Genomic DNA, 51,925 nt, shown 5'->3' on the forward strand with positions numbered 1-51,925 from the left:
ACGCCCGGATTTCTCGCTTGTGAAAAATCCGGGTGTTTTGTTTCATAAAAAAGCGTGTCAAAGGTTAGTCATCTAATTTTTACTAACAACAATTTTAGCAATGTAGTCTTTTAGCGCGATCGCCTTTCCGCTCTTTGGGTACGGGGAAACCTGTATCAATTTCACCGAATATTTATCTAAAAATTGAATTGATAAAGCATCACGACCTGGTATCAGGGTTAGCATTAATGTTGAAACTTGCTGACCATTTTTTATGATGTCTAATCCAATAATAACTTGCCCTTGCCAAATACAAGTTACATTAGAAGGGCACCGAGAATCCTGGATAACTTTTGAAAATTTGATTTCAATATTTTCAGTAGGGAGGTAAGCTGTCTTTCCATATCTAAGGTAAAATGGAGTATTTAAAGTAGTTCCAACTCTAGCCATCAATTGTTGATGATTACCTTGAGCAATTGATTTAACTTCTATGCTTGAAGGCTTGATATTTGATAATATTCCATAGCTAGGAAGACAATTTCCTCCACCAATCAATGTTAATATAACTGCTGCACTCACTACACTTTTCATTTTTTATACTCCATAGTCAGGAATTTTATTATTAGTTGAGCCAGAAAGCAGATTTATAAATTGTTCTGTTTTCTGCTAGAGTGAAACTTTAAAAGACAAAACGCAATTAGTTAACTTTTGTGCGTAGGCGCAGCCCGTCGTAGACATCGCTTCTTGCATAACCATTACGATTGAGAGCCATTTGGTTTCTCACGCTTGAGCTAAAATACCATAAAACCAGCAATCTAAATACACAAGCTTTTTTCTGATTTCAAAAACTTCAACAGTGCTTTTCAAATTTGGGGATTGGGATTTCCCGTAATAATTAATGGTGCCAGTTTTTACCTTTGGTTCTGAGTTCTTCACTCAGTTTGAACCTTTGCTCGAAAGTGAGCGATGCTTTACCATCAACCCCTGCTGTCTTTTTCCCAGCATTTAGTTGAGTTACTTGACGAACTGCCAGTAATCTTGCTGCGGTGGATTTCAGAATCAGCTTTTGAAGGGACTGCGCTTTTGGGTAGTCTCCGCCTCGAACAGCTTTGTACATTCTTCTTTGCAGGCAAAAAAGGTTACGTCGGAATTTCTTCCAGGGTAGCGTTCTCCATGATTCACTAGCGTCATTGCTGTGTCCAATCATGCTCTACTCCAATTCGTGTACTCTGAACACCTCAGACCAATTACGGTCTGTCCTACCCTAACTGAGGGAATTTTGCTACTCGTCTAGCCTACTTGGGAGTTCGACCTTCTCCTAGACCCTTAGTTCGTTTTTATTCGTTCCCTCAACTGATTGATTGCTTCGTTAGGTGTAGCCAATTTAACCGTCAGAAACCCTTGGTTCTTGCTGCTGTCATCCCTCATAACGCAACGGGTTTTAGCTCTGATGAAGTCGGGGGTTTTGTGTTATGCCCCGCTTGAGTGTGGGTTACTTTTCTAGGCTCTGTTTCACCGTGGAAGCTCCCTATTAACGCCAGTGTCAATTCATAACGATTGTCTGGTTGCATCCTTTCCCCAGCTTCACTCTATAAGAATCAAGCTTACTCGGTGTGGGCAGGTAAGGAGTCACGCCTGAACCTGGCGGGTAGGATTTTCACCTACATCTGGTTGAGAGTTCAACTCGTGAGAGTTGGTAAGTTTATTTACGGACTAGATACCGGGATTCATCTACAACGAATCGCACGAAGATTCACTCTAGTTATTACTTTCTAGCATTATTACTCCATATTTTAGCAATTATTACATTATGTAAAAGGAACATTATTTTTTCTCTGTTCTCAACAAGCCCAGTTTTTTGCGATGAGCAATGACCACGATTTCACAAGGCGTAGCCCATCGTAGACATGGCTTTGAGACTTGGAAAATAAATCAAATGAGAAATGCTGATTTTTTCCTTGGTTCTTAACATTGGTTGCGAGCAAGAGTAATTTAGATGCGTTTGCTTTGGCGATCGCAGAACTTGAATCTTTAAAACTCGATCAAATCTCACAAGTAATATTTTCTCACTCAATAGACTACAAAAATCACACTTCACTCTTTTTTGTAGTGTAATTACATTACATTGTATTGTAGAACTCCAAAGAGGTAAATTTGCCCTCTTTGTGCCGAAAAATCACTGTAGAAACTGTCTCTAAGCTTTCACCATAAGGATTATCGGACATTTTTTTGAAATCTACCTCAACAAGATCGAAAGAATAGACAATCCAATCTAAAAAATCGGCAATACAATCGAAATTTTGTTCATTTTAAATGTAAATCTGATTTTGTATAGTTTTACTAAATGTGGTGATTGCTGTTTTTATTAGTATTTTTTATTGAAAATAAAAGTAAAAAAATGCTTTCATTCATGTCGTTGATCTTCCTCTTGATAGAGGGATTTCAGTTTGAGTAATAGGAGTTTAATTCTAATGGCAACTTCTGGCAATAGCAATCAAACCACTGGGTCACAAAGTACTAGCAACAATTCAACTGGTAATGGCAATTTTTCTTTCAGTGATGGCAAATGGCAGTCTAGCGATGGCAGCAGTCTAGATAGTGGCAGTAGCTTTGGTGGCGCTGCTAGTGGTAGTAATACTTTCGCTTCCTTCATCGGTGGTGGTAACTCATCCACAACCAGTGAAGATGGAAAGTACAAATATAATTACGAGCGACCACTTGACGAGCGGGCTTTAACTGATACCAATAATCCGTTCAATCAACTCATCGGAGTCGTTGGCGGTGATATTACTGCGTTAGGTGATGGTAGCAACCCCTTTGCTAGTGGTGGCGCATCTGCTGGCGGTAGCAACCCCTTAACTGGTGGTGGCGCATCTGGTGGCGGTAGCAACCCCTTAGCTGGTGGTGGCGCATCTGGTGGCGGTAGCAACCCCTTAACTGGTAGTGGCGCATCTGGTGGTAACGCATCTGGTGGCGGTAGCAACCTCCCTGGTAACTTACCATTTGGCAGCACTCCGCCTTCCAAGGAAAGTGGAAGCAACCTACCTGAAACTGGCAACGGTCAACCTGTACCTTATAAGAGCGACAACTGGATATCTGATATTCAAAAATTAGATGGTGCAAATGCTATCGGTAACAGTGGCCAAGGTAACGGTAACTGGCTATATGGTAGTAACAACGCAACCGACGGTAATGGTAACTGGAATTTTGGTAGCAGTAACACAACCAACGGTAACGGTAACTGGAACTACGGTGATAGCAGCAAAACCGAAGGTAATGGTAACTGGGGCTTTGGTAACGAGAACACAACCAACGGTAACGGTAACTGGAACTTAGGCAATAACAACGACATCCTTGGTAATGCCAATACATTACCTGGTAGTAAAAACGACATTCTTGGTAGTGGCAACACTGCCAATGTAACTAACAGCAATCTCCTTGGAAACCGGATTGAAGCCAGTGGTGATGACAAAACACTCATTGGTAATGAAGGCTGGAATTTCCCTGTTAGTGGCCAACTGATATCACTAGGTAGTACTAAGCCTAGCCAAGATATAGGAACTGATATCAGCAATTTAGTCACCAGTCCTAACGTTGCAACATCCGCCATATCAAATCCAGGCTATATCAACCCAAATTATGATTTCTCTAGCATAGCCTAAAAGTTTGTAGCAGACAGGAGCCAGTTTTTGCATCGGTAAGCCTGTCTATTGTAGCAATGACCTTTTTGCCAACTTGAGTTGATTACATTTTGAGTACAATACTTCTGGATTAAGCTTTGCAGTTGACATTGCTCTCATTGAGCGGCGCAAGAATCAACCTTCTAGCATTTTAAGAATTTCAATCTGTAATTAACCCAGAAGTATTACTCTTTGAAATGTAGTGGGTAAGGTATAGAAAAAATAATTAACCGCAAATCATTGGAGTGGTTAATTTAAGTCAAATGCATAAAGACTATTTTCAGCAATTCGGCACGGGTAAACGGTTTAGTCAGATAGCCAGATGCCCCGACTAATTTCGCTTTTACTTTGTCTACAATTCCTTTACTGCCAGTGACAAAGATAATAGGAGTATTTTGAAATAGTGAATTATTTCGTATAATTCGGCACAACTCATAACCATCAATTCCTAGCATGTTTAAATCCAACAAAATTAAATCCGGTTTGTGCCTTATAATTGACAAAACGGCTTTCACTGGATCGTTAATAGTCACTACAGAAAAATTTTCATTTTCTAAGAAATAACTAATTTCTTTAAGAATGGTGGGACTATCATCTACAGAAACGATTTTGTGGACTTTTTGTCCCGTTACAGTAGCAGCCGTTACTCTTTGGGAAGCAGAATTTATGTTATTTGATATTGTTGGTTCCTGAAAGTTTTCTTTTGAAGGAGTAGAAATCTGTGGTAATCGCTGAACAGGAACTATTTTCTCTTCAGGAATATTTGGGTAAGAATTGACAGTATTACTTAGTTCTTGTTTGGTGTCAACTAACCCTGAAATCAATTTTGAGAAAAGCGATTGCTCCTCAAAAAGCTTTGGTAATTTATCATAAGGTGGATCTGGTTCATGGAGGATAATCGCACCCTTAAGGATGTAAGGGTATAAATTGCGAGCTAGTTGAATTTCATCTTGATTCAAAATTACAGCCAGATGATACAGGCTAAAACCCTTCATCCAGTTAATTAAATCTGGCTGGAGATTTGGTAAATCTTGGTCATCAAACTTGCTGTTAATCAACAGATATGGACGTTGATATAGAGAAGAAATTTTAGGTACAAAAGCCTGCCAATTCTGTAATCTTACTTGGCAATACTCTAGAATTTTTTCTACACCTAGCCTGCAAATTTTTGGCATTCTATCAAGTGGTTCTGTTAATTCATAAGTACCTTCTTTGATGAGCAAAAATGATTCAATTACCTCTTTAACTAATTCTTGAACCAGCACTCCTGCTTGTGTAGAATGTAGATGTTGTTGACTAACAAGCCAGGATATAGCCTGATACTCAGGAGGGTGGCTTCTCGAATTACTGTCATCTTTGCTTAACTGACTGTGTGAGTCAGGTTCAAACATCAGCCGTACTTGAATGCGAACCTCATTAGTAAGGAGTGGAATTTGCTGGCTGAGGCGTCGCAAATGGCGCTCTAGTCGATCAAATGGTTCCACAGAATGGGTAGCGTAAGTTATTTTGCCCTGTTCTAAGTAAATCGACCAAGAAACTGAGTTACTCAATACTTGTAAACAAGTACTGTCGGAACAATTGGATAATTGTCTTAACAAACTTAGAGGACGTAGTTTGGTGAATGTACCTGAGTTATTCATATTTTTCAAGTTTTTTGCGGAATCAACAACGGAATATTTGTAGATTGAAAATATGAGCTATAAAGTATTCTCTTCTTTGTAATATTTTTCTACCCACAAATTATTTATTTGAAAATATGTACATATATTAACAATTGTAAGTTTTCTAAGTTGTCTGTTACATTTGGCACATTTTACTTCATCTATCTCAAACAACAAGTAGGTATGAATAAAGGTAAGCATCTATCATAGCTAGATTATCAGTAGATGTTGGTTAATTCTGGATTTTAGTAACTACTGACAACTCTTGAGTGAAGACCTTAATAATGACGTTTATTTATGCCCACTCACTTCAAGAGGCAAATTTGATTCCAAGTTCGCGCAGTTACACTGGTATACTTCTAGAGTTAACGAGCTTAATTATGGTTAATTACTTTTCCTTAAAGAAACGATTCTTCTACATAAAATCTTTAAAAAATTATCTAGGAAAGTTTACGTATTTATTGTACTGTAGGTTTAATGGATATAACTTTTTGGTAGATACATTACAACAGGTAATGCTGGGTTTTGATAAACTCTTTTTTGCTAAACTAAGCTGTACTCAAGTTCATCTTAAATATATAGAGAACTTCATGAAAATAATTTGTTTAATAAAGATTAGAGCATCTACCAATAGATACTATATTCTGTAGTCGCCTCGGCGATTGAAACTATCTACTCTGAGCAAAGGGAAATAAAACTTTGGACTTTAACATAACACAAAAAGTTATGCATGATACATTAAGACTTGATGAAGTAGTAGAATTTGCTGAGAATCCAGAACCACGTTGTCCTTGTGTACTTTTATTAGACACATCTGGATCGATGCAAGGAGAGCCGATTGAGGCTTTAAATCAAGGTTTACTAAGCTTAAAGGATGAATTAGTCAAAAATTCCTTAGCCGCCAGACGGGTGGAAGTGGCGATCGTCACTTTTGATAGTAATATCAATGTATTACAAGATTTTGTGACTGCCGATCAATTCAATCCGCCTATTTTGACAGCCCAAGGCTTGACTACAATGGGTGCGGGAATTCATAAAGCTTTGGACATAATTCAAGAGCGTAAATCTCAGTATCGTGCCAACGGGATTGCTTACTATCGTCCTTGGGTATTTATGATTACCGATGGAGAACCGCAAGGTGAGTTAGAGCAAGTGGTTGAGCAAGCATCCCAGCGCCTACAGGGAGACGAGGCGAACAAGCGGGTAGCATTCTTTACAGTTGGCGTAGAAAATGCTAATATGACGCGTTTAAATCAAATAACTGTACGTACTCCCTTAAAGCTTAAAGGATTAAATTTTATCGAGATGTTTGTCTGGCTGTCAACTAGTATGTCGGCCGTATCTCATTCACAAGTAGACGAACAGGTAGCACTACCGCCGATTGGTTGGGGGACTGTTTAATTAACAATTGCAGCTTGATGTTTACACAGCTAGCTGCTTGAAAAAAATTTATGAACATATCAAAACAGATTGCTCAATGGCGGATTGTGGCTGCGTCTGTATGTGGTACAAGTCACTTAAAAAACAATCAATTATGTCAGGATGCTCATCACTGGCAGATATTGTCAGATAATGTTTTGGTGGCGGCCGCAGCAGATGGTGCGGGTTCAGCTAGCCTTGGAAAAGTGGGAGCGATGGTTGCTGTGGAGACAGCAATAGAAAACATTTCTACCAAAGGGCTGACCCAAAAAAGTTTGACTGATGATACATTGGTGCGATCGCTCTTAAATGATGCCATATTAGCTGCTAAAAAAGCTGTAGAGGATGAGGCGGCTACTTGTGACAAACAGCCTCAAGATTTAGCAACTACCTTAATTATGCTGGTTGCCACACCAGAAGTTGTAGCTGTAGTTCAGATAGGTGATGGTTTGGCAGTGGCTAAAGATTCTATGGGCAACCTGTTAGCACTGACGATGCCTGACAGTGGTGAATACATCAACGAAACCACTTTTTTAACTTCGCCTAATGCCTTAGATACAGCACAGATGAGATTATGGCGCACAGACATAGTAAACGTTGGTATTATCACCGACGGATTACAAATGCTGGCTTTGAATATGGTTGTTGGCGAACCTCACAAACCATTCTTTTTTCCGCTGTTTGAATTTGTCGCCAATACCGAGGATAAGACAGAAGCAAAGGAGCAATTAGTAAAATTTTTACGCTCAGAGCGGATTACGCAACGCACTGATGATGATTTAACACTCATTATAGCTGCATTCAACGACTCATGAGCAATTCTACAGGTTTCACATCTTACAATAACTTCCGTTAGCGGTAATTTCATTATGCAGGTACTACGTTGTTCCCTCAGAAAAGAAATCCTCAGTCTCAATGTCAGTTTGGGACGTGGCGGTGAAGCTTGCGTTTATGCAGTGCCATCCGATAACGACTTGGTGGCGAAGATTTACCACAAGCCAACCACTGCCCATGCTGATAAACTCCAAGCGATGCTTGCCAACCCGCCAGAAAACCCTACAGCTAGTTTAGGGCATATCTCTATCGCTTGGCCAGAGGATTTATTACGGGCGGCAGATGGCAAAAATAGCATCCTGGGTTTTTTGATGCCACGGATTCAGGGGATGCGTCCAATCATCGACTTTTACAACCCCAGAACCCGTCGGCAACACTGCCCTCTATTCAACTATCAGTACCTGCTCCGCACGGCTCGTAACTTGGCGGCAGCTTTTGCCGCTTTGCACGCTAGTGGATATTGCATTGGTGATGTGAACGAGTCTAATATCCTCGTCAGTGATACAGCACTGGTGACTTTGATAGACACAGACTCTTTCCAAGTAACCGACCCAAACAGTAATGTTGTTTATCGCTGCCCAGTAGGTAAACCAGAGTTTACTCCCCCAGAACTACAGAATAAAACTTTTGCCCAGCACGATCGCGAAATCTCTCACGATTTATTTGGGTTAGGGGTGCTAGTATTTCAACTCTTAATGGAAGGCACCCACCCATTTTCGGGGATTTTTCAAGGTGCAATTGAGCCACCGCCCTACGAAGCACGCATTGCATCGGGTCATTTCACTTACAGCGAAAAGCGTTACGTACCCTACCTGCCGACACCCATTGCCCCCCCTTGGGAAATTCTCCATCCCAGCTTACAGGAATTATTTGTCCGTTGTTTTGAAGAGGGTCATAACAACCCACAACTACGCCCCAGTGCCCAGACTTGGCTCTCAGCCATCGCTGAAGCCGAAGAGTCCCTAATTACCTGCACGACAAATCCCCAGCATCGCTACAATAACCACATGCGTAGCTGTCCGTGGTGTGAACGAACCGTGCGATTAGGTGGACGTGACCCCTTTCCATCACATCGGGCTATAGAAGCTAGAGAACATCTCCAACCGCGAATCAAAGCGAGAAAACGCTACACTCAGACACCGCATTTTCCCCAGCGAGCTATGTCACCGCAGCTAGCTAATTACTGGCAGCCAATGACTCCCAGCGGTTCATATTATAAACCTTCCAAAAAGTCAAAGTTGTACCCAATTATTTGTTGCTTGCTGGGTTTTGGTTTATTGGGATATGCAGACGTAATGATTAAATTTACTCAGCCGTTGGTTTCCCAAAATGCCTACACCCAACAAACAATCAAGTCTCCTAAGACAAATAATAAACTCAGCTTTGCTGATTCCTATCAGGAAGGTTATATTGCTTACAAAGAGCGAGACTATGACAAAGCAATTGTCAATTTTAGCCAAGCAATTGAACAAGAACCTACACATGCTAGAGCAATTATAAATCGTGGCAATGCCCGCTATAACCTGAAAGACTATGAAGGAGCAGTTACAGATTATAGCCAAGCTCTGAAAATCAATCCCAATCAAATCAAAGCTCTGGTAAATCGGGGTAATGCCCGCTATATGCTCGCTGAATATAGTAACGATCCTGATAAAGAATATAATCTAGCGATCGCTGATTATAATCGAGCCATTGGTCTGGATAATAATGAAATTGAAGCTTATGTCAGACGGGGGATTGTCCGCGCCCAAATGGCTAAATACAGCGGCGAATCTCAACAAGTTTACAAAAAAGCGATCGCAGATTTTACTCAGGCAATAAAACTTAATGTCTCCAAAGCCGAAGCTTACTTCCAGCGGGGTGTTGTCTATTATCAAATTGCTCAATATAGCAGCAATTATCAGCAAGAATATAATCAAGCGATCGCTGACTTTAACCAAGCATTAACTCTAAGCCCTAAACTAGCAAAAGCATATCTCAAACGAGGTATGGTTCGCTATGAACTGGCACAATATGGTGGTAGTGAAGCTAACAAAAACCAGACAAAAGCTGTCGAAGATATACAGGCATCTGCCAAAATATTTCTTGAGCAAGATGACATGGATAATTATCAACAAGCACTCAGTAATATGTGTGTAGTCATCGAAAATAAATGTGACCCTTTATTCCAAGGCTCAAGTAACCTGGAAAAAACTAACTAGAAACAAGTAAGTTTTGTCACTAGCATATTATTGGTTTTGATTGAAAAAATCAATCCTGACTAGGGGTAGCGCCAGCTAACCCTAGTTATTTTGTAGGTAACATTTTTATTTCATTGAGTAATTTATTTATGTATTTATAGATATTCATAGAGCTTTTATATAGAAAAGATTTTAATTTATCTTACCTTTATAATTTCATCGGAAATTACAGTTAGATTATTGACGGAGAAACAGAAATCAGAAATACATTTCGCTCCCTTGAAGTGCATCCTCTTCATCTCGAAAAAGTCAAATAATCATATCCCTACAAATCTCCGAGGTAATTGCATGAAAGCGGTGATTTTGGCTGGAGGTCTTGGTACACGCCTCAGTGAAGAAACCAGTATTAGACCCAAGCCGATGGTTGAGATTGGTGGTAAGCCAATTCTCTGGCACATAATGAAAACATACTCTGCCCACGGCATTAATGATTTCATCATTTGTTGCGGTTATAAAGGTTACATCATTAAAGAGTATTTTGCTAACTACTTCTTACACATGTCAGATGTTACCTTTGACATGCGCTTTAACCAGATGAACGTGCATTCAGGTTATGCAGAACCCTGGCGTGTCACCTTAGTAAATACGGGTGATAATACAATGACAGGCGGACGCTTAAAGCGAATCAGCGAACATCTTGGTAACGAGACTTTTTGCTTTACTTATGGCGATGGTGTCAGTAATATTAATATCACCGAGCTAATTAAGTTTCACAAAGAACAAAATAGCTTAGGAACACTTGCCGCTGTTCAACCAGCCGGACGTTTTGGTGCTATTTCTTTAGGATATGAGCAAACCAAAATCACCAGCTTTCGGGAAAAACCGGAAGGTGATGGAGCTTGGATTAATGGTGGTTATTTTGTGTTAGAACCAGAAGTAATCAACTTAATTGCTGATGACTCTACGGTATGGGAGCAAGAGCCATTAGAAAAGCTAGCTGATATGGAACAGCTATCTGCTTTTAAACATGATGGGTTTTGGCAACCGATGGATACTTTACGTGATAAAAACTATCTCGAAGGGCTGTGGAAAAACAATCAGGCTCCTTGGAAGGTATGGTAGCCGCTAGGCGGAAGTCAAAAGTCAAAAGTCAAAATAACTTTATTTTGGGCTTTTATTTTGATATTTTATAATATGGCATGTTGGCTTCCGTCTTAATGTACTAGATTGTAACTCCAAAAAACACTTATTTACTCTGGCTCTTAGCGACAATAATACTAATGTATGATTTTGCGATTATAGGTGGGGGAATAGTTGGACTCTCAACAGCGTTAGCTTTAGGAAAACGCTATCCCAATGCCCGGATTTTAGTACTAGAAAAAGAGAGCCAATGGGCATTTCATCAAACTGGCAATAATAGCGGGGTAATTCATTCTGGTATTTACTACAAACCAGGAAGTTTCAAAGCTAAATTTTGTCGTGATGGTTCTCGTTCAATGGTAGAATTCTGCCAAGAGCATGGAATTGACCATGAAGTTTGTGGTAAGGTAATTGTTGCAACTGAAGAACAAGAGCTATCACGCTTAGAAAATCTCTACCAACGCGGCTTAAACAATGGCATAGAAGTCCAGAGAATCAGCCCCGAAGAAGTCAAGGAAATTGAACCTCACGTAAGATGTGTAGGTGGAATTCGGGTATCCTCAACTGGTATTGTTAATTACAAGCAAGTTTGTTTTAAATATGCCCAGCTAATTCGACAGCAGGGTGGAAATTTACACCTGAATACAAAAGTCCTGAAAATCTCTCCAAGTGGTAAAAATCAGGTACTGGAAACAAACAAAGGTAGCTTTGAAACCCGCTTTGTAATTAATTGTACTGGATTGCATAGCGATCGCACCGCCAAACTAGGTCAAGTTGAACCCCAAGCAAAAATTGTCCCATTCCGGGGAGAATACTACGAACTCACCCCAGAAAAACGCTATCTGGTCAAAACACTAATTTACCCAGTTCCCAATCCAGATTTTCCCTTTCTGGGTGTCCACTTTACCCGGATGATTGATGGTAGCGTCCATGCAGGGCCAAACGCGGTTCTATCGCTCAAACGCGAAGGTTATAAAAAAACCGACTTTGACTTACGGGATTTTCTGGAAGTCATCACCTATCCCGGTTTCTGGAAGTTAGCAGCTAAACACGCTGATGAAGGCATCCAAGAAATCATTCGTTCTTTTAGCAAAGCAGCCTTCACCAGAAGTTTACAAAAACTAATTCCCGAAGTGCAAGCAGAAGACTTAGTTCCCACCCATGCAGGAGTCCGTGCTCAAGCCTTAATGAACGATGGCAAGCTTGTAGACGACTTTTTGATTGTTTCCGGTCAAAACTCCATTCATGTTTGCAATGCTCCTTCTCCTGCTGCCACATCTTCTCTAGAAATCGGCAAAGCGCTTGTGGCAGAAATTCCTCAACTTTCGCATCTAGATAGTGTAGTAACTGCATAGATATCATAGTTGTTATTTCCGGGACTGCTGAATTAAGGGATGAATCTTGTATAGTGGGCATCTTTGCCTGCCTGGAAATACAAGGGAAAGGTAAGACACCTATCCGAAAAAAGATATCATGCATCAATTAAGAACCGCTATAGAGTGCTGCTACCCAATGGGTAAGCCTGCAAAGGTTTTAGTAACTACATAATGACTGTTAGCCAAGTCATATATAGCGCTTCTGAGTTGAGTCAAATAGAGATTTAACCCCCAACCCCTTCCCTAGAAAGGAAAGGGAGTAAGATTCCAAGCCTCTCTCATAACAAGCTACGGTGTAAATTACCCCCCTTAATCCCCCTGATGTATTGGGGGGAAAAAAGAAATCTAGTTCCCTCCCGCCACATGCTTCTCCCAAGGGGAGACGCTGCGCGAACAAGTCGGGCATTGCCCGCCCAACGCAGTGGCTCCCCAATGCATCGGGGAGGGTTAGGGTAAGGTAAAACCTTGGTTAATCAGCTCTTTCAGACTTGTGTGTACACCATACCTCATAACAGGAGAGAGGTTTGGAGAGAGGTCAAGTTATTGCATACAAACGAAAAATATAGCGGTTCCCTTCTAGATGCAACACACTCTAGGGCGTACATCTATGCGTCCAGCTAAACGAAGAATTTAACTCATCAATACAAAGGAATTAACCACAATGAAAATATTAGTAACTGGAACAGAAGGCTATCTAGGTTCGTTATTACCGCCTCTGTTAATCGAACGAGGACATGAAGTTATTGGTCTAGATACTGGTTTCTATAAAGTTGGTTGGCTGTACAATCCTAGTGGAGTGACACCTAAAACCCTTAACAAAGATATCCGCAACATCACCCCTGATGATTTAGAAGGTATTGAAGCCATAGTTCACATGGCGGAACTCTCCAACGACCCAGCCGGACAATTAGCACCTAATATTACCTACGAAATTAATCATGTAGGTTCAGTTCGTCTAGCTAGTCTGGCTAAGGCTATGGGTGTGCGTCGCTTCGTATATATGTCTTCGTGCAGTGTCTACGGTGTTGCTACCGCAGGTGATGTCACAGAAGAATCCCCAGTTAATCCCCAAACAGCCTACGCAGAATGTAAAACTCTCGTAGAAAGAGATGTCAGACCACTCGCTGACGATGACTTCTCTCCCACCTTTATGCGGAATGCGACAGCCTTTGGTGCTTCTCCCAGAATGCGCTTCGATATTGTTTTAAACAACTTAGCAGGGTTGGCATGGACTAGCAAAGAAATCAAAATGATTAGTGATGGCACACCTTGGCGGCCATTAGTCCACGCATTGGATATTTGCAAAGCAATAGTTTGCACCTTAGAAGCACCACGGGACATTGTACATAACCAAATCTTCAACGTGGGAGATACAGCAAATAACTATCGCGTCAAAGAAATCGCAGAAATTATTGCTGATGTTTTCCCCGATTGTAAATTATCCTTTGGTAACAACGGCGCAGATAACCGCAGCTATCGCGTATCCTTCGAGAAAATCAACACAATCCTACCTGGATTTAAATGTGATTGGAATGCCCGACTTGGTGCCCAGCAGCTATTTGATTTATTCAGTCAAATACACATGGCTGAAGATACTTTCTTGTTTAGAGGATTTACTCGCTTAAAACAGCTAGAGTATCTAATTCGGACAGAGCAGATTGACAAAGATTTCTTCTGGAATAAAAAGTAGCTCAAGTCATCTAGCAGCAATGGAAAAATAATCTAAGCTTCCGAATCAACACTATTTGATTCGGGCTTATTCCATCCATCAAATTATTTGCAATCAGTGAGTTAAATTTTATGGCACTCATTTCAGCATTAGTAAACGAGTTAGCCATCTGAAAGCTAAAGAGATTGCTGCTAGACTGCATCGCAGAGAGACTTACATAAAAAACCAAAGAAACAAAGCATAAGCTCTTAAATTTTCTCTTGAAGGCTAAAGCAGAAGGTAAATCAATCGCTATATGAATAAATTGCTGACTATCGCAATTCCTACATTCAATCGTGCCCAAATTTTAGATAAACAACTTACTTGGTTAGCCAAATCCATTAAAGGGTTTGAGTCTGAGTGTGAAATCTTTATTTCTGATAATTGTTCTACAGATAATACCCAAGAAGTTATTAAAAAGTGGCAGATAATTCTTAGTAATGTCACATTTACCTCAAACAGGAATAATGAAAATATCGGGGTCATGGGTAATATTGCTTGTTGCTTAAAAGCTCCAAATAGTAAATATGTTTGGACAATTGGTGATGACGATCCAATTCAAGAGAGAACCCTAGATTATGTGTTAACAACACTAAAAAAACATTCAGATTTAGCACTAATGTTTTTAAATTTTTCTGGTCGTCAAAAACGAACAGGTAAACTTGTTGTAGAACGCTGGTTAAATAGTGATAACGACAAACTAAGAGTTGATGGTAAAGCTGTATTTCAAAGTTATCTGAGTGAAAATTTTGGTGGTGTACTTTTTATATCGGCAGCAATTTATCGCACAAATCTAGTGCAACGCGCTTTACAAAAATGGCCGTCTGCTACTAATAATTGGGCGTCTCAAGCATACTGGACTGCATTTTGTGCTGCTCATGGAAGTGTCATCGTCACTAAAGACACTTATTTAGAATGTACTATGGGCGCTAGTCTTTTGGATCTTGACCCAACATGGAACTTTAAAATGCGATATGCGTACATACCTGAAGTTTATATAAAACTACTAAAGGTAGGATATCCTCATAAATTTTGTCAGCAAATGATTTGGCAGAATTTCCATCAAAAAACTGACTTGAAAATCCTATTAGGTGCTTTAAAACGTTGGCCTTTCTTGACAATCAAGATATTTATTCCTTACCTACGTTTGTTAAGTATATCAGCTTGGGCAATTCTTTTTCCACCCAAACAGCTAGAGACTAGCCTGTAACCATTAATATATCAATTTCTTAACTACTATTTCTTCCCATGCATAAATTACTGACCATTGCTATACCGACTTATAATCGTGCTGAATTGCTGGATAAACAGTTAGCATGGCTAGCTCAAGCTATCAAAGGTTTTGAAGATGATTGTGAAATTTTAGTTTCTGATAATTGTTCAACAGACAATACTCAGGATGTGATTAAAAAATGGCAAATAATACTTAGCAGTATCCCATTTAAATCAAATAAAAATCCTCAAAATTTAGGCGTTGTCAAAAATATTATGTATTGCCTAAATTCTACTACAACAAAATATGTTTGGACAATTGGTGATGATGACCCAATTCAAGATAAAGCCATTGCTTATGTAATTAGCAAACTGAAGCAATATGAAGATTTATCATTATTGTTTCTCAACTTTTCTGGTCGAAACCAAATTACTGGTGAACCAGTTCATCCACCAACAATTCTTGGTAATCGCTGGTTTGATATAGATAGTGAAGATGGTGATGGTGATGGTAAAGCTATATTTGAGCATTGTTTCTCAAAAAGTGTCGGTGCAGTCATTTTTTTGACTGCTACAATCTACCGCACTGATTTAGTGAAACGCGCTCTACAAAATTGGCAAGATGCTGAGAATAATTGGATATCTTTAGCATATTTAGCCGGGTATTGTGCTTCTAATGGTCGTGTAATTGTCACGAAAGAGACTTATTTGGAATGTGTTGTGGGTGTGAGTTATTGGCAGAAAGAACCCAAATCTGCACTGTTAATGCAATACAAACACATACCCGAAGTAATTTTGAAATTGGAGCAGAGTGGATATTCTAAGCAGTTTTGTCGGCGGATGCTTTTGCAAAACGGTAAAGAAGTCAACTTGAAAGTTTTCTTAGGTGCTTTAAGAAGATGGCCTATGTCTGCCATTAAGACAGTAGTCCCATTTTTAGCTTTAGTCAGTTTATGTGCTTTTGATGTGATGGTTTCTAAAGATTTTAGTTTAGCAGAATCAACTGAAATACCTGCTCAAGAAATGCGGAGCTATAAGCCATAAGCTACTAAATTACCGATCAATTGACATTGAAACTAGAAATAATTTACCATATGTTTAATGTAGTTAAACGCAAAATATATACACTATCTGCTGACTTTCAATATTATGTAGCTCGTTGGAAGTATAGCAGAAATCTGCCAGCATTGGAAGGGCGCGATCGCAACATCCTGAAGGCTCTCAAAAAAGACGGTGTTTGTGTCACAACACTAGCAGATTTAGGCTTCAACTCTAGCTCAGAACTACTCAAAGCTGCTTACCAGCAATTGTCTCAGATGGAAAATCCTAATAACGACCATCTAGATGAAAAGTTGCCACAAATTTACACAGTTACAGGTTTACCAGAATTTTATGCGTGGGGAATGGAGAAAAGACTTCTCAATCTCATCGAAAATTATATTGGTCTTCCTATTGCTTTTCACGGTGTACATTTACGTAAAGATTTCCCTAGCAAACATCAGTTTGGTACACTACTATGGCATGGCGATTCCGAAGACCGTCGTATTATCAAAATCTTTGTTCACTTGAATGATGTCGAAGAAAAAACTGGGCCTTTTGAATACATTCCCCGCTCTTTAACTTCCTTATTTAGTTGGAATTATATGCGGCTTTACTACAAACTTTGGAAGTCAGGCTATAGGGGTATCGATGATGAAGAAGTGAAAACAGTCATCCCCAAATCAGCTTGGAAATCCTGCCCAGGCCCAGCAGGTACTGTCTTGATTATAGATGCGAAAAATACTTTGCATCACGGCACAGTCCGCACAGAAGAACGCTCAACACTATTCTTTTGTTACACCGCCAACCCTCCTGAAAGACCAGAACTCTGCACCCAATACTGGGATGATACTTATCCCAGAGCAGAGTTAAGGCAACAAGTAGAAAATAGCCGATAGCGTATTAAAGGTAGTCATGCGATGCTGATCAAGATTAAACGCAAAATATCTTCACTGGGATCTGAGTTAGTTTACAGATTAGCACTTTTGAAACACGCTGCTAATTTGCCTGCACTGGAAGAAGGCGATCGCAAAATTCTTGCCGATCTTAAATGTGATGGTATTCATATTACCACACTGGCTGAATTGGGATTCGATTCAACATCAGAATTGCTCAAGGCAGCTTATGGTTATTCGTCCCAAATGGAATCTGTCAATAATGACGATTCAAATGAAAAATTTCCCCAAGTTTATACAGTTACATATTTACCTGAATTTGCTACTTGGGGAAGCGAAAAAAGGCTCCTAAACATCATTGAAAACTACATTGGTCTACCGATCATTTTTCATGGTGTACATCTTCGCAAGGATTTTCCTAATAAAAATCAGTTTGGTACACAACTATGGCACAAAGATGCAGAAGACCGCCGCATGATCAAAATTATTATTTACTTAAATGATGTGCAAGAAAAGCACGGTCCCTTTGAATATATTCCAGCCTCTTTAACCTCTTTGTTTAGATTAAACTATTACCGTACTTACTACAAGCTTTGGCAATCTGGTCATTTAGGCATCACAGATGAAGAACTAAATGAGATTATCCCGAAAGAGGCTTGGAAATCTTGTACAGGATCAGCAGGAACAGTCATTATTGTAGATCCCAAAAAAGCCATACATCACGGTACATTACGCACAGAAGATAGGTTAACTCTATTCTCGTGCTACACTTCTACTTCTCCCGATCGTCCAGAAGTTTGTACTCAATATCGAGACAATACTTTTCCTCAACCAAAGTTAATTGAACCAGTCATTAATAGCGCAATATAGTTCAGTCAAAGCAAGCTACTTGTTAATATAAAAATTCGCTCAAGACTATTCTTGATGAGATTTATAACAAGTTAAGTTTTCAAATTTGCTAAGTTTTGTTGTCGTCAATCTTCCTATCGAGGTTATTCATTCATGATCTTCACTCAAACTGCACTCAAAGACGCATTCATCATTGATTTAGAAGAAAAGCCAGATCACCGTGGTTTTTTCGCTCGGTCTTTCTGCGCTCAAGAATTTGAAGCACACGGATTAAAGCCAACAGTTGCCCAATGTAACCTGTCTTTTAATTGCAAAAAAGGCACTATTCGGGGAATGCACTATCAAATTCTACCAGCAGCAGAAACAAAATTAATTCGCTGTACTAAAGGCGCAATCTACGACGTAATTATTGATATGCGTCCTGAATCTCCTAGCTTTTTATCACACATTGGTGTAGAGCTAACCCCAGAAAATCGCCGCGCTTTATATGTTCCAGAAATGTTTGCTCATGGCTATCAAGCACTCACCGATGAGACTGAAGTTGTATATCAAGTGGGTGAATTTTACACCCCAGGATATGAAAGAGGTTTACGCTATGACGACCCATTCTTTAACATTGATTGGCCTCTAGATGTGACTGAAATCTCCGAGAAAGATTTAAATTGGCCTTTGTTGAGAATGATGACTGTTGGCGGTACAGCTTCCAGATAACTATAGACTATTTCTCTGTGCCAGGTGTTTTCCGTACAACACACTGGCTCCTCTGCATGAGGTAATACAATAATGCGAAAGTCAGAAGTATTGCCAATTTGTCTGCTAAAGACCTAAAGCTGATGTCTCGTCAGTCATGGGAATATGCAAGAGCAAATCATACCAAAGAAAAGTTTTCCCAAACCTACAGAAATGCTGTGGAGCAAATTATCAAAAATCACACCCAGAAAAAACAGACTACTACTATAACATCTAGCAAACAACTAGTTAGTAGCTATCATTAATGATAATTTGTATGAAAATGTACTTAATATTTAGCCGTAACAAATTATTAAGTGCAAAATTATCGAGAATTTGTAACACAACAAACAGTTCTAAAAAGGAGTTTAGTTCATGATTATTATCGATCGCGCCTTACAAGCCCGTGCAGCAGCAGGAAATCCTATTAAGGTGGGAATGATTGGTGCTGGTTTTATGGGTCGAGGAATTGCCAACCAAATTGTCAATTCAGTGCCAGGAATGGAGTTAGTTGCTATCTCTAATCGTCAGATTGGTGCAGCTAAACAAGCTTATTCGGAAGCAGGAATTGAAGATATTCAAGTTGTTGCAACTATCAGCGAATTAGAAGATGCGATCGCTAACGGTAAATATGCAGTCACAGAAGACGCTAAGTTACTGTGTCGGGCTGAAGGCATCGATGCATTAATCGAAGTCACGGGTGCAGTGGAATTTGGCGCTGGGATCGTTATGGAAGCGATCGCCCACCGCAAACATGTGATCATGATGAATGCCGAACTCGATGGCACCATTGGCCCCATCCTGAAAGTGTATGCTGACAAAGCAGGTGTGATTCTCAGCGCTTGTGATGGCGATCAGCCAGGAGTACAAATGAACCTTTACCGCTTTGTAAAAAGCATTGGTTTAACTCCCTTATTGTGCGGTAACATTAAAGGACTCCAAGACCCCTATCGCAATCCCACCACCCAAGAAGGATTTGCTAAACGTTGGGGTCAAAAGCCCCACATGGTGGCTAGCTTCGCCGACGGAAGCAAAATTTCCTTCGAGCAAGCGATCGTTGCCAATGCCACAGGCATGAAAGTCGCCAAACGGGGAATGTTGGGATATGACTTCAGCGGTCATGTCGATGAAATGACCCAGTTATATGATGTTGAACAACTCAAAGAACTAGGCGGTATTGTCGATTATGTAGTTGGAGCCAAACCAGGCCCAGGCGTATATGTATTTGCCACTCACGACGACCCCAAGCAACGTCACTATCTCAACTTATATAAATTAGGCGAAGGCCCACTTTACAGCTTCTATACTCCTTATCACCTCTGTCATTTTGAAGTTCCCTTGTCCGTAGCGCGTGCTGTTTTATTTGGTGATGCCGTTATGTCTCCACTAGCAGGCCCGCTAGTAGATGTTGTCACCACCGCCAAAATCGACCTGAAAGCAGGAGAAACCTTAGATGGCATCGGCTACTACATGACCTACGGACAATGTGAAAATTCCGATATCGTCCAACAGCAAAATCTTCTACCAATGGGTTTAGCTGAAGGGTGCCGCCTCAAACGAGATATTTCTAAAGATCAAGTCCTCACTTATGAGGATGTAGAATTACCTGAAGGCAGACTCTGCGACCAACTACGAGATGAGCAAAACGTCTATTTCGCTCCAGAAAAAATCTTAGTAGCAGTTGGATAATATCGGTTCTAAAAATATTTGCCACAAATGAATTAGCTGTAGGGGCGTACAGCTGTACGCCCCTATATATTTGTCGCCAGAATTTCATCAAGAGGATAGAAAGCTATACTGTGGGACACTAAAGTTGTTGATAGTAACTTGCTGGAGAGCGTTTCAACAAACCCGATCGAAACTTTAGGTCAAATTTCATGAAAATTGCTCTCGTCCATGATTATTTAACCCAGCGAGGTGGGGCAGAGCGTGTGTTTGAACTGCTTTGTAAGCGCTATCCCGAAGCAGACATTTTCACATCTTTGTATGATCCCCAAAAAACGATTGATCTAGGCGATCGCATAGTTAATACAACCTTCTTACAAAAGATTCCTGGTGCAGCAAAATATTTCAGGTCGATGGCTCCTCTGTATTTCCCTGCCTTTCGTGCCTTGGATCTGCAAGACTACGATTTAATTGTTAGTAGTAGCACCAGCTTCGCCAAAGCAGTGCGAAAAAATCCCAATGCCCACCATATTTGTTTTTGCCATAACGTCACCCGTTTCTTATGGGATACAGCAACTTATTTAAGAGAATACGGAGACTATAGATATTTTGCTCCTTTAATCGAACAAGTATTTCAAGTCATGAGAAAGGTAGACCTGAAATATGCACAGGAGCCTGACCTTTACATTGCTAATTCCAGTGTTGTTGCCCGCCGGATTGAAAAGATTTATGGCAAAAAGGCAATGATGGTGAACTATCCAATTGATACTAGTAAATTTGTTTTTTCCGATATAAAAGAAGAATATTATCTGGCCTCCGCTCGGATGATCAGTTATAAGCGACTTGATATAATAGTCGAAGCTTTTAATTGGTTAGGGTGGCGGTTATTAATATCTGGTGACGGGCCAGAACTAGCACGGTTAAAATCCAAAGCATTACAAAATATTGTGTTCTTGGGACACGTAAGTGATAGAACCCGCAAAGACTTGTTTTCCAAAGCCAAGTCTATTATTGTCGCAGCCTTAGAAGATTACGGATTAGTTCCAGTCGAGGCTAATGCTAGCGGTACACCAGTCATCGCTTATGGAGCGGGTGGAGTATTAGATACTCAAATTCCAGGTGAAACAGGAGTCTTTTTCAAAAGACAAACACCCGAATCTCTTCAAGTTGCATTACTAGAAGCCAACGGCATTTCTTGGGATTACGATCGCATCCGCAATCATGCAGTAGCAAACTTTTCAGAAAATGCATTCTTTAGCAAGGTTGAGCAAATTATTTATCAAGCTTGTGGCGTGCATCAATTATTCATTTAATTTCTGAATCTATTTTCACTATCAGATTACCTATTTATTCGATCTCTCCTCATTGGCAGTTCGTAAAAAAATAGGTATTCTTCGGAGAATCTCTTAGCGTAAGTCTTGAAGACAAGGATAATAAAAGTGGTTCAAACTAGTCTAAATCCTCATCTAGCTCCAGCTTCTGAAAGTGAACCAAGTTACGGGCAAATGTTTGCCGTATTTGTGCGGAGATTTCCTTGGTTCTTAGCAGTATTAATTAGTTCTCTTGTTATTGCCAGCATAGTAACTGTAAAGACAAAACCTACTTATAAAAGTTCTATGCAACTGCTAGTAGAACCTAACTATCAAGGTAAGACAGAAGGTGGTGCGGGGGTAGACAATCAGTTTACTGACTCTAATGTGGTCATAGATACTGCCACCCAGCTTAACTTGATGCAAAGTTCGGGACTAATCCAAAAAGCAGTTGATAAACTTCAGTCTAATTATCCAGATATAACTTCAGCTGAAATAAAAGCTTCTTTGGTCTTAACTCAAATCAGGAGCAAAGAAGATAATGTCGCTACTAAAATATTTCAAGTTGAATACACCGCTGGAGATCCTGAAAAAACCCAAAAAGTTCTAGATGCAATTCGACAAGTTTATCTGGAATATAACAAACAACAACAGAGTTCGCGTTTACAAAAAGGTCTGCAAATCATCAGGGAACAGTTAAGTAAAGCCAGTGAAGAAGTAAACGCGGCTGAGACAAATTTACAAAGATTTCGCAGAAATCAGAACTTAATCGATCCAGAGTCACAGGCCAAAGCGATTGAAACAGCTTTGAACAATCTTTCTCAAGAAAGACAGACAACTCGTGCTCAGTATGGGGAAGCTTTAGCACGCCAAAAATCTTTAGAAGAACAACTTAACCGTTCTCCCCAAAATGCTTTAGTTGCTTCTCGTTTGAGTCAGTCTACTCGCTATCAAGGCTTACTAAACGAAATCCAAAAAAGCGAATTGGCACTAGCACAAGAACGCTTACGCTTTACAGATCAAACTCCAAGTGTGCAAAAGCTCAAAGAACAGCTTCAGGGGCAGAAGGAATTATTGCAACAAGAGGTAGGAAGAACTTTAGGCGGAAAGTCTTCTGGTGCATTGACTTCTGGGGACTCTCTTCTCGAAAAAGGACAGCTCGGCCAAATCGATCTCAGCCTTGCTGGTCAGTTAGTAGAAACGCAGACAACTATAGTTGCTTTAACTGCTCGCGATCAAAGTTTGGCCCAGAAAGAAAACGAGTTGCGTTTTGAAATCAAACGCTTCCCGCCTCTGTTGGCTTATTACAATCGAATGCTACCGCAGTTGCAATTTAGCCGTGAAAGGTTAGAGCAGCTTTTAAGAGCAGAACAACAATTACGCCAAGAACTTTCCAAGGGTGGATTTAATTGGGAAGTGGTGGAAGATCCCCAAAAAGGCGCACAATTAGGCCCCAATCTCCAACAGAACTTGCTCTTAGGTGCTGTGGTTGGGTTAATGTTAGGAGGTATTGCTGCCTTTATTCGGGAATCGGCTGATGATGCAGTTCACACCACTGCTGAGTTAGAGAAGCAAATGGCTATGCCGTTGTTGGGAACAACTCCCAAGTTACCGCCAGCTAAACCCAGAGAATCAATGATCAAGTTGCCTTTTGGCAAGCCAGAAGTTCTCGCCCCTTGGACAATTCAGGTATTGCAATCTCCACCGCGTTGGGAATCGCTGGATCTGATTTACAAAAACATCGAACTTTTAAATACTGTTACTAATTTAAAATCTTTGATGATTACCTCGGCTTTAGCCGATGAGGGTAAATCAGCTTTGGCGTTGGGTTTGGCAATGAGTGCTGCTCGTTTACACAAAAGGGTACTGCTGATTGATGCCAACTTACGCGATCCCAGTTTGCACCATCAACTGAATCTTCCTAATGAGCAGGGGCTTTCAACTTTATTGGCGAGTGATACAACTCTACCCAACCAAATTAGTCTTCAATACTCAGGTTCTGCCTACATCGATATTTTGACTGCTGGCCCCAAACCTGCCGACCCAGCTAATCTGTTGAGTTCCCCTCGGATGATGCAATTAATGGCAGCATTTGAGGAAAATTATGATTTGGTACTGATAGATGCACCCCCAGTTCTCGGCTTAGTGGATGCCATGCTTACCGCATCATCTTGTCGTAGCGTGGTTATGGTGGCAAGCATTGGTATTGTGACACGAAGTCAGCTTAATCAAGCGACAGCTATGTTGAGTAAGTTAAATTTGATTGGGGTTGTAGCTAATGGGGTATCAAACTCTAGTAGTAATTACGTACCTAATATCAAACAACAGCAATTAGCTCTACGTCAAGCTGTAGAAAAGTAATTCGTAATTCGTAATGACGCTCGTTCGCCCTTGGCGTCTCCCCTTGGGAGAAGACTCGCTACCGCTGCGCTAACGTAATTCGTAATTACTGTTCTGTAAGGGTTTTAAGCATTTAAAATGTTTGGCTTATTTAAGCTGCGCTGTACTAGTACCGCTAGATGATAAATCCCCGACTTCTCTAAGGAAGTCGGGGATTTTGGGTTTCACATTTATAACCAAAATTTAATTTTGTTGCTATCAGGAAAATTTCAGTATATTTATGCTATCTTTATGGTTTTTCAGAGAAATTACGGACTATTTAAAGAGCAGATAAAGAATTTATTTGAGCGATCGCTATTTCTACATAGTCTTATATTCTAGAGATTAAAGCACCTTCATAAAGGCTAGAAGACAAGAGCAGACTGGTTTTGTTAAATCTATCGACAGAATCAACACCTCAGCGTAATTAAACGTAGATATAGATTCATGGGTAATTTCCCTCTACACTTCTCTACTGTCAGTAGTTTCCGGAAAATCAAGATTTGCCCATGAATGTTAATAGTAGCGGTGATTGCTACCTATGTAATTAGTATCTGTCTAATTTGTACATCTCTACACCAGCAGAATTCTACGCAATACGTGCTTGGCTGAGTGGCAAATACTATAGCATATTTTTGCCCTCAATTCTCTCCAACTTTTTGGACTTACAACAAGATTCGGATTTGGGTCTTTGGCATTAATAGCCTTTGATAACGCCTCAGTAATTCACTCCTGTATAAACCCAAAGACATTATGACAACTTCAATAATTCCAACTCTAGAGAATTTATATGATGTAACCCAGTCACACCAAGATAATCGTGGGTACTGCACGCTCCAGTGGCGGCGGGGTAAGCTTTTGGTGAAAGTGCCAGGACGAGTTAAACAACCATATCTGGCTTCATTAGATAATAAGCGATCGCTAATAGAATGCTTACAACATTCTCCAGTAAGTTTGGTCAGCATAGATCCAAAATTGGGTCAGACCTTGCTCAAATTTTGGGCAGATGCATGTGAAGCAGCTCAAAAACCAATATTCCTAAGCATACCCGCTGGCAAAAAATTTCCTAACCAACCCTTCAGACAATTGCAGCGAGTAATTGATTGGATTGCTGCTTTCGTATTGCTGCTATTAGTAAGTCCAGTCATGTTGGGATTGATTGTATTAATGCAGGTTTACTCGCCAGGGTCACTTTTTTGTCATGAATGGCGTGTTGGGGAACGGGGTAAACTCTTTCAAGCGATGAGCTTTTGCACCCACAATAACACACCACTAGAGCGTTGGATGGGTAAATACAATCTCGACAATCTACCACAGTTATTTAACGTGCTACGGGGTGACATGAGTTTAACCGGATCTCGTTGTTGGACTTTGGAAGATGCAGTACAGCTAAATAAATTACCAGAAATTACAGCTGACTGGGAAGTAGAGGCACAGTCTCATCTATTACATCTGGATAGCCAAACCCTGTAATTTATCTGTGCGGTAATTGATGATTTCATCTACCGCACTGAGGCTCAAACAAAAATTGTTTATGTAGCATCTATAGAGTAATCCGGTTCTAGATAATTGGTTTTTCAAGACGCGATAAATCACATCTCTACATCAAGGTTTTGTTACTTATTTTGAACCAGTATCGTTCTATAGATGTCTATCTACCTTGCCAAAATATTATGATAAAATCCATGAATTTTCAACTGACTCAGCCACTCAGTAATCTGCTTAAAGCTAGCAGCTTTTGGCAGGACAACTATTTGATATTGCGAGAATTTAAACACTTTCGCAAAATTGCAATTTTAGCGCTGATTTTCTCAATTTTGGCAGCAACTTTTGAAGGTGTAAGTATTGGTTTCTTACTTTCCTTTTTGCAAAGCTTAACTAGCCCTAATGCTCAACCTGTCCAAACAGGAATAGAATGGTTTGATCTTTGGATTTTGGGAGCCAAGACATCAGCAATTAATCGTTTATATCGCGTATCTTTGCTGATTCTATTGAGTACTTGGTTACGTGCCACCTTCAATTATTTTTCTCAAGTCTATACTGAATTATCTCAACTACATCTTGCCGATCGCTTACGCAAGCAAATTTTTGAACAGTTACAATCCTTATCACTAAGTTACTTTAGTAAGACTCGTTCTGGCGAACTAATTAACACAATTACTACAGAGATTGAAAGAATTAGACAAGGTTTTAGTGGCGGAGCTTTTTTAGTAACTAGAGGACTGACAACCTTTGTCTACTTAATATCAATGTTTTTGATCTCATGGCAATTGACGATAATATCAGCATTACTATTTACACTTTTAGGTGTAGGGTTGTCAAATCTGAATGCCAGAGTCAGAGAATCGAGTTTTGGCATGACAACTGCTAATGCTAATTTTACATCAACAGCCATAGAATTTATTAATGGTATCCGCACTGTTCATTCTTGTGGTACTCAAGAATTTGAGCGTCAGCGTTACTATAAAGCTAGCGATAAGGTAATAAGTAGCACAACAAAAGTTGTATTTACCTGGACACTTGTAAAGCCAATTGCTGAAGCGGTAGCGACTACGGTATTGATCGGAATGATTATTTTGGCATTCACTAGTCTTGTCACTAATGGAACGCTACAAGTTGCTTCTTTGCTAACCTTTTTCTTTGTACTATTTCGCTTTATCCCATTTGTTCAAGATATTAATGGCACGAGAGCATATCTTAGCACTTTACATGGTTCAGCAGACAATATTAAAAATCTGTTGAGAAGTGATGAAAAATATTACTTTCAAAATGGCAGAGTTCAGTTTAAGGGATTAAACAGGTCAATAGATTTAGTATCTGTGGATTTTGGCTATGATGATGAAAATCTAGTACTGCATAATATTACCCTGACGATCGAAAAGGGAAAGATGACAGCGTTAGTTGGATCGTCTGGCGCTGGTAAAACAACCCTTGCTGATTTGATTCCCCGATTTTATAATGCTACAGATGGATATCTTTACATTGATGAAATCGATATCCGGCAGTTTGAAATTAACTCTCTCCGTCGCAAAATAGCTGTCGTCAGTCAGGATACTTTTATCTTCAATACTAATGTTTGGCAGAATATTTCTTACGGAACTCCAGAAGCGACAAATGAGGAAATTCAAGAAGCAGCTAAACTAGCGAATGCACTAGAATTTATTTTGGAAATGCCCGAAGGTTTTGATACCCAATTAGGAGATCGGGGTGTTAGGTTATCTGGAGGACAAAGACAGCGAATTGCTATTGCACGAGCTTTACTGCGGAACCCAGAAATTTTGATTTTGGATGAAGCAACTAGCGCCTTAGATTCGCTATCTGAGCGCTTAATTCAAGATTCATTAGAAAAGCTATCTGTTGGTAAAACAGTAATTGCGATCGCTCACCGTCTTTCTACTATTTCTAAAGCAGATAAAGTTGTAGTTTTAGAACAGGGACGGATAGTAGAGCAAGGTAAGTATCAAGAACTGTTGGAACTAAAAGGCAAGCTTTGGAAATATCATCAAATGCAGTATGAACTAAGGCAGCCAGATTAGAAACAATATCCAATTACCAAAGTACTTACAACATATTCATCGGCTGTAAATCTCTACAGCCGTAAACCACTAAATATGTATCAGTAATTTAGCAAAATAGGAAAAAAATCAGATTTTAAATACTTATTATCCCGATAAATAAGTTATTAAAATTAGTTCTATATACTTGAAAGTCATAGAAAATATGTCCCAGGAAATCTTTGACAAAGACCTAATCTATCAATGCTCGAATTTTGGTGTCGGTGGGAGCGGAGGTGTTGAAACTTACTTAGCTTCTCTGTTTGAACATCGACCACCTGATGTTAGCGATCGCGTTATCAAATCGCTGAAAAATATCGATCAAAGCCAGTTCAAACTGCTGCACATCCACAGTCCAGATTTGCTATTACAGCTTACAGGCGAATGTCCTGCTATCTTCAGCGTTCATAATCACTCATTCTACTGCCCTAGTGGCACAAAGTATTTAGCAGAGCAACGGACAATCTGCGATCGCAACTTCTCTTACTTAGGATGTACCTGGGGTAAATTAGTAGATAAATGCGGTAGCCGTAGACCTTTAAGAACTCTTAGAGAACTTCAAACCACTCATCAGTTTTTAGATGTCTTGAAAAGGCTCAAAATTACTTTCATTGCTAATAGCGAATATGTGCGGCAAGAGTTAATTCAAAACGGTGTATCCCCTGAACAAACTATAATGTTACACTGTGGAATATCTATACCAGAAACAGCAACTTTTCCCCTAAGCTTGGAAGTACATCAAAATCATAGAATTTTGTTTGCTGGACGAATTGTTTCTGATAAAGGTCTGGAATGGTTACTCAAAACCTTAATACATACAGATCCAAAAATTCAACTTGATATTGCAGGTGAAGGTTGGGAACGACCACGGTTAGAAAAGTTAGCAACTACACTCGGATTGAATAAGCGAATCACTTGGCATGGTTGGTGCAATTCGGATAAATTAGATAAACTTTATCAACAGTGTTTTGCAGTCATCTTTCCCAGTGTTTGGCCTGAACCTGCCGGTCTTGTAACTTTGGAAGCATACTCTCGTTATCGACCTGTAATTGGTAGTGCAGTCGGAGGGATTCCAGAACATTTACGAGATGGAGAAACGGGTATTCTTGTTCCAAGCAATAATATCCAAAAGATGGCTGATAGTATTAATGAATTGTATAGAGATTATCAAAAAAGCCGATACATGGGTGAGCAAGGTCATACTTTATTGATGAAGGAATTTACAATGGCTGCTCATGTAAATAATCTCCGAACAATTTATGCAAAAACAATAGCTGAATTTCCTTCCCAAGCCAACAAATTATATAGTATTTCTCAAGCTAGATAAGCTGGATTTGGTAAAAATATCAAATAGTGCATCTTTTACTTAGAAAATATAAAGGAAGAAAAATATGTCATTACATCAAGAATGTCAACAACCTTTAGTCAGCGTTGTTATCCCCACCTATAATCGACCAGACTATCTCAAGCAAGCGATCGCAAGTGCTATAAAACAAACTTATCAAAATATTGAAATTATTATTTCTGATAATTGTAGTTCAGAAAATCCCCAGGCACTTGTCGCATCTTTTGGTGATTCACGCATCAGATTTTGGCGACATCAGCAAAATGTGGGTATGTTAGCTAATCAGCAGCATGGCTTTAAGATGGCGCAAGGTAAATATGTTGCTAGTCTCCATGACGATGATATTTGGAATGAAGACTTTTTAGCAAAGCTTGTACCACCACTAGAAGCAAATTCTGATTTAATTCTCGCTTTTTGTGACCAATATATTATAGATGCTAATGGCATAATTAATCATGCTGGTACCGAAGAAAACACACGCGCTTACAAGCGAGACAAACTAGCAAAAGGAATTCATCAACCTTTTTCCAAAATTGGGTTAGTAGATAAAAGTATACCTACTGCTGTATCTTGTGTGATTCGCAATAATTTGGTGGATTGGGATAGTATTCCCTCAGAAGTTGGTGGGATGTGGGATTTATATTTAACCTATCTATTTTGTATATCTGGTTATGGCGCTTACTATTGTCCAGAAAGATTGACGCGATATCGTGCCCATGAGCAAACTGATACTATGCTCAGTGGTAGTCGAGATGTACAAGCAAAAATTCGCAAAGCTAAAAGCGAAATGTTTTGCTATCAAGTATTTATGGAAGACCCTGGGTTACAGGAATTTAGAACTCATTTTCAACAGAAATGGTTAGAAGCTAATACTACTTTGGGAATTGGTTTGCTACGAAGCGAACAGATAGCCGCAGCACGTCCTTATTTTTTGCAGGCGCTGAATCAACAAAAATTTAATGTGCGAACTATGGCAGCACTTAGTCTTAGTTTTACTCCGCAATTTTTAGCAAGTAAGTTAATAAAAGTAGCGAAATAATCAGGCAATCATATCTGAGTTGTGGTTCTAGTTTTTTTTACAAACCGCAAAGTATACAAAGAGCGCAAAGAGAATAGAAAAAGATTATTTAAAGTTTTTATTAGCGTCTCTGTGTGAAGCTCTTATCGTTAAGGAAGATAGTGGATGAAACTTTGTATTGTTACTCATAAAATCAAAAAAGGTGATGGTCAGGGACGGGTAAACTATGAGGTTGCTAAGGAAGCAATTTGTCGTGGTCATCACTTGACATTATTAGCTAGTGAAGTCGCACCAGAACTAGAAGATAATAGCCAAGTTAATTGGATTAAAATTCCAGTCAAAGGCTATCCTACAGAATTTGTACGTAATTTCATCTTTGCCCAAAAAAGTGCAGATTGGTTACGTAAACATCGCTCTGATATTGATTTAGTTAAAGTCAATGGAGCAATTAATCTGGCTGCGGCTGATGTGAATGCTGTACATTTTGTCCACAGTTCATGGTTGCGATCGCCTGTTCATATTTCCCGCAACCGCCGCGATTTATATGGTTTTTACCAATGGCTATTTACAGCGTTTAATGCCGGTTGGGAAAAACAAGCTTTCCAAAAAGCACAGGTTGTTGTGGCTGTATCTGAAAAGGTAGCCCAAGAATTAGTCAACATTGGTATACCGCGTTCTCGGATTCGGGTAATTGTCAATGGCGTTGATCTAGAAGAGTTTACCCCTGGTGAAAGCGTAGGCGATAGGCATCGCCAAAAATTAGGTTTACCGGAGAATGTCACCCTAGCCCTGTTTGCTGGAGACATCCGCACACCCAGAAAGAATTTAGATACAGTACTACACGCCTTGGTGAAAGTACCCGATTTACATTTGGCGGTGGTAGGTCATATCGAAGGTAGTCCCTTCCCACAACTAGCGGCATCCTTGGGGTTAAGTGAACGCGTGCATTTTGTCGGATTTCGCCGTGATATCCCCGAAATTATGCGGTCAGTAGATTTATTTATTTTTCCTTCCCGATATGAAGCTTGTAGCCTCGTATTGTTAGAAGCACTTTCTTCAGGACTACCAGTAATTACTGCCACAGCTACCGGGGGTGCAGAGTTGGTGACACCAGAATGTGGCATTGTCTTACCCGACTCAAATGATATCGATGCTTTGGCTGTGGCGATGATGTCCTTGGTAAGTGTAGATATGCTGATGCAGCAAATGAGTCAAGCTGCTCGTTCTGTGGCAGAACAACATAGCTGGACTGCTATGGCACAAACTTATGTGGATTTATTTGAGGAGTTAAGCAAGAATGCGGAACACCGTTCTGATACCGACTTATCGCCGTCCACAAGACCTCTCACGCTGCCTTTGGGCGCTACAGGAGCAAACTAAACCAGTGGATCAGGTGATAGTGGTTGTCCGCGATACGGATGCAGAAACTTGGCAATTTCTTGCCCAATACACAGCGCACAACTTGCCACTGCATCCCGTGAAAGTGACACAACCGGGGGTAGTAGCAGCTCTCAATGCCGGATTAGCAGCAGTGGAGGGCGATATTGTTTCCATTACTGATGATGATGCCGCACCGCACCCCGATTGGTTAGAGCGGATTGCAGCTTCCTTTACCTGTGATAGTCGCCTCGGCGGACTGGGAGGGCGTGATTGGATATACCACGGCAGCAAATTAGAAGACGAATCCCGCCCAGTAGTGGGACAGTTGCAATGGTTTGGGCGAGTCATTGGCAACCATCACCTGGGAGTGGGAGAACCCCGCGAAGTCGATATTCTCAAGGGCGTGAACATGAGTTTTCGTACCCAAGCTATCGGACAACTGCGCTTTGACGAACGGATGCGCGGTACTGGAGCGCAAGTACACTTTGAAATGGCATTCACCCTGGCATTAAAGCGGGCTGGTTGGAAGATAATTTACGATCCTAGTGTTGCTGTAGATCATTATCCAGCACAACGTTTTGACGAAGATCAGCGAAATAACTTTAATGAAATTGCCTTTATTAATTTAGTCCATAATGAAACCTTAGTTTTACTAGAGCATTTACCATTTATCCGCCGGATTGCATTTTTGTTCTGGGCAGTATTCGTGGGTACATGCGATAGTTTGGGCTTAGTACAATGGCTGAGATTTTTACCTAGCCAAGGGCAGTTGGCAGGGAAAAAGTTATTAGCATCTTGGCGTGGACGTTGGCAGGGATATAAACAATTCAAAATTCAGAATTCGCAATTCAGAATGAGGCAGAGCCTTGAATGACTTCATTCCCAGGCTAGAGCCTGGGAACGAGTTGAACTTATTTATATGTACATCTAAAATTGAATGAATTCTAAGCAGATACTTTTCAATAGTTTTTTACAAGAAAACTATTCTCCAGAAGAGCGATCGCTACAGGGTTGGATGGCGATCGCAGGCTTTATATTACTAACTGTAGTTTGCTATTTTGGTGGTGTTACTGCTGCATTGCGCCTAATTTACCCGGCGACAGCTTTAGTAGTAGCCTTATTTTTATACTTGCGGCATCCCATTCTCTACATTGGCTTTACCTGGTGGATTTGGTTTCTCACACCCTTAGCGACTCGCTTAGTTGACTATCGGGTGGGCTGGGATGCTAGCCGTCAAATGCTTATAGCACCCTACTTAGTGGTGTTTATTACGATAGCAACATTCTTGCGACACTTTCCCCGCACCTCTCGCCAAGGGGGTTTGCCGTTTGTTTTGGCTTTTGTCGGAGTGTTCTATGGCTTTCTCATCGGTCTAATTTACAACCCACCTATCCCTGTGGCACGCGGATTGATGGATTGGCTCAGTCCGGTTATTTTCGCTTTTCACTTATTTATCAACTGGCGAGATTATCCCAGCTATCGCCAGAACATTCAGCGAACATTTCTCTGGTGTGTGTTGATTTTAGGAACTTATGGCGTATATCAATTTGTGGTAGCTCCTGAGTGGGATAGATACTGGCTGATACAATCAAAATTATTCATGAGTTCTGGAAACCCTGTACCTTTTGGGATGCGCGTCTGGAGTACATTACACTCAGTTGGCCCCTTTGGTTCTGTTATGCAGGCTGGGTTACTGTTATTATTGACCGGTTCAGGAAGCTTAATTTTTCCGGCTTCAGCTGTTGGTTACTTATCTTTTCTATTAACACAAGCACGTACTAATTGGGGAGGCTGGTTATTTGGAATAATTATGATTATGGGTTCAGTCAAAGCCAAAATTCAAATGCGCTTAATTACCATAATTGTGGTCATGGCTATTTGTGTTGTGCCATTGACAACTATCGAACCAATTGCTGGGGTGGTGGCAGCACGTTTTGAAACTTTTTCTAATATTCAAGAAGATGGCAGCTTTAAAGATAGATCGGGAACTTACGACAGAAATCTTGGTTTAGCTCTTTCTAATGGTCTAGGTAACGGCTTAGGAAATATTTGGAAGGTCAACGAAAAAACTGGTCAAATTGAAGTAGTGGTAATTGATAGTGGCATTTTAGATATGTTTTTCACCCTTGGTTGGTTTGGAGGCATATTTTATATGGGTGGATTAATTTTCTTAATTATTAGTGTTAGCAGTTATGGTGAAGGTCGTTTCGATAGTTTTGTCAGTGCTGCCCGCGCCATTGGGATCAGTTCTGCTTCACAGTTAGTTATCGGTAGCGGGATGTTGAGCGTGTCAGGGATGATTCTTTGGGGATTTTTAGCTATGGCTATGGCAGGACATAAGTATTATAGCAATCCTCAGATGTTCTCCAATATTTCTAACTTCTCTAATAAATCGAGAATCTCATAAATCTTACAACTTAAATAGGACTTTTATAGATTATGAAAGTAATTATTGTCATGCCACTAGCCGAGCAACGAGGCGGTGGTGAAATGATGCTTTGGGATTTGGTGCAGCAGGGACGTAATGCTGGTGTTGAGTGGCTGGTGATATTTTTAGAAGACGGCCCGATGGTCGAACAAGTAAAGTCTCTGGGTATTGATGCGCGAGTTGTGGAAAGTGGACGTTTACGCCAAATCCACCGTTTTATTGGCGCTGTTTTGCGGATAGCTGCGATCGCTCGCCGCGAACGTGCAGATATAATTGTCAATTGGATGTGGATCACGCATATATCTGGAGGTTTGGCAGCAATGTTGGCAGGGTTGCCTGCTGTGTGGTATCAACTAGAAGTACCTAGTGATAAAACTTGGTTGGTACGAATTGCAACTTTCATTCCAGCGCGGGCAGTTATCACCCTCTCGCAAGATGGCAAGCAAGCACAGGCAGAGATTTGGCCTCACAGACCAACACCTTTGGTTTATCCTGGTGTCGCATTAGAACGATTTGAGCCTAATGCTTTACCTGCTCCAGAAGAAGCACGGCGGAAATTGGGTTTACCTTTACACGGGCCGTTGATTGGAATTGTGGGACGATTGCAACGATGGAAGGGAATGCACGTATTGGTGCAAGCGATGCCCAAAATTTTACAGAAGTATTCCGATGCCCATTGTCTGGTGGTTGGCGGTAAGCACGATTTAGAACCAGATTATGAAGACTTTTTAAAAGCCGAAATCGCCGCTTTAGGCTTGAAAGACCAAGTAATTATGGCTGGACTACAGCGTAATATCCCGGAGTGGGTGCAGGCAATGGATGTATTTGTTCATGCATCAGATAAAGAACCGTTTGGGATTGTGATTATTGAGGCAATGGCGCTGGGTAAACCTGTAATTGCTGGCAGTGCAGGTGGGCCGACAGAGATTATTACCGATGGTATGAATGGACTATTAACACCTTACGGCGATGCGGATAAATTAGCGATCGCAATTCTCCGCTATCTTGACGAGCAAGAATTTGCTCGAAGTGCGGGAGTCGCTGCCAGACAACGCGCTCTCGATTTTTCAACGCAGAATTATGCCCAAAATTTTATTAATGCAATTCGTTCTGTAATGCCTAGTGGTCTATCGCAAAAGTTTTGAGAGGTGAATTAGTTTTAAATTTCTCTTCTTTACCATCTTAACTTTGCGCTCTTTGTGTCCTTTGCAGTTCGTTTTATTAACCCAGCAAAATTAATGGGACAGACTACTAGTCCTTTATCGCAAAAGTTTTGATAGGTTTGTAGTAAGCACTTTAGTGCTTAAAAATCCAGGACTAAAGTCCTTACTACAAACGCATTTACGCCTCGTAATTAATGCGATAAATCATAATAAAACTCTCTGTGTGTCTGCGTGAGACAAAAAATATTTATGCAAAAGGAATTAAATCAATGTTGATTGATAGCCGCAAATTGCCAATAGATGAAGTTATCAATACTGAAGTTTGTATAGTTGGTGCTGGCCCAGCAGGAATTACACTCGCACGAGAATTAATTGGGCAAGACTTTCGAGTGTGCTTACTAGAAAGTGGTGATTTGGAATTTAATCAAGAAACTGCATCTCTTGGTGAAGGTGAAACAGTTGGAGATCCTTTTCCACCACTGCAAGATATGCGTCATCGTCAATTTGGTGGACTAGCTAATGTCTGGAATATTGAAATTAATAAAAATCAACTTGGTCTGAGGCACGTGCCGTTAGACGAAATAGATTTTGAAAAACGAGATTGGGTGCCATACAGTGGCTGGCCTTTTAGTAAATCTCACCTCAATCCATTTTATGAGCGCGCTCAAGCAGTCTGTAAACTCGGTTCTTTTGCTTATGAAGCCGAGGCTTGGGAAAATGCTCAATCTCCTCGGACACATTTCACAAGTGACCGAGTTACTACCAGTATGTTTCAGTTTGGCCCACGCGATATTTTCACCAATGAATATCGCCACCAAATCAATCAATCGCCTAATATCACCACATTCCTCAACGCCAATGTGGTAGAAATTGAGGCAGATGACACAGCCCAGACGGTGAAACATGTGCAAGTAGCTTGTTTATCTGGTAATAAATTTTGGGTTGTTGCAAAAGTATTTATTTTAGCCGCAGGTGGTATTGAAAACGCGCGTTTATTGTTATTGTCAAACAGAATTCAAAAGAATAGATTAGGCAATCAACATGATTTAGTGGGGAGATTCTTTATGGATCATCCTTTTATCCGTTGTGGTATGCTTGTTCCGCAAAATCGCAAAATCTTTAATTCGATGGCTTTGTATGATTTACGCCGCGTGAATAATGTCACAGTCATGGGAAAATTTGCCCTGACGGAACAAGTGATGCGCCGCGATAAATTACTAAATATGACCGCGTTGTTATATCCCAGAGATGAAAGGTATAGATCGGCAGCAAAGGCTTCTGCAAAAATTTTGTTCTCTTCAGTTCGACAAAGACAGTTACCTAAAAATATTTTTCAGCATTTGCAAAATGTCATGACGAATATTGATGATTTAGTAGCTGATTGGTATAAATATAATGTCAAAAAAGAATATTTATTCCCTGATTTGAGTCATGGAGGATGGTCTTACCATGAAAATAATGAACATAAATATACAAAGTTTGAAGTTCTCAGCCAAACTGAACAAACCCCAAATCCAGATAATCGGGTAACACTCAGTAATCAATTAGATAAGCTTGGCTGTCCACAAGCAAAATTAACTAATTATTGGAGCGAAATAGATATTTGCAGTGTGAAGCGATCGCAGCGAGTACTTGCAGAAGAGTTTGCTAGTGCCGGACTGGGTGAGTTGCAGATTGAATTGGATGGAGATCGTCCAATTGCTTCTCTTAGTACCCATCATAATATGGGTACAACACGTATGCATCACGACCCAAAACAAGGAGTAGTCGATGCAAATTGTCAAGTTCACGGCATCTCTAATTTATTTATGGCAGGTAGCTCTGTTTTCCCTACAGGAGGCTATGCTAATCCGACGCTCACCATTGTTGCCTTGGCAATTCGATTGGCTGATCATCTGAAAGCTGAATTGTCTCACTAAGTATAACTTTGTGTAAAATCGTCACGTTTTAGATGTAGCGATCGCCTGAGCTTTTCTTCGTGCCATTCAGTGCGAAAACTTATACCAATTCAATTAATGATTGCAACACATCCTTGGCTAAAGACGCGATGAATCGCGTCTCTACAAATGGTCTATTTGTCGCATTCTTTTTTCAAATTGGTATTACTTGCCCTTTACCGAATGTTGCACCAGCCAGCAATGTAAGCCCACCATTAAAAGCCCCAATGGCAGCATCAACATTGGGATGATTTCTAAACTTGCCCAACTTGCAACCCAGCCTGCTCCAGTGGGTATGATCGCTGCCCCCAAACTGGCGGCACTAGTGGCAATGCTAACAGCCGCAGGAACATGGGGGTCTGGCAATCGTTGAGGAATTAACCAAATGGTCGTAGGAAAGATGGCTGCCAACCCAAAGCCAATCAACGGTAAGCTAATCCATTGATCTGGCAGTTGCCACCAAGCAAGCAATCCAATGATCACAAGACTGAGTGACATACTGATTGTGCGGACTGCCCCAAGCCATTGCAAGAAATAACCTAAGATGAAACGTCCCAATGTTAATCCCACCCAGTAGGCACTAACGCTGTAACCAGCAATCAGCGTGGGAGTGTGACGAGCGACAGACTGCACAGTGTATGCCCAGTTGCCGATACAGGCTTCAGTACCAACATAAACCAGCAAAAGTAGTCCAGTTAGCAGTACTATCGGAGTTTGCAGCGCTCTGCCCAGATTTTCTAACGCAGTTGTCTTTGATGGCAATACCCTTACTGTCATTGGTGTGTAGTTGAAGATGATTACGCCCAGCACGCTCACAATTAATAGGCTGACAATCCCGGCTAATACTCCATAAACCTGTCGCCAGTTCATCCCAACTGCTAACAAAGTAGTAGCGATCGCAGGGCCTGAAAGAGCGCCAATACCATAGAAAGCATGGAGCAAACCAATCAAACTGGCACTGCGGGAATCTTGCACAATGTAGGTGTTAATGCCTGCATCAATCAACCCAATGCCCAATCCCAACGTCGATCCAGCGGCAACCATGAGAAACCAGGAGGGTGAGATGGCATAGATTGTCAGTGCCATCGTCAGCGCACCCGCAGCAATCAACAGCATTCGGGCTAACCCCAGCCGACTACTCACAAGACTGCTGGTGAATGCTGCCAGAATGTAGCCGCTAATTTGACTGAGAAACAGCAGGGTAACGGTTGCTGGAGTCAGGTTATACGTAGACAGAATGGAGGGCAGAAGAACTCCTAATCCTGCTTCAGCGATACCAATGGCAATAAAGGCATAGAAAGCGATCGCCGAACCTATCCACAGAGGCGGTAAGGTGCGTTGATAGTCTGTCATTGGCTGGAATGCTCCTGGCTCGGACAATTTGACTGCTGAGATTTACTCAATTAATCAAGAAACTTATGGTTGTGCAAAGTATGAATAGTTAAAAATATTTTTATAACTATCAAATGGCATTATTAGTAATTATCTCAAAATCTCATCACCATGTTGCTAAAAAGTCTACAAGGATTTATCTCAAATCCTTGTAAAAACTGGATTGCAACTTTTCTGACAAGTCTATTTATCCTTCCTTGTTGAATACTTGAGCTACTAGGAACGCTAATGCTGCTGTACCAGCGATCGCACCCCACTGAAGAAGCGGATTTTTATCTAGCCAGTCGGAAATGCTAGGTATAACTAAGTTACTAAAATCACCCTCAACTCTGTCGTCTTCAGGAACAGATTGGTAAAAATTATTTGCTGCATCTTCAGACTTCGCCTCAGAAGAACGTAGTAAATCGAAGCCGACGAGCAGTAACAGTGAATCTACTAATGATGGTGAGACGCGCTGTACCACATCTAATATTTTAGCTACATCCCCAACCAAGAAGTCACGAGTTGGATGTTCGGCTACGTAGAGGATAGCATCAGCTACAAGTTTGGGGTCATAGTAAGGTGGTATCCCGGAAGGCTTTACGCCTAATTTCGTCAGACCATTATTCCAAAATGGTGTGTTGATCACCGCTGGTTTCACACTCGTGACACTGATCGGCCATTTTTCATGTTGCAACTCAAGGCGCATGGCTTCGATAAAGCCCTCAACGCCGTGCTTGGCTGCTGAGTAAGCACTTTGGTAGGGGAGCGATCGCCTACCTTCCATTGAAGAAACATGGATCAGTGCCCCCCGTCCCTCACGCTTCAGATGGGGTAGGGCTGCCATTGCACCATAAACTTGTCCCATGAGATCGACATCAATGACATGCTTAAACTCTTCTGGTGTTGTGTTGTCGAAAGTAGCAAAGATGCCGATAGCAGAGACATGTACCCATGTATCGAGTCGCCCGTAGACTTCTACAGTTTTATCTGCGATCGCTTTAACTTGCTCAAATATTTCCACATCAGCTACGTAAAAAGTTGCCTCACCGCCAAAACCGCGAATCTCCTCCACTAAAGACTTTAGCTTCGACTCACTCCGAGCCGAGACTACGACTTTTGCGCCGCGTCTAGCAAACTCAAGAGCTGTGACACGTCCGATACCGCTGGAGGCTCCAACGACCGAAACGACTTGCTGATTGATTGGCTTTAATTGCATAAATGTTACTTCTTAAAAGAAATTAGGGATTGGGAATTGGCTTCGACAGCGTTAGAGACTTTAGCTTCAGTAGATAATTCAGTCGCTTTGTTAGTATCATTTGTTATTAAAAATATTTCTTAATAACTTTCCTATACATATATATGTTAATTATTATTACGGTTGCAGTTCTCTGTCTATTGGGGAATCTGAAAGCGCCACAGGAAGTATATGTAAGCATTTTCTAGACTTTTAAGACTTTCGACTAATAAACATCAGGAACTTGGTCAACAAATCTCACAAAATCTCATCTGTCGCCGTTTACTTACTTCAGAGGATGTTTGAAAAGTCTGTAGTAGTGTATCAAATATTTGTTTACCCCACCCTAACCCTCCCCGATGCATTGGGGAGGGAACTAGATTTTCCGGTTTCCCCCCTTTACAAGGGGGGATTAAGGGGGGTGAAAATGTGATTAAAATCACAGCCAAACACTTTTAAAACAACCTCTCAGACTCAACTTTCAAATGACACAATCTCCTGATGCTATTTACTTTTTTTACAAATAGCTTTTTAGTCTGATTCACTCCTCAAGACAGATGCGAAAGCAGATTTAATTGAACCTCCCGCTTCCTTGATTTTCTGGGCGATGGGTTGCACCCAAATCAATGCTACAGTGTGTGGCAATACTGCAACTTTATCTGATTAAATCTGTTTAAGGGAGCCATTGTAATCCCTTATTCTGTAACTTCTGCTCGATCTGCTGCATTTCCTGAATAGTTTCTCCAGTCACGATCGCATAAATTTCGGTGTAAATTTTTCCGTATTTGGCCCTCTCTAAAGCCGACAGAACGATTAAGTCCTTGCGATCTAGTTCTGGTTTTAAGGTGACTAAAATTGAATCTAATGTTCCTTCCATGCGGTAGCTACTAGAATATTGAGCAACTTCCTTTCCCAGTCCCAGTAGGGTGTGACGCTGCAAGCACAACGGAGTCGATCCATTGACTCGGAAATTGGCATCGATTGCATAAAACTGCCCGTCTCGATCTTCTAGCACATCAAACCCAATTACGCCGAAATAACCCTGTTTGTAAGCATACTGACCAATGGCGGCAATCATCTCAAAGAACTTGCTCATGTCAGTGTTGCGGTAGTCAATCAGTCCTCCTAAATAATTACCTTCTGGAGTGACGAGTTGGCTGGTAGTGCCGATGAGGGTTATCTCTCCCGTTTTGTTGACATAGAACTGTACGCAGTAATTCTGTACCTCATTTTTGATGAACTCCGAAACAATAATCCTATCGAGCAACTTAATATCCAGATATTTCTTGATTTCTTCAAGACAGTAGTTCAGATCGCTGAGGCTTTTGATGATATAAGTGCCTTCTCCTGAGAGTCCGTGGGACGTTTTAATTAAGTAGGGAAATTGTGGTAAATGAATGTCTTCTAGATTACAGGTGTGCAAATTGTAACTCTCGTATTTTGGACATTGCACCCCCAGTTCGGCTAGGGTTACTTTGCTGAGTAAGCGGTAATGAGTGTCTGAATCAATAGCGTGTTTTTCAGGTTTTAAATGATCGAAGGGAAATAGAGTGATGAGTTTGTCAAAGCGATCACTGTGGCTGAGATCATCCAGATAAGTCAAGCGATCCATCATCAACCTATTGGAGTAGCTGAAGCCGAAATGCTCTTGCCAGTATGCAAGCAGCGACTTTGGCGGCGGATTTATCGCAATTCCTGGAATGCGATCGCCTAATACAGCTAAAATTTTCCAAGGTTCCTTTTGGCAAATCTTGTCAAAGGAGGTTTTGGTGGCTTCACTACTGCCATCTTGAATAAAATATTTTTCCAGGTTGGGATAAGCAGCCCAACTGGCAGTTGCAGGGTAATTTAGGATAAACCCATAAGATACATCTGTGATATCTTGAGCAAACAGATCGGAAAGAGAACTCCCTTGAAAGTATTGAAAGTTATATTGTGAGTTCATTTAGCCCTCCCAGAAACCACATCCTCAAACAATTGGACAGATACATCTTTTGTCTGCACTCCTGCCAGCAGAACCTGAACTTGAACAGAGACAATTTCTTTAGTAATTGCAGCTAACGCTTTAATAAATTTCGGCAAAATGAATCTATCTTTTGGTTTACTTTGTTTAAAAAACCGTTGTAATTGTTTTGTTTTACTATATTTTATACCCTGAAGATTGCCATATTTTGTTTGCATAAAGCTAATATTTGATAATTGGCTTTTATTTATATATCTTACTTATCTTTTAATTAACTCTATCAAACGAAAGAAGTAAATTAGTTTATTTATTATCCTAAAATAACATGAATCCTAAATGATTGTTCATCTGATAAAACAATAAGCATGAAGGTGTGAATATGTAAATATCTCAACACAGAGATATTTAACCTAATTTTTCTGCCTGCTAGTGCGATCGCAATACGCTTCGCTTAAGGTTTTTTGATGAAAATTCTAGATTCATAAAGATGCGATAAATCCCCATCTTTACAAAAGACTGATTATTGTAGAGACGGCGATTCATCGCGTCTCTTGCCTTAAGCGAAATTATTTAGCAGGCACCTAATCTAAAACCCCCATACCTTAGATGTACAGGGGTTATTTCAGCTTGCGCGGAATGGTTCAAGGAAAAGGTTAACTTGTATTTCATCCAATTAGAAACTTAAACATAGCCATAGGCAAAGCTGTACTTATTCAGGATAATTTACTCCGGTTAATATTCCCAATTGTGAACTAACAGCACTTATATAATCTTGATTGTTTAAAACTTGTACTGGTAATTTTTTAGCATTGATCGCAGCTTTGACTAAATCTTTCGGAGTAATATTTCCGCGCTGACCTTCAGAAATCAAAGCTCCTCCACTAGGAACTCCTTGCTGTTTTAAACCACCTTGGTAAGCAAGATTAACAAGATTAAACGGCTGAATGTAGCTGACACTGGTGGAATTACTGCCTAATGGATCAGGATTAACTGCTGTGTTTATTGATGTGACTGTTTGAGCGCTAGCAATGCCAGATGTGAAGGCAAGAGAGGCAATGATAACTGTAGAATTTATCAATGTTGTTAATTTCATAAGGTACTCCTTAACTAGAGTGAAGTCAAATCAATAGTTTCTACTAATAGATTCCTCTTATTTATAAAAATAAACTTTATACAAGTGGCTCATCCAAACGGTTGAATTGTTTCTCATCCAAATGGGTGACTTGTTTACCACTTTCTTGCTCTGGCATATTGGTAGCAGTAACCATATCTCACAACTCAATGATAAAACTGTCTCGTAGATGAAAGTCAGCCTCTGCGCCTCGATGAGTTAATGCCCAGTAAGTCACATCGCCATTTTTATGTTTGATAACTGTAGTAATACCAATTTCAAGGGCTTGGTTTGCCGAGACGATTTTACTCAAATCGACATCTAACACAAGTGCTAAACCATCGGCTTGACTCTGAACATTAAATGGTAGCTTTTCAAAGGCTGTTTCCTCTTGCATCCCTTGACGATACCCATCAAAGCGATAGACATTCCAGTGTCCAGCAGGGGAAAGGTTGAATTCCCAATACCGTGCAGAATCTTTAATGCCAAGAAAAAACTCGAAGCAGGTATCTTCCCAAAGTTCATGCTTGCGTGATGGTGCATTTGATGGTGGAACAATTGCAATTTCTTTGAAATCGCCTCCAAGGGTGTAGGAGATGGTAAGTAGATTGGCATTTCGGGCGATATTGCCTGCAATTTTAAAATCAGGAAAGGACTCAGTAGAGGAGAAGGGTTGCAGGGAAAATGTCTGCTTGTTCATTTCATATCTTGGATAATTTTGCGAATCTGCGTTTCTTGAGATTCAATACTTTCAGTCAGCTTAAACTGGACGATCGCTCTTGCTAAGTTATGTTCTGGGTGCTTAACTTTGAAGTAGACATTCCCTGCTAAATAATCAGCAAAAAATCTCAGTCCTAGTTCAAAAGTAATTAGACGAATTGCATCATATATGTATGCATAATCATTCTCGGTCAGAAATGCCTTAGCCACAGCAAGATAACCCTGGAGGATTTCCTGACATAAATCAGTATCGAAATAAATACTTTCCCAATTTTCGGTTTCTTCACCAGCTGGATTGCAACCCGATCGCAGGCAATCACCAATATCGTAATGTACCAAACCGGGTTTCACGGTGTCGAGGTCGATGACGCTGACGGCTTGCTGGGTAACAATGTCAAACATAACGTTGTTGATTTTGGGATCGCCGTGCATCAGACGTAGAGGTAGTTTGCCTTCAGATTTGGCATTTTCTAGGATATGTGCAAAGGCTTGGCGATCGCTAACAAACTGTAAGCAATAATTAACTTCAAAAGATTGACTTACACTAGTTTTCGGCAAAACTTCCTGATAATGCTGGAGATAAAACGGTGTAATATGGAAGCCTTTGAGGGTGTCAGCAAGTTTTTCTGCTGGCAAATCGCTGATCAGATTGTGGAACATTCCCAAGGCATAACCGATTTCTTTCGCGTGGGAGCGATCGCGCATACTATCAAAGGACTGGGAGCCTTGAATAAAGCTGATTGCCCGCCAAAATGAGCCATCTGCATCCTTCCAGTGGTCTTGAGCGTTTTTGGTCAACAGTACGCGTGGCACTTCCCAGCGACGATTAAGGGGTGTATCCTGCAACCTTTTTTGAACGTGTTCAGTTAAGGTACGCATATTCTGCATAATCAGTTGTGGCTGACGAAACACCTGTGTGTTAATGCGTTGCAGGACAAAATGTTGTTCCTTTGGGGAATCTAGAGTTGCTAAAAAAGTGTCATTTATATTACCACTGCCAAATGCTTTAACGCTTGTAACCTTCCCCAGTTGGGCGAATTGGTTAGCGATCGCCACCAGATTTTCTGCGCCCTGTGTATTGAATTCTTCTATCATCTGTTTCACCTCTACTACTCCTCACGTACATTGCACGAAAGCAATAGGGGATATCGTAGCGCAAGTGTCAAGATAATTCGTAATTCGTAATTAAAAAGGGTTTGTCTGCCAATGCTACAAAAAGTTCTACCTAACTTACTGGTCAGTCTTTTGGCTGTAGGGTTGGTTCTGCAACCGATTGCCACCCATTCTCAGACTGTGATATGTGCTTTTAAGAATGGACATTTATTTAAACTGTCTTTAGTAATCAGTCAAGTTAGACCAGGTGGCAGTTGTGAAGCAAACGACAACTTAAGTTTATTTGCTGATACTTTTATTAGTGCGTGTCGCAAAGCATCAATTAGACGGGAGTTTCCCAGCCAGTATTTAAACTCCTATTTAGAAGACATCAAAAATGATAAATCAGCCCCGGCAAAAAGGGCTTGGAAGTTATTGAATGATGGTAGATTCAATAAGTAGTCTCAGAGAAGATTAAATGAAACCCGAAAGTGCAGATAAAACAGAATCTTTCTACATTGCTGTAATTTTGTACGAATCATCCTCCGATGCACCGAATTATCAACCGTTGTACCAAGAATGCTTTGTACTGCTCAAAGCCAGTTCTTTAGAGAAAGCGAAAGAAAAGGCCGTATGTTATGGAAAAAAAGAAGAAGTAAGCTACAAAAATGAGGACGGAGAAAATATTACCTGGTCTTTGAAACAGGTGATAGATGTGAATTCAGTATTGTATGATGACTTTGATTCAGCTAGTAATGGTGTTGACTTATACGCCAGACATTTTCGTAATTACGAGGCTTACCACTCATTTGAACCATTATTATCTCAAGAGAAATTGTGACTTGTAAAATTCTTCTTCAATTATGAATTTTGAAAGATACTGTATGCTAATACGGGGCGCGAGCGCTCGCGCCCCGTGCTAATTCAATATTTAGCGAATCTCGTCATTATCAATCCATTCATCATAGGATGAGTCATAACCCGCGTAGTGAACAAAGTATTGCTGACCTTGGATTTGCTCAATCGTTGCGGAATACCAAGCCTCTTGGTCATCATCCCAACATTTTACCTTTTGACCTACTGCATATCCATTTTCATCAGTGGAGCGAAGATCGCGAGTCCGAATGTCATCTTCGCCCACCCACTCGTCATAAGATGAACCGTAACCAAGGTAATGAACAAAGAACTGGTCATCTTGGATTTTCTCAATTGTTCCCTGATACCAATCCTCGTCATCATTATCCCAGACTTCTACTGTTTTGCTTACTTCATACTGATTCTTATATGCTTTAACAGCAGATGAGACATCTTGAATCGGCTTTTGTTCCTCTTGTTTGATTTCCTCTTTTACTAGAGTGTATGCTTGCAAAATCAAACTGCGAGCGACAGTTTGAATTCCTGTATGCTCGTAGTAATTGGTAGTTTGATCTAAGAATGCTGCGACTAAATCTAAATTATCATCAGCAATCTGAATAAAATTACCCAAATTACTAGAAATTGATTGCGGGGTTATGCCTGTCTTGGATACTAAATTATTCATCCAGCCTTGCACAGAGTTAAAACCCTGACTGATAAAACCAACTTTATCAGAAGGATTACTGCCTGGAAGAAAGTTATTAACGGCTAAGAAAACCGGATTTTGAGTTATTGCACTAGCATCAGTACCACTAATAACTCCGTGAATTTTGCTGAGAAAGTCAGGGCCCAAAGGCAGAATTCCATCTAGACAAACTAAAGCTACCATCCGCATTAGGGATGCATTTTGATAGTTGTTAGTCAGGGAATTAGCAAACTCTTGGGGATTAGGTTGAGGAATGCCGTTTAGTTTACAAAAGGCGATGATTTCGACGGCGATTTTTAGTGCTAAGTCAATGGATTGAGTGACATCAGCTTTGGGAGTAATTTTGCCTAAAAAAGAAAGAAAGCCGATTTTTTCACTAACTTTATTCGCTAAAGCTGCCGCTGCCATAGCTGTGTCTGCCTTATCAATTGTTTGATAAAGTTTGATTGCAAACTGGTAGCCTTTTTGAGGATCTTCGTATAGCACAACAGCGCGATCGCGGATTTTTTGAATTACCTTAGCATCGGTTTCTCCAGTAATGGCGCGAATATTATTGTCAAACCCCGTCAAATTGCTCCATTCACCTGGTGCTAGATAATCAAGAGCCTTTAAAACTTTGACAGTAATATTGTCAGTCGGTAATTCGTCAACCAACTGAATAATTGATTTATCCATCAGCCGATCCTCAAAACTCAAGATATCGTTACAACACGGTTCAGAGTGGCCCACATCCAGCGCTGGGCAATTACTGAACCGTATTTATAGAGTTCCCTGACCTGACCAAAAAATAACGATGTTAGTAACAGGCGCTACACCTAAAGATATTGCACAGGCGATCGCATCCCAAATGCAAAGCTGAATCAACAGCTTGAGTCTGCGAGGAATGCGATCGCGTTTAATTGCGCCTACTTACTTCGGCAAAACGACGCTTTGACGCACAGCACGCTTGCGTAGGCGTAGCCCGTCGTAGACATCGCTTTTACGAATACCTCCAGCCATCTGATACTCATGGCTATTATTACCATATTTATAAGCAATACCACGCAAAATTTTCTCAGAATAGTCTGCTAAATCTTGTTCGTTTTCAACGATCTGGGTTAGTAAGACATCAATAGTAGAGAGGGTGGTATTGTATGCTTCCAGAGATTGCCGGAGGCTTTCAATTTTTTCAGTATAATCTTTGACTGTTAAACTCTCTCCAACATCGAGAGTTGGACTAATAGATTTAATGCTTGCTAGACGTAGTTCAGCTTTGCCAAGAGTACGTGAATTGCGTTTTTACCTTGCCATAATTAATACTCATTTTCTAAATTACTGATAACTCTATAGTGGACAACTGTTGAAAAAATTGTCATACGTGAAATTGTTGATTTTTCTGAAAAAGCCTAAAAGTTAAGTACTTTACAACATTTTTTGCCAATTAAAACCACATTTATTGTTGAGGCAAAGCAGTGCTGTGCCTTAAAAGCTTATTCTATTTAAGGAAAGATGCTTTAACACAAGTCTGTTTCTTATAACGTGAAGGCGGAAGCTGCTACAGACTGCGCGGAATACGGAAACGTGAAGGCGGAAGCTGCTACAGACTGCGCAAAACACGGAAACGTGAAGGCGGAAGCTGCTACAGGGAAGGCGGAAGCTGCTACAGGGAAGGCGGAAGCTGCTACAGACTGCGCAAAACACGGAAACGTCAAGGCGGAAGCTTCTACAGGGAAGGCGGAAGCTGCTACAGACTGCGCAAAACACGGAAACGTCAAGGCGGAAGCTTCTACAGGGAAGGCGGAAGCTGCTACAGACTGCGCAAAACACGGAAACGTCAAGGCGGAAGCTTCTACAGGGAAGAATATTTTTATCTTTGCTCAGTAATATGTGGTTATTTAACAGAGCATTAAAAATACCCCACCCTAACCCTCCCCTTGCAAAGGGGAGGGAACTAGATTCCTAGTTTCCCCCCTTTGCAAGGGGGGATTAAGGGGGGTAATTTGGAATTACCAAAAATCAAGATGTTATGACAGAGCTTTATAACAAAACCTCGGAGAAAGAAAAAAGACGATCGCTCCGTAATAATATGCCATCTGCTGAAAAGATTGTGTGGGAAAGGTTGAAAAATCGGCAAATTGATGGTTGCAAATTTCGTAGACAGTACAGTATTGATGTATTTGTTGTGGATTTTTATTGTCCTGAATTAAAACTTGCTATAGAAATTGATGGTAATAGCCATTTTCAAGAAGGAGCGCAGGTTTATGATTATGAACGACAATGTTTTCTTGAATCTAAAGGGACTTGTTTTTTGAGGTTTACAAATCAACAGGTTTATCAAGAGTTGGAAGGTGCGATCGCAATGATTGCACAAACGGTTTGTCAATTGCGGAAGATGACCCCACCCTAACCCTCCTCTTGCAAAGAAGATTACCCCACCCTAACCCTCCCCTTGCAAAGGGGAGGGAACTAGATTTCTTGTTTCCCCCCTTTGCAAGAGGGGATTAAGGGGGGTAATTTCACTTGTGTATACACCGTAGCCAATGCATCGGGGGGATTAAGGCGGGTAATTTAGCAGTAATTGATTTCCGGCTGCAAAGCTAATTGCTCTTATTACCAATGCCATACCCAAATCTGATTTTACCAACAATGCATAGATCCAAAGCGAAAAATCGGAAATTGAGCAACATCTGGTAAATTATAGATGCTCAAGGTAATGTAATAATACACGTATGTCAGCAAAGATAACAGAAATTATTGGTTCCGATGGAGAAAAAATCTATATTCAATACGATGACGCTGATAGTGATGAATTGCAAGCCGTTGGATATATTGACGACATCCAAGAAAGGTCAGAAAGGCTACAAAAAATGATGATTAGTACGGTACGCAATTATTCTGGACTGATACTCAATAGCGTTAAGCAAGGGATAACTGATAAAGCACCAAGTAAAGTGACGATGGAATTTGGCTTACAAGCTGGAGGAGAAACAGGAGTTCCTTTTGTTACTAAGGGAAGCGCACAAGCTAATGTGAAGGTAACAATTGAGTGGAATTTAAGTCAGGAAGAATCACCACAGAAACCCGACAGGCTAAACCCTACGACTAGATGAGTTTAATCCGCTTGCGCGGACTAAAAGCTTCGCTCAGAATCACAGTTTTAAGCCATTTTGAGTATATCTCACGAACATGAGCAATTACACCCTGGATGAATTGAGAGAATCAATGGTCAAAATCCTCGATTCTAATGGGGGTACTGTCGGTTCTGGGTTTATTATTCGCGCTGATGGTCATCTTGTCACCTGTCATCATGTTATTTATTTGTTAGATGCACTCAGGGTAGAATATCAAGGACAAGTTTATGCGGCGGAATGGTGCGAAGAATTCTCAAATTTAGAAGTAGATATTGCGATTTTAAAAATAAATGTTGAGTCTGCCAAGGCGGTTCCAATTATTAATCCTCGACAACTATCAACATCGGTAAAAGTCTATGGTTTTCCGACAGCAAAAAAGACTAATTTCCCGGAAGGATTTGATGTTTTTTCCCAAAGTATTCGTGCTAGTGCGCCTCTGAATGTAGTTTCAACTTATAAAACTCAGAATCAAAATGGAATAAAGTTTAATAATCCTTGGAATAAGCTCCCACAGGAAAATTCTGCGTTTTTGTCCCACCAACTTGATGCGAAGGTTGAATCGGGAAGTAGTGGCGGTGCGGTTTTGGCTGAAGAGTTGGGCGGTGTGGTGGGAGTGATTCAATGCAGTAAAAGCGATGCAAGTTATGTAATTCGCTGGGATAATCTTCTTGATAGCTTAGACAAGCTAGGATTAGAACCAGAGAAAAATGCTGTTTGCAATTTTTTGGCAGATATTGAAGAATATTTTAAATATATTAAACTGTTCCATACTAAAGAAAAAATTATCCTGAAAGAGCAATATATCCCGATTCAAGTAACCCTAGAAAGAAAATACAAACATGAAATAGAGACAAGCTGGGCATATACAGAAGGTGATGTCGGATTTAAGCGTCTCTATGCGATGAAAGGTTTTGATGAGGAATTGCAAAAGATAAAAGAAGAGGAAACAAAGCGAGTTGTTGTTGACTGGGAAGAGGCAAAAAAAGAAAACCAAAAAATTATGGTTTTGGCTGACCCAGGTATGGGAAAATCTACTTTATTAAGGATGGAGGCTGGGTTAATTGCTCGTGAGGAAAGGGAGAAATTAAGAAACCCCTCCCCCAGCCCCTCCCCTTGGAAAGGGGAGGGAACTAGATTTTCTTGTTTCCCCCCTTTCCAAGGGGGGATTAAGGGGGGTAAAACCCGGATCTCAAAATAACTCCGATTTGTGTGAACACCGTAGCTTCCCTACAAGGGGAGGGAACTGGGGGGTTAGGTCAAATTTAGGTGTAAATGATGTAATATTTCCGTTGTTTTTGCGGTTATCTGATTTGGCTGAAGCTAAAGAAGAAATTATTGATGCTATTCCTCAAATTATTGAGAGAGATTATCCAAAAGCAGCAAAATCTATCAAATATTTATTAGAAGATAAATTAAAAAATAATAAATGTCTTTTACTTTTAGACGCTTTGGATGAAGTTCCACAAGAATATCGCCCTCGTTTAAAAGAAAGGCTCAACCGTTTTCTGAGAAATTATGACTGTTCAATTATTTGCACTTCCAGAATTGTCGGTTATGGTGGTGCTTTTGTAGATAGTGCTAAGGAAGTTGAAATTGTTCCTTTTAGTCAAAAGCAAACAGAAGCATATATTCAAATTTGGTTTAAAAATGCGGCTGGTTATATTGAGGATGATTCCGTTTCCGCAGAAGGGCTGATTGTTGAAATACAAAATAAACCACAAATTGCTGGTTTAGCGCAAAATCCACTACTTTTATCTTTGCTGTGTAGCTTGTATCAAACCAAAGGGCTAAGGCTTCCCGCACGTCGTGCCCAGGTTTATGAAAAAACTGTAGATTATATGTTAAGTCAATGGAGGAATGATAATAATCGATTATCCCCCGAAAATGTAATTGCTAAAAAGAAGTTATTGGCCGATCTGGCATATAAGTTTAGCAGTGAGGGCAAAGAAGTTTTTTATCGTGATGAATTGCATAAGATAATTGAAAAATCTTTAAATAAGCAAGAAATCCGCGATTTCCGAAATCAAACTACTGAGCAATTAATTAAAGAACTTTCGGAAGCAGATGGAATTATTCAAAAGCTTTCACGAGAAGGAGAGCAATATTTATTTTTACATCACACTTTTCAGGAATATTTCACAGCATATTATCTCAATCAAGCCATCGTAAATAATCAGAGTGATGGTATTGCTTTAGCAAAAAAACTATTTTGGGAATATGATTATCATGAAACTTTGACTTTATTGGCAAGTTTAATGAAAAATCCCATGCTGTTGATAGAAGCGTTGTTTAAAGAAAAGGATGATATTTTTCAGACGCTGTTATTATTGGCGGGGAGATGTATTGTTGAAGTTCAGCAGAATAAAGAGGCTTCTGGTGGAATCCGCCAAAATCCAAAATTAATTGCCGAGATAATCAACAAGATTTACAAGCTTTGGCGACGCTACCCCAAAGCTATTTTTATTGAATCGGTTGTAGTGGCATTGGGAAAAGTCAATTTGCGGATGTCTCAGAAATTAATCGCCGCCCTCAAGGACTCTGATTATAACGTGAGATACCACGCAGCAAAGGCTTTGGGTAAAATTGGCAATGCAGAAGCTGTGCCGGAATTAATCGCCGCCCTCAAGGACTCTGATTCTGACGTGAGACGCTACGCGGCAGAGGTTTTGGGTAAAATTGGCAATGCAGAAGCTGTGCCGGAATTAATCGCCGCCCTCAAAGACTCTGATTCTGACGTGAGACGCTACGCGGCAGAGGTTTTGGGTAAAATTGGCAATGCAGAAGCTGTACGGGAATTAATCGCTGCCCTCAAGCACTCTGAATCATACGTGAGACGCTACGCGGCAGAGGCTTTGGGTAAAATTGGCAATGCAGAAGCTG

The 51,925-nt window shown here is 40.5% G+C and carries 43 protein-coding genes and 1 pseudogene; 32 read left to right on the forward strand and 12 right to left on the reverse strand.

Translation table 11 applies throughout. The features are described from left to right. Positions 1-72: 72 nt before the first annotated feature. Entirely contained in the window at positions 73-570 is a 498-nt protein-coding gene (locus tag HWQ40_RS22320; RefSeq protein ID WP_292781928.1) for a hypothetical protein, read from the reverse strand. A 307-nt stretch (positions 571-877) separates the two neighbouring features. Continuing rightward, positions 878-1,186: pseudogene (locus HWQ40_RS22325) on the reverse strand (reverse transcriptase N-terminal domain-containing protein); the annotation flags it as partial. Between the two features lie 1,264 nt (positions 1,187-2,450). Between HWQ40_RS22325 and HWQ40_RS22330 the strand changes: the two are divergent. Further along, on the forward strand, positions 2,451-3,641 hold the full coding sequence (locus tag HWQ40_RS22330; protein ID WP_292781929.1) for a hypothetical protein: 1,191 nt from the start codon (positions 2,451-2,453) through the stop codon (positions 3,639-3,641). A 272-nt stretch (positions 3,642-3,913) separates the two neighbouring features. Here the strand turns inward: HWQ40_RS22330 and HWQ40_RS22335 are convergent, their stop codons facing one another. Next, a complete protein-coding gene (locus HWQ40_RS22335; RefSeq protein WP_292781931.1) occupies positions 3,914-5,299 on the reverse strand; it encodes a response regulator in 1,386 nt (461 codons plus the stop codon). 747 nt (positions 5,300-6,046) lie between these two features. Between HWQ40_RS22335 and HWQ40_RS22340 the strand changes: the two genes are divergently transcribed. From HWQ40_RS22340 to HWQ40_RS22455, 24 genes are all read left to right on the forward strand, one after another. Further along, a complete protein-coding gene (locus tag HWQ40_RS22340) occupies positions 6,047-6,721 on the forward strand; it encodes a VWA domain-containing protein (protein WP_292781933.1) in 675 nt (224 codons plus the stop codon). A 50-nt stretch (positions 6,722-6,771) separates the two neighbouring features. Continuing rightward, positions 6,772-7,554 (forward strand): PP2C family serine/threonine-protein phosphatase, encoded by a 783-nt coding sequence (locus tag HWQ40_RS22345; RefSeq protein WP_292781935.1) that lies wholly within the window; start codon positions 6,772-6,774, stop codon positions 7,552-7,554. Positions 7,555-7,608: 54 nt separating this feature from the next. Beyond that, a complete protein-coding gene (locus HWQ40_RS22350; protein WP_292781936.1) occupies positions 7,609-9,774 on the forward strand; it encodes a tetratricopeptide repeat protein in 2,166 nt (721 codons plus the stop codon). Positions 9,775-10,101: 327 nt separating this feature from the next. After that, entirely contained in the window at positions 10,102-10,875 is a 774-nt protein-coding gene (gene rfbF, locus HWQ40_RS22355; RefSeq protein ID WP_292781938.1) for a glucose-1-phosphate cytidylyltransferase, read from the forward strand. A gap of 158 nt (positions 10,876-11,033) precedes the next feature. After that, positions 11,034-12,248, forward strand: a complete 1,215-nt coding sequence (gene lhgO / locus HWQ40_RS22360; protein WP_292781940.1) for an L-2-hydroxyglutarate oxidase — start codon at positions 11,034-11,036, stop codon at positions 12,246-12,248. 682 nt (positions 12,249-12,930) lie between these two features. Beyond that, a complete protein-coding gene (locus tag HWQ40_RS22365; RefSeq protein WP_292781943.1) occupies positions 12,931-13,959 on the forward strand; it encodes an NAD(P)-dependent oxidoreductase in 1,029 nt (342 codons plus the stop codon). Between the two features lie 274 nt (positions 13,960-14,233). Beyond that, a complete protein-coding gene (locus tag HWQ40_RS22370) occupies positions 14,234-15,187 on the forward strand; it encodes a glycosyltransferase family 2 protein (RefSeq protein WP_292781945.1) in 954 nt (317 codons plus the stop codon). 38 nt (positions 15,188-15,225) lie between these two features. Then, the gene (locus HWQ40_RS22375) at positions 15,226-16,233 is read left to right on the forward strand and encodes a glycosyltransferase family 2 protein (protein ID WP_292781948.1); all 1,008 of its coding nucleotides are present in this window, start codon (positions 15,226-15,228) and stop codon (positions 16,231-16,233) included. A 50-nt stretch (positions 16,234-16,283) separates the two neighbouring features. Further along, positions 16,284-17,126, forward strand: coding sequence for a phytanoyl-CoA dioxygenase (locus tag HWQ40_RS22380; RefSeq protein ID WP_292781951.1), 843 nt, complete (start codon positions 16,284-16,286; stop codon positions 17,124-17,126). Between the two features lie 21 nt (positions 17,127-17,147). Continuing rightward, the gene (locus tag HWQ40_RS22385; RefSeq protein WP_292781953.1) at positions 17,148-17,993 is read left to right on the forward strand and encodes a phytanoyl-CoA dioxygenase family protein; all 846 of its coding nucleotides are present in this window, start codon (positions 17,148-17,150) and stop codon (positions 17,991-17,993) included. Between the two features lie 132 nt (positions 17,994-18,125). Beyond that, positions 18,126-18,683, forward strand: a complete 558-nt coding sequence (gene rfbC / locus HWQ40_RS22390) for a dTDP-4-dehydrorhamnose 3,5-epimerase (RefSeq protein ID WP_292781956.1) — start codon at positions 18,126-18,128, stop codon at positions 18,681-18,683. Between the two features lie 98 nt (positions 18,684-18,781). Beyond that, a complete protein-coding gene (locus HWQ40_RS22395; RefSeq protein WP_292781958.1) occupies positions 18,782-18,967 on the forward strand; it encodes a hypothetical protein in 186 nt (61 codons plus the stop codon). A gap of 109 nt (positions 18,968-19,076) precedes the next feature. Continuing rightward, the gene (locus HWQ40_RS22400; protein WP_292781963.1) at positions 19,077-20,390 is read left to right on the forward strand and encodes a Gfo/Idh/MocA family oxidoreductase; all 1,314 of its coding nucleotides are present in this window, start codon (positions 19,077-19,079) and stop codon (positions 20,388-20,390) included. A 188-nt stretch (positions 20,391-20,578) separates the two neighbouring features. Next, complete coding sequence (locus HWQ40_RS22405) at positions 20,579-21,679, forward strand: glycosyltransferase (RefSeq protein WP_292781965.1); 1,101 nt, start codon at positions 20,579-20,581, stop codon at positions 21,677-21,679. 126 nt (positions 21,680-21,805) lie between these two features. Further along, positions 21,806-24,037 (forward strand): polysaccharide biosynthesis tyrosine autokinase, encoded by a 2,232-nt coding sequence (locus HWQ40_RS22410; protein WP_292781968.1) that lies wholly within the window; start codon positions 21,806-21,808, stop codon positions 24,035-24,037. 771 nt (positions 24,038-24,808) lie between these two features. Then, positions 24,809-25,528 (forward strand): heterocyst development glycosyltransferase HepC, encoded by a 720-nt coding sequence (gene hepC, locus HWQ40_RS22415; RefSeq protein WP_292781970.1) that lies wholly within the window; start codon positions 24,809-24,811, stop codon positions 25,526-25,528. 212 nt (positions 25,529-25,740) lie between these two features. Continuing rightward, positions 25,741-27,591, forward strand: coding sequence for a heterocyst formation ABC transporter subunit HepA (gene hepA / locus HWQ40_RS22420; protein ID WP_292781973.1), 1,851 nt, complete (start codon positions 25,741-25,743; stop codon positions 27,589-27,591). 184 nt (positions 27,592-27,775) lie between these two features. Beyond that, positions 27,776-28,936, forward strand: coding sequence for a glycosyltransferase family 4 protein (locus tag HWQ40_RS22425; RefSeq protein ID WP_292781975.1), 1,161 nt, complete (start codon positions 27,776-27,778; stop codon positions 28,934-28,936). Between the two features lie 64 nt (positions 28,937-29,000). Then, positions 29,001-29,993: a glycosyltransferase family 2 protein gene (locus tag HWQ40_RS22430; protein WP_292781978.1), complete on the forward strand. Its 993-nt coding sequence runs from the start codon at positions 29,001-29,003 to the stop codon at positions 29,991-29,993. 144 nt (positions 29,994-30,137) lie between these two features. Further along, on the forward strand, positions 30,138-31,352 hold the full coding sequence (locus HWQ40_RS22435) for a glycosyltransferase family 4 protein (RefSeq protein ID WP_292781979.1): 1,215 nt from the start codon (positions 30,138-30,140) through the stop codon (positions 31,350-31,352). Next, positions 31,270-32,226: a glycosyltransferase family 2 protein gene (locus HWQ40_RS22440; RefSeq protein WP_292781982.1), complete on the forward strand. Its 957-nt coding sequence runs from the start codon at positions 31,270-31,272 to the stop codon at positions 32,224-32,226. The genes HWQ40_RS22435 and HWQ40_RS22440 overlap by 83 nt, the downstream gene beginning before the upstream one ends. Before the next feature lie 63 nt (positions 32,227-32,289). Beyond that, positions 32,290-33,759 carry an O-antigen ligase domain-containing protein gene (locus HWQ40_RS22445; protein WP_292781985.1) on the forward strand — a complete coding sequence of 490 codons (1,470 nt, stop codon included), beginning with the start codon at positions 32,290-32,292 and terminating at the stop codon, positions 33,757-33,759. A gap of 32 nt (positions 33,760-33,791) precedes the next feature. Then, positions 33,792-34,925: a glycosyltransferase family 4 protein gene (locus tag HWQ40_RS22450; protein WP_292781988.1), complete on the forward strand. Its 1,134-nt coding sequence runs from the start codon at positions 33,792-33,794 to the stop codon at positions 34,923-34,925. A gap of 287 nt (positions 34,926-35,212) precedes the next feature. Next, on the forward strand, positions 35,213-36,862 hold the full coding sequence (locus HWQ40_RS22455) for a GMC family oxidoreductase (RefSeq protein WP_292781991.1): 1,650 nt from the start codon (positions 35,213-35,215) through the stop codon (positions 36,860-36,862). Positions 36,863-37,045: 183 nt separating this feature from the next. Here HWQ40_RS22455 and HWQ40_RS22460 read toward each other — a convergent pair whose 3' ends face one another. The 7 genes from HWQ40_RS22460 to HWQ40_RS22490 form a co-directional block, all read right to left on the reverse strand. Continuing rightward, positions 37,046-38,233 carry a sugar MFS transporter gene (locus tag HWQ40_RS22460; protein ID WP_292781994.1) on the reverse strand — a complete coding sequence of 396 codons (1,188 nt, stop codon included), beginning with the start codon at positions 38,231-38,233 and terminating at the stop codon, positions 37,046-37,048. A gap of 226 nt (positions 38,234-38,459) precedes the next feature. Beyond that, positions 38,460-39,470, reverse strand: a complete 1,011-nt coding sequence (locus HWQ40_RS22465; protein WP_292781996.1) for an SDR family oxidoreductase — start codon at positions 39,468-39,470, stop codon at positions 38,460-38,462. Between the two features lie 691 nt (positions 39,471-40,161). Next, positions 40,162-41,433, reverse strand: a complete 1,272-nt coding sequence (locus HWQ40_RS22470) for a carbamoylphosphate synthase large subunit (RefSeq protein ID WP_292781999.1) — start codon at positions 41,431-41,433, stop codon at positions 40,162-40,164. Beyond that, positions 41,430-41,669 (reverse strand): hypothetical protein, encoded by a 240-nt coding sequence (locus HWQ40_RS22475; protein ID WP_292782002.1) that lies wholly within the window; start codon positions 41,667-41,669, stop codon positions 41,430-41,432. Before HWQ40_RS22475 ends, HWQ40_RS22470 begins: the two co-directional genes overlap by 4 nt. 491 nt (positions 41,670-42,160) lie before the next feature. After that, entirely contained in the window at positions 42,161-42,544 is a 384-nt protein-coding gene (locus HWQ40_RS22480) for a hypothetical protein (protein WP_292782004.1), read from the reverse strand. A gap of 178 nt (positions 42,545-42,722) precedes the next feature. Beyond that, a complete protein-coding gene (locus tag HWQ40_RS22485; RefSeq protein WP_292782007.1) occupies positions 42,723-43,262 on the reverse strand; it encodes a DOMON-like domain-containing protein in 540 nt (179 codons plus the stop codon). Then, the gene (locus HWQ40_RS22490) at positions 43,259-44,377 is read right to left on the reverse strand and encodes an aminoglycoside phosphotransferase family protein (protein WP_292782036.1); all 1,119 of its coding nucleotides are present in this window, start codon (positions 44,375-44,377) and stop codon (positions 43,259-43,261) included. Before HWQ40_RS22490 ends, HWQ40_RS22485 begins: the two co-directional genes overlap by 4 nt. A 111-nt stretch (positions 44,378-44,488) precedes the next feature. Here HWQ40_RS22490 and HWQ40_RS22495 point away from each other — a divergent pair, with 111 nt between their 5' ends. Then, a complete protein-coding gene (locus HWQ40_RS22495) occupies positions 44,489-44,836 on the forward strand; it encodes a hypothetical protein (RefSeq protein WP_292782010.1) in 348 nt (115 codons plus the stop codon). Positions 44,837-44,852: 16 nt separating this feature from the next. Then, entirely contained in the window at positions 44,853-45,215 is a 363-nt protein-coding gene (locus tag HWQ40_RS22500) for a DUF4288 domain-containing protein (RefSeq protein ID WP_292782012.1), read from the forward strand. Between the two features lie 90 nt (positions 45,216-45,305). On the opposite strand, the gene HWQ40_RS22505 is transcribed toward HWQ40_RS22500, so the two are convergent. Together HWQ40_RS22505 and HWQ40_RS22510 are read right to left on the reverse strand one after the other, a co-directional pair. Further along, complete coding sequence (locus tag HWQ40_RS22505) at positions 45,306-46,610, reverse strand: Tudor-knot domain-containing protein (protein WP_292782015.1); 1,305 nt, start codon at positions 46,608-46,610, stop codon at positions 45,306-45,308. Between the two features lie 234 nt (positions 46,611-46,844). Beyond that, positions 46,845-46,982, reverse strand: coding sequence for a hypothetical protein (locus tag HWQ40_RS22510; RefSeq protein ID WP_292782018.1), 138 nt, complete (start codon positions 46,980-46,982; stop codon positions 46,845-46,847). A 513-nt stretch (positions 46,983-47,495) separates the two neighbouring features. Here HWQ40_RS22510 and HWQ40_RS22515 point away from each other — a divergent pair. The 5 genes from HWQ40_RS22515 to HWQ40_RS22535 form a co-directional block, all read left to right on the forward strand. Beyond that, positions 47,496-47,798, forward strand: a complete 303-nt coding sequence (locus tag HWQ40_RS22515; RefSeq protein ID WP_292782020.1) for a hypothetical protein — start codon at positions 47,496-47,498, stop codon at positions 47,796-47,798. A 142-nt stretch (positions 47,799-47,940) separates the two neighbouring features. Continuing rightward, the gene (locus HWQ40_RS22520) at positions 47,941-48,321 is read left to right on the forward strand and encodes an endonuclease domain-containing protein (protein WP_292782022.1); all 381 of its coding nucleotides are present in this window, start codon (positions 47,941-47,943) and stop codon (positions 48,319-48,321) included. 322 nt (positions 48,322-48,643) lie between these two features. Next, entirely contained in the window at positions 48,644-49,024 is a 381-nt protein-coding gene (locus HWQ40_RS22525) for a CU044_2847 family protein (protein WP_292782025.1), read from the forward strand. Between the two features lie 76 nt (positions 49,025-49,100). Beyond that, positions 49,101-50,243: a serine protease gene (locus HWQ40_RS22530; protein WP_292782028.1), complete on the forward strand. Its 1,143-nt coding sequence runs from the start codon at positions 49,101-49,103 to the stop codon at positions 50,241-50,243. A 112-nt stretch (positions 50,244-50,355) separates the two neighbouring features. Beyond that, the coding region (locus HWQ40_RS22535; protein WP_292782031.1) for a HEAT repeat domain-containing protein at positions 50,356-51,925 on the forward strand (1,570 nt) is incomplete at its 3' end.

It is taken from the genome of Nostoc sp. NMS9, assembly GCF_017114995.1.
GTDB lineage: Bacteria > Cyanobacteriota > Cyanobacteriia > Cyanobacteriales > Nostocaceae > Nostoc.

Bases quoted from the DNA above. Each gene is read 5' to 3' on its own strand.
- HWQ40_RS22425 (WP_292781975.1), top strand. From the start codon at position 27,776: ATGTCCCAGGAAATCTTTGACAAAGACCTAATCTATCAATGCTCGAAT.
- HWQ40_RS22490 (WP_292782036.1), bottom strand. From the start codon at position 44,377: ATGATAGAAGAATTCAATACACAGGGCGCAGAAAATCTGGTGGCGATC.
- HWQ40_RS22530 (WP_292782028.1), top strand. From the start codon at position 49,101: ATGAGCAATTACACCCTGGATGAATTGAGAGAATCAATGGTCAAAATC.
- HWQ40_RS22445 (WP_292781985.1), top strand. From the start codon at position 32,290: ATGAATTCTAAGCAGATACTTTTCAATAGTTTTTTACAAGAAAACTAT.
- HWQ40_RS22450 (WP_292781988.1), top strand. From the start codon at position 33,792: ATGAAAGTAATTATTGTCATGCCACTAGCCGAGCAACGAGGCGGTGGT.
- HWQ40_RS22520 (WP_292782022.1), top strand. From the start codon at position 47,941: ATGACAGAGCTTTATAACAAAACCTCGGAGAAAGAAAAAAGACGATCG.
- HWQ40_RS22500 (WP_292782012.1), top strand. From the start codon at position 44,853: ATGAAACCCGAAAGTGCAGATAAAACAGAATCTTTCTACATTGCTGTA.
- hepC (WP_292781970.1), top strand. From the start codon at position 24,809: ATGACAACTTCAATAATTCCAACTCTAGAGAATTTATATGATGTAACC.
- HWQ40_RS22340 (WP_292781933.1), top strand. From the start codon at position 6,047: ATGCATGATACATTAAGACTTGATGAAGTAGTAGAATTTGCTGAGAAT.
- HWQ40_RS22385 (WP_292781953.1), top strand. From the start codon at position 17,148: ATGCTGATCAAGATTAAACGCAAAATATCTTCACTGGGATCTGAGTTA.
- HWQ40_RS22345 (WP_292781935.1), top strand. From the start codon at position 6,772: ATGAACATATCAAAACAGATTGCTCAATGGCGGATTGTGGCTGCGTCT.
- HWQ40_RS22455 (WP_292781991.1), top strand. From the start codon at position 35,213: ATGTTGATTGATAGCCGCAAATTGCCAATAGATGAAGTTATCAATACT.
- HWQ40_RS22475 (WP_292782002.1), bottom strand. From the start codon at position 41,669: ATGCAAACAAAATATGGCAATCTTCAGGGTATAAAATATAGTAAAACA.
- rfbC (WP_292781956.1), top strand. From the start codon at position 18,126: ATGATCTTCACTCAAACTGCACTCAAAGACGCATTCATCATTGATTTA.
- HWQ40_RS22375 (WP_292781948.1), top strand. From the start codon at position 15,226: ATGCATAAATTACTGACCATTGCTATACCGACTTATAATCGTGCTGAA.
- HWQ40_RS22505 (WP_292782015.1), bottom strand. From the start codon at position 46,610: ATGGATAAATCAATTATTCAGTTGGTTGACGAATTACCGACTGACAAT.
- HWQ40_RS22335 (WP_292781931.1), bottom strand. From the start codon at position 5,299: ATGAATAACTCAGGTACATTCACCAAACTACGTCCTCTAAGTTTGTTA.
- HWQ40_RS22380 (WP_292781951.1), top strand. From the start codon at position 16,284: ATGTTTAATGTAGTTAAACGCAAAATATATACACTATCTGCTGACTTT.
- rfbF (WP_292781938.1), top strand. From the start codon at position 10,102: ATGAAAGCGGTGATTTTGGCTGGAGGTCTTGGTACACGCCTCAGTGAA.
- HWQ40_RS22460 (WP_292781994.1), bottom strand. From the start codon at position 38,233: ATGACAGACTATCAACGCACCTTACCGCCTCTGTGGATAGGTTCGGCG.
- hepA (WP_292781973.1), top strand. From the start codon at position 25,741: ATGAATTTTCAACTGACTCAGCCACTCAGTAATCTGCTTAAAGCTAGC.
- HWQ40_RS22525 (WP_292782025.1), top strand. From the start codon at position 48,644: ATGTCAGCAAAGATAACAGAAATTATTGGTTCCGATGGAGAAAAAATC.
- HWQ40_RS22430 (WP_292781978.1), top strand. From the start codon at position 29,001: ATGTCATTACATCAAGAATGTCAACAACCTTTAGTCAGCGTTGTTATC.
- HWQ40_RS22465 (WP_292781996.1), bottom strand. From the start codon at position 39,470: ATGCAATTAAAGCCAATCAATCAGCAAGTCGTTTCGGTCGTTGGAGCC.
- HWQ40_RS22350 (WP_292781936.1), top strand. From the start codon at position 7,609: ATGCAGGTACTACGTTGTTCCCTCAGAAAAGAAATCCTCAGTCTCAAT.
- HWQ40_RS22405 (WP_292781965.1), top strand. From the start codon at position 20,579: ATGAAAATTGCTCTCGTCCATGATTATTTAACCCAGCGAGGTGGGGCA.
- HWQ40_RS22495 (WP_292782010.1), top strand. From the start codon at position 44,489: ATGCTACAAAAAGTTCTACCTAACTTACTGGTCAGTCTTTTGGCTGTA.
- HWQ40_RS22470 (WP_292781999.1), bottom strand. From the start codon at position 41,433: ATGAACTCACAATATAACTTTCAATACTTTCAAGGGAGTTCTCTTTCC.
- HWQ40_RS22435 (WP_292781979.1), top strand. From the start codon at position 30,138: ATGAAACTTTGTATTGTTACTCATAAAATCAAAAAAGGTGATGGTCAG.
- HWQ40_RS22365 (WP_292781943.1), top strand. From the start codon at position 12,931: ATGAAAATATTAGTAACTGGAACAGAAGGCTATCTAGGTTCGTTATTA.
- HWQ40_RS22440 (WP_292781982.1), top strand. From the start codon at position 31,270: ATGCGGAACACCGTTCTGATACCGACTTATCGCCGTCCACAAGACCTC.
- HWQ40_RS22400 (WP_292781963.1), top strand. From the start codon at position 19,077: ATGATTATTATCGATCGCGCCTTACAAGCCCGTGCAGCAGCAGGAAAT.
- HWQ40_RS22370 (WP_292781945.1), top strand. From the start codon at position 14,234: ATGAATAAATTGCTGACTATCGCAATTCCTACATTCAATCGTGCCCAA.
- lhgO (WP_292781940.1), top strand. From the start codon at position 11,034: ATGTATGATTTTGCGATTATAGGTGGGGGAATAGTTGGACTCTCAACA.
- HWQ40_RS22480 (WP_292782004.1), bottom strand. From the start codon at position 42,544: ATGAAATTAACAACATTGATAAATTCTACAGTTATCATTGCCTCTCTT.
- HWQ40_RS22330 (WP_292781929.1), top strand. From the start codon at position 2,451: ATGGCAACTTCTGGCAATAGCAATCAAACCACTGGGTCACAAAGTACT.
- HWQ40_RS22320 (WP_292781928.1), bottom strand. From the start codon at position 570: ATGAAAAGTGTAGTGAGTGCAGCAGTTATATTAACATTGATTGGTGGA.
- HWQ40_RS22485 (WP_292782007.1), bottom strand. From the start codon at position 43,262: ATGAACAAGCAGACATTTTCCCTGCAACCCTTCTCCTCTACTGAGTCC.